Raw genomic sequence first — 55,742 nt, 5'->3', positions numbered from 1 at the left:
TGCGTGGAGACCGGCTCGGGGATGAGGCCGAGTTTGGCACAGACATGTTCTTCGACGCGCGGGTCGATATTGGCGAAGGTGCCGACGGCGCCGGAGATTGCGCCCGTGGCGATTTCCGCACGGGCATTGACGAGACGCTCGCGGTTGCGGTGCATCTCGGCATAAAAGCGGGCGAAGGTCAGGCCCATGGTGGTCGGCTCGGCGTGGATGCCGTGGCTGCGGCCGATGCGCACCGTATTCTTGTGTTCGAAGGCGCGGGTCTTCAGCGCGGTGAGCACCCGGTCCATATCGGCGAGCAGCAGATCGGCGGCGCGCACGAGCTGGATGTTGAGCGTGGTATCGAGCACGTCCGACGACGTCATGCCCTGATGCACGAAACGGCTGTCGGGACCGACAAATTCGGCAAGATGGGTGAGGAAGGCGATGACGTCGTGCTTGGTGACGGCTTCGATTTCATCGATGCGGGCGACGTCGAAGGTGGCGCTGCCGCCCTTTTCCCAGATGGTCTGGGCAGCGGACTTCGGGATAACGCCGAGTTCGGCAAGTGCGTCACAGGCATATGCCTCGATCTCGAACCAGATGCGGAACTTTGTTTCCGGCGACCAGATGGCGACCATTTCCGGCCGGGAGTAACGAGGGATCATGGCAATGACTTTCTTTGTGGAGGAATTTTGCTGCCCGTTTAGCAAAGTGTTCCGGTAATCTCAATCTATCAAGCTACATGCCTCTGTTGCTCATTGCGCACGTCGGCAGAGGATTGCGCCCGCAGGCAGGAGCGGAACGATGGCAAAGGGAAAATATAAGCCAGGGCCGAGAATGCAGAACTGGTAAATCGCGCTGAGCGATGTGAAGAGCTGCTGGAAAAACCAGATGCGGGAGAATACCGGCGCGTGCCATTGCGCATAGAAAATACGGTACTCGAAAGCGAACAATGTCGCTGCAACTGCCAGCGTGAAAAAAGCGATGGCAAGACAGGCCGCCGCAAAACGCAGCGGCAGGGCGGTGGAAGCAGGGAGGAAGTGCAGCGCCGCCATGGCCAGCAGCCAGCCGAAGAGGCCGCCCGCGAAGAAAAGCATGACGATGTCGGCGGCATGGTCGGTTTCCAGCCGGTTCCTGACATAGAGGCCGATAGCGGCGGCGGCGCTGGAACAGACGGCCCAGACAAGCGCGCCGAGCAGCGGAAACAGCGCTGCCGAAGCCGTGTCACGGAAACCCCGCCTGTCGCTTTCCATGCCGATCCCCCAACGCCTTGCCGTGCCCCTTCGGCGGCGGTTATGTCCGCGCGGCTTCCGCTGCGTGGCGCAGTTGCGCGACCGTCTTGCGGTAGTCGGCAACGCCGTCGCCCTTGAAGATGGCCGAGCCGGCCACCAGCGCATTCGCACCGGCGGCAACGATCGCGCCTGCGGTTTCCGCCGTCACGCCGCCATCCACTTCGAGTTCTATCGGCCGGTCGCCAATCATGGCCTTTGCCGCGCGGATCTTGTCCAGCATGGCCGGAATGAACTTCTGCCCGCCGAAACCGGGGTTGACGCTCATGATCAGGACGAGATCGACATCGTCAAGCACGTTTTCGATGACCGAAAGCGGTGTTGCGGGGTTGAGCGTCACGCCGGCCTTTCTGCCGAGCCCGCGGATCGTCTGCAGCGAGCGGTGCAGGTGAGGCCCGGCTTCGGCATGCACGGTGATGCTGTCACAGCCCGCCTTGGCGAAGGCTTCGAGGTACGGGTCGACGGGTGCGATCATCAGATGGCAGTCGAAGAAGGCCATGCTGTGCGGCCGCAGCGCCTTGATGACATCCGGCCCGAAGGAGATGTTGGGGACGAAATGACCATCCATCACATCGAGATGAATCCAGTCCGCGCCCGCTTCCGTGACATCGGCGACTTCCTGTCCGAGCTTGGCGAAATCGGCAGCCAGAATGGACGGGGCTATGCGGATGGGCAGGGACATGGGGCAAACTCCTCTCGACGCGTTGCGTAAGCTGCCTTTAACACCAAGTATCGGGGTTTGAAACGGCTGCCCGCGCGGTTGCCGGCGGTTTTCAGCTGCGTTTCCTCGAATTTTCGGCGGCGCGGGTTTCGCCTATTGTCTTTCGGCCTTGTCCGCCGGTTCGAAGCGCTGGCCGTTCCATCGCTGCAGGCGATAGGGATTGTCCAAAAGGTCATGCGACGGGCTGAAGCCGAGGTCGCCGAGCACGGTTTTGAAAAGGGTGCCGCCCGCCAGTATCTCCGGCGCGGGTTTCGACTGCGCCTGCGTGGCTTCCGCAAGGGCGGCGGTGAGTTCCGCTGCCGCGTAGGCCGGCAGGACGTAACCTTCCGGCTCGATGCCGGCGCCGCGCAGTTCGCCGGCAACCGCCTGGGCCGATGGCAGGGTATCATAGGCCGGGCGGGTGACCGCCAGCACATTCGCGGCCAAGGGGACCGGATTGTTGGCCGCATTCATGGCATCGCCGCCCATGACGGTGAGGGGAATGTTCTCCGACCCGGCGTCTCTGGCAATGATGGCGACGTCATTGCGCTCCGCGCCGACGAAGACATGAGAAATGCCGGTGCGCGCCAGCCGGCGCACCAGCGCCACCTGCTGTTCCTGGTTGGGACGCATCGTATCGGCAAGGGTGGGCTTCAGACCATTTTCCTCGAGCGACGAGCGGATGCGGTCGACCAGTTCGCGGCTGTAGATCGTGCCGTCATCCACAAGTCCGATGGAGTGTCCCTTCCAGTCGCGCAGGATGATCTCCGCGATCCTGTCCGATTCGGCCCTGTCGGACGGGGCGAGGCGAAAGAGCGGCCAGCCGTATTTCAGGGCGTCTTCCATCAGGATCGGCGCGCGGCTGGAAAGCGTGATGGCGGGAATGGTGGCCGCTTTCAGCGGCGGCAGAACATCCTGAAGCGTTTCGGTGCACAAGAAACCGATTGCGGCGCTGACCTTGGCGGCCACGAGGCCATCGGCAATGGCACCGCCGCTGCCATCTTCGCAGCTTTCATGGATTTCGACGACATCCAGCCCGAGCTTCGCCGCCGCCGCCTTCGCACCCTGCCGTACCTGCTGCCCCAGGAGTTCGTAAGGACCGCTCTGGGGCGCAACGATGCCAATCGATGCCGCGCTTGCTGAGCCCGCAAGGGCAAAACCGGCGATGATCGTTAGCAGGCGAAGTGAAAGCATGACGCGATAGAAATCCTGTTGTCCCGGCTTGATGTTTATCGGCAACAACCGGTTTTCCAAAGGAAAAATACGTGCGCTTCACGGACATTCCCGCAAAACCATCATTATTACCCATGTGTCTGCATCGCTTGTGAGGATCAGCTTATCGATCTTTTGCTGATTTCCGGGCTTGTGCGCCTGGAGAGCAACTCCTCTCCAAGGCTTTGCTCCACCCACGGCAACTGGGACATAAGATCGTCCCAATTGAAGGAGGGGCCAGCGCGGTGGGTCAAATTATTGTGCCATCTGGTCAACTCCGCGAAGCGCTGATCGTCGTTTATCCTCACCTCATGGTCACGGTAAACTTTGTTTATCAATCTTCCGAGCGGATTGATCAGATCCACTAAAAGCTGATGTGAGCTATAGTCTGTGCTCGACGATTGCCCACCTTCGAACATATCTCCATGTCCCGTGACCAGCCATGATATGTTCACGCCAAATTCCCTGTGGTACGCGGAAAGCAGTTCGGCATCGGGCACACGTTCGCCCCGCTCATAATGCGCCAGCCCGCTTTTACTGATTGCCAGTCGGTTGGCGAAGACATCCCGGTCATCGATATCGAACGCCGCCCTCACGGCTCGGAGGCGTTTTCCTAGGGCTGTCTTGGGCTCGACTTCTTTCCTGGCCAAATTCCTTCAAATTAAATCACAAATGGAGTTTACAAAAATCCAAATGTAATTTAATCCTCTCTGTGTTCGCATGTCACTCATTGGGAGCGCGTCTGCCAGGACGCACTTGTTTTAATAGGTTATTTAGCACTGTGTTAAAGGCATCAGCAAGATAGAGCGCACGCTTCGTGCCATTGCATAGAATCAAATATCGCGCCGTTGAATGCTTGATGACTCGCTAGCGGTCTTCAAGACGATTCGATTGTGAAGCGGTGATCACAATTTCTGGAGATACAGATTTCTAAAAAGGCGGCCACGATGCGCGTTGAAAGGTCAGGGTTGCTACGCAAAGTATTCAATTCGGCTGCTAAGGGCCTTGCTATGCTCGTTTTGTGCCCATTTATTTTGTTGTTCGCGATTGTCGTGATGGCGATGGTCGTGATTTCCCCCGCGATAAAGCCAAGAGAAGAAAGACACCACTGATCGGAATTTCTTCCACGCCAAATGTACTTGGCAGTCAATGGCGTACCCTCATGGAAAGAAGATGGAGAATATTGCCAAAAATATCATACTTTATTTTAGGCGCAGGTTTTTATTGCTGGTTTTAATCGTCTCCATTTTTATGTGGGGGCTTATTATTCTTGGAATCCGACTTATTATATCGAAGTTGTAAGTGCATTAATTCATGGATTTAGCACTGCAATGGGATGTTGCGTCCGTGCAGCCTCGAGTCTGCATCGGAGCAACCGCTAGATGGGTCAATTTTAAGTTGTTTTTCGCCGACCAAGGCTGAAGAGGATCGTTGTCGTTGATTTTCCACAGAATCGTAACCGTCTACCGTTTCTAAAACGTGGAAGACGCAAGCGCGGATGAACGACTGTATTGCTTTATAAAACTATTATATTTGTGGAGTAGAAATACAATTTGGAAAACCGGCGTTATTAAATCTGCCTTTTAGAGTGCAGCCCACAAAAATGCACATTTTATTTCCAGTTTCCTAACTTGCTGATATATATTCGAAATATATAAAGCTTCATGGCGCACACAAGTTTCCGCTCGCGGTTTTTTCGCATTTGCGAGAAGATTTGCTTGACGGAAAGTAAATGATTAGCTTAGATATAACTGTTTCAGGGGACGACTGAAATTGGCTGTAACAGGCCTCGGAAAGTGTTCCGATTATAAGCACTGCCAGACTATATTGCTTTTCATATTCTATTTTTTTCATTACGTATAAACCGCTTCGGGAAACTGGGGCGGTTTTTTACATGGAGCTAATTTAAGCAATTTAAAATTGAATTAGAAAAGTCCTGCGCAAAGACGTTCTTTCATTTTCGAATTTATGGAAAAGATATCGCGCGGAGGGGGCGAAGCCGGCTCCGACGTACAGATCAATATGACTGCTTGAAAATGCCCGTTGACGGCAATTGTCGCCCGCAAGCGTTCGACCGGCTGCCTGTGCGGCTTTATTTCAGGGCGGCCAGGGCGTCCCTGGCAAAGGCGGAGATGGGTTCGGGAAGCTTATCCGGATCGAACCAGCCGATGGCGGAAAGCTTGTCGGGTTCGGTCAGTGCCGGCTCACCCTGCGCATCGCGGGTGACGAAGATCAGCGAAACCCAGTGGTGGCGATCTTCCGTATCGATGAATTCGCTATGGCAGAGAAATTCCACGGTGCCGATCTTGAGCCCGGTTTCTTCTTCGGCCTCGCGGCGTGCCGCGGCGAGGGAAGTTTCAAGGTGATCGACCTTGCCGCCCGGAATGCTCCAGTATCCGGCTTCCGGCGCCTTCAGGCGCCGGCATAAAAGCACGCGGCCGTCACGCATGATGGCGAGGCCGACGCCGACACCCGGAAAATCGAGACCTGGCCTGGCGGTCGGCGTCATGCTGTCCATTCCCGCGGTCAGGCCTTGGCGTTGGCCACGATCAGCATGAAGGCGGGGATGTCGTCGCCGAAACCAACCGGTGTCGGGCCATCGTCATGGTCGCGATAATGGCGGCGGCGGTCGCGGTTGTCGTCATTGGCGTGCAGCGGATTGCGGCTGTTGCGGTCGGAATTGCGCGGGGTCTTTTCCTGCTTGCGTTCTGCTTTCACCTTGTCGTCTCCATGAGCCGCGATGTCCGTGTCCGCAGCGGATTGTGCACCCTGATTGATGTTTTCGACCGGCGCTGCGTCGCGACGGTTGCGGTCGCGGCCCCTGCCGCCCCGTTCCTTGCCCCGGCGGCCGGAATTGCTTTCAAAGCTTTCCATCGGCGCGGGAAGGGTGGAGAGGTCACCGTTCTGCCACTCGATCTTTTCGCCGATCAGCTTTTCGATCGCGTCGAGATACTTCGTGTCGCTCCTGGTGACGATGGTGAAAGCCTTGCCCGAGCGGCCGGCACGACCGGTACGGCCGATGCGGTGGACATAGTCTTCCGAATGAATGGGAATATCGAAGTTGAAGACGTGGCTGACATCGGGGATGTCCAGGCCGCGTGCGGCAACATCGGAGGCGACGAGCAGCTTCAGATTGCCGTCCTTGAAGTTCTGCAGCATCGTGGTGCGTGAACGCTGGTCCATGTCGCCATGCAGCGCGCCGACGGAAAAACCGTGACGATCGAGCGAGCGGAACAGGTCGGCCACATCCTTCTTGCGGTTGCAGAAGATGATGGCGTTCTTTAGTTCGGCTTCTTCGGCGCGGACGAGATCGCGCAGCACGGCGCGCTTTTCATAGTCCTTGTTGTGCGCGGCGACGATGCGCTGGGCAACGGTCTTTGCCGTGGAGGAGGGCTTGGCGACTTCGACGCGCACGGGGTTCTGCAGGAAGCGATCAGCAAGCTTCTGGATTTCCGGCGGCATGGTGGCCGAGAAGAACAGCGTCTGGCGGGTGAACGGGATCATCTTGGCGATGCGCTCGATATCGGGAATGAAGCCCATATCCAGCATACGGTCGGCTTCGTCGATGACGAGGATTTCCACGCCGGTCATCAAAAGCTTGCCGCGCTCGCAATGGTCGAGAAGGCGGCCGGGGGTGCAGATCAGCACATCGGCGCCGCGCTCAAGCTTGCGGTCCTGGTCTTCGAAGGAAACGCCGCCAATGAGGAGCGCGACGTTCAGCTTGTGATTCTTGCCGTATTTCTCGAAGTTCTCCGCCACCTGCGCTGCCAGTTCACGGGTCGGCTCAAGGATCAGCGTGCGCGGCATTCTGGCGCGGGCGCGGCCCTTTTCGAGCAGGGTGAGCATCGGCAGAACGAAGGACGCGGTTTTGCCCGTGCCGGTCTGTGCGATACCGCAGATATCACGCTTTTCCAGCGCCGGCGGAATGGCGCCAGCCTGAATGGGTGTCGGCGTCGTGTAGCCGGCATCTGCAATAGCGGAAAGAACTTTTTGGCTCAGGCCAAGATCAGAGAATGTTGTCAAAGGAAGAACTTTTTCCGTTCTGGTTCGGTAAGAACACCTGCGTGCCGCGACGGCACTTGCAAAGACTTGGCGCGGGGATATGCCCAAATTGCCGGAAAGTCAAGGAAACAACGGGAAAAGCGCGCGAAACAGCGGGGTTCGGGCGGGGCCTCTTGGCCTTTGGTGCAGATTTCAGCGATTTATCGTAAAAAGCGCAAAAAAAGCATTAAAATCGGGCTGCTATTTTAAATAGGTTTTGAGTTCCGTTCCGGCGATCAGGAACCGCATCGGATCGACCGGCGTATCGTTGCGGCGCACCTCATAGTGCACATGCGGACCGGTGGAGCGACCGGTGCTGCCGGCGCGGCCGATGACGTCGCCGGCCTCGACCCTGTCGCCGGCTTTCACCAGAATGGCGGAGAGATGGCCGAATCGCGTCGAGACGCCCTGGCCGTGATCGATCTCGACCATATTGCCGTAGCCGCCGGAATTTTCCGCGACCGTCACCTTGCCCGCGCCTGTGGATTTGACGTCAGCCCCGGTTTCGGCGCGAAAATCGATGCCGGTATGCAGGGCCGGGCGGCCGAGAAATGGATCCATCCGGTTGCCGAATCGGCTGGTGATCGCCCGGCCGGGGGCCGGGTTGCCGAAGGGCAGGGTGGTTGCGGTTTCCTTGACGATGTCGAGCCGGTTCAGCGCATTGTCGAGATTGGTGAGCGACAGGTTGAAAGGATCGGTGTCACCGCGCTCGGGATCGGCATAGGGGCCGCCTATGTCGTCGTTGCCGTTCTCTTCGATTTTCAGGCCCGCCTGCCGGATGATGTCCTGCATCGCATTCGCCTTGTCCTCCGCGTCGCTGGTCAGTCTGGCGATGCGCGATATCTGCTGGCGTTCGATATCCTTCAGCGACAGTGTCACCTTGGAAAATACCCGGTCGGCCCGGTCGGATGGCGTTTCGCCGGCTTCGGGTACATAGGCGGCGCGTCTGTCCGATGTGGCGGGCTTTTCCGCCTGCGGCCTGCGGGGCGTCATCAGCTTTTCAATGGCCGAAAGGCCGCCGGTGAGGTCAGCGCGTTTTTCCGGCGCCATGGCGTTCGAAAGAGACGAGGGCGCGGCCGGGGAGGCGGCGATGCCGGAATTTTCGGCGCGTTCCAGCAATTCGCTCATGCGGCCGTGCCGCGAGGTCAGCGCCGCCTGCTGTTCCAGCAGCTTTTCCACTTTCTTTTCAACGACCTGCTGATCGAGCAATTGCCGGGAGGTGACACGGTCCACCTGGGCTCTCAGCGCTGCAATGCGGTCTTCATAGTCATTCTGCATGCGGGTCTGGCGGGCCATGGTCGCGCCGATCAGGTCGTCACGCAAAATAAGGTAGCCTGTGGCTCCGAGATAGCCGAGCGAAAACAGGCCGATCGTGCAGCCGGCAAGCGCCGCCATCCACGGACGGATGGTCATATGCCGCACTCTGTCGCCGCGCGCGAGAATGAGCACGTGCGGCTCACGCTTTTTGCCGAATACCCGGTTTTCCGCCGTATCAGTCACAATCTCTCTCCGGACTGGCCGATTTCTGAAGGGAAATCATAATTCGTTAAGGTTAACGAAGTTTTGCCGGAGAGGCCTTTCGGCGGTGTCGGCTATTGGCTGACGGATGTGAGCGCGCGGTAAAAGGAAGGCGTCAGGCCGGCCTCGGCGCGGGCAATGTCGTTGAAGGGTGGTTTCAGCGGGCCGCGGAAATTGGCGCGCACCAGCTGCCTGAAGGTTGCGGCCGGGTCCTTCTTTTCACGCGCGCACAGGAACCGGAACCATTTCGCGCCGATGGCGACATGGCCCTTTTCGTCATTATAGATGACGTCGAGAACAGCAGCGCTTTCGAGATCGCCGGTCTCGCGCATCTTCGCCTGCAGGGAAGGGGTGACGTCCAGCCCGCGCGCTTCCAGGATGAGCGGCACGACGGCGAGCCGTGCGGTGAGATCGTTGCGGGTGGAATGGGCGGCCTGCCAGAGCCCGTCATGGGCCGGCAGATCGCCATAGTCGGCCCCGAGGCTTCTCAGCCTGTCCCGCACCAGCCGGAAATGTTTCGCCTCCTCGAAGGCGACCTGCATCCAGCCATCGAAAAAGGAATGCGGCACCGGCTCGCTGGCATAACGCGCGACGATATCGAGCGCGAGATCGACGGCATTGAGCTCGATATGGGCGATGGCGTGCAGCAGCGCGATGCGGCCCTTGATGCTGTGTAGGGAGCGGCGTTCCACGGCGGTCGGCGGCACGAGTTCCGGCTTCTGCGGCCTGCCCGGCCGCTCAGGCAGCGGCGGGTCGAGCGGCGAGCGCAGCGACAGGCGGCGCGCAAACCAGCGCGTCGCCGTTTCCTGCGCGAGTGCGGTCTTCCTGTCGAGATCGGCGCTCACGATGGCGTCCGTCGCGCCGCCTCGCAGCGAGATGATTTTGAACGGGGGCGTCACGACGGTTGGTCCCTCAGAGCGTCTTCACAGCCTCGAGAACGGCCTGGGCGTGGCCCGCGACCTTCACCTTGTTCCAGATTTCCGCGATTTTTCCATCCGGGGCCACGAGGACGGTCGTGCGTTCGACGCCCATGTATTTTTTCCCATACATGCTTTTTTCCTTCCAGACGCCATAGGCTTCCAGAACCTTCCTCTCCTCGTCGGAAGCGAGCATGACGGAAAGGGAATGTTTTGCCGCAAACTTGTCGTGGCTTTTGACGCTGTCGGGCGAAATGCCGATGACGACGGCGTTGGCTGCCTCGAATTCGCCGCCCAGCGCGCTGAAGTCGATGGCTTCTGCGGTGCAGCCGGAAGTATCGTCCTTCGGGTAGAAATAGAGGATGACGGCCTTGCCTTGCAGTTTGGACAATGTCACCGTCCCTTCACCGTTGCGGGGCAAAGTAAAATCGGGAGCCGGGCCGCCAATCGTCAAGTCTGTCATAATCTACCTTTCTTTCGCCGGGATGTTGAGGGAAAGTCGCCACATTCGATATATAGCGAAACCGCGCGTCGTCCAGATCACGATTGAGATTTGAGGTCGAAACGATCTTAAATCTCAATCGTGATCTGGGCTAAAGAATTAGAGCGGGATTCCCGACGGAAACCGCTTATACTTTTCGCCATCCGCTCCGGTGTTGCGGCGAAACAAAGCTATTCAAGGGCAAACAAGGGCGTATGGCTGAAGTAAGGGGTGAAAAGGTCAAGTTCGGCAGACGCGATATCATTGCGCTGCACGATCTTCCTTCAGCGCAGGCTGAAGATCCCATCATCGTGCATTGCCCGGCGCCGCGCTCCATGGTGCGCGCCTTCATCAAGATTTTCGCAGCGCTTTTCGTGCTGGCCTTCCTGTCCATAGGCGGCATCATTCTTTCCGTCGAGACCGGATCGATCGATGCAACGCTTTCCAGCCAGGCGCAGCAGGCGCTGGAAAGGGCGCTCGGCCCCCATTACAGCGCGCGGATCGGCTCCTCGGCGATCAGGTTTTCCACCGGGCTGCGTCTTGCGCTGGTGGCGGAGGACGTGGATATCATCGAGAAGGAATCCGGCCAGCATATGAGCCGGGCGCGGGCGATCGGCATGGCGCTCGATCCGCTTGCGCTTCTTACCGGCCGTGTCTCGGTGGAGAGCCTCGAGGCCGACGGGATGGAGCTCGATACGGCGCTTTTGCCCAAGGGTAACGGGTTCGATCTCGCCAGCGTCAAGCTCGACGCCGTACCGCAGCAATTGCAGGAGGCCTTCGGGCAGCTGGACAAGCTCGCTCAGGCTTTTCTGAGCAGCGGAACCGAGGAAATCGATATTTCCAGCGTTTCGGTTCACCTGCCGCCCGGAGAGTTGGGCAAGCCGCGCACCGTCGAAGTGCGCGAACTATCGCTGACGCCCGATCAGCAGGGCGGATATTCGCTCGATGGAGAAACGCTGTTTAACGGTGAAATTGCCAGCGTGTCGCTGCAGACTTCGGGATCTGGTGGCCGGATAGACGGTTTTGAAGCCCGCATCGACGGTTTCGATATCGGCCCGTTTCTTGAGAAATACGATCCCGACGGAAATCTCCATGAAGGACTGAACGTCAAGACAGGTATCAATATTGTCGCTCGGCGCGCCATGGAAGGGCAGGAGCCACGGCTGGAGATTTCGCTCGGCCTCGGCAATGGAACGCTGATGATCGGCGGCGAGTCCCAGACCTTTACGGCTGGCACTGTCCATGCGCGTTATGACTTTGCCAAAAGCACCCTTGCCATCGACAATTCGCGGCTGGAGCTCGGGCGGACAATTCTTCCGGTCGCCGGTGAAATCAGCGATACGGAAGACGGTTTCGGCCTTTCGCTGCGGATCGACAACGCCGTTGCTTCGTCCGAAGCTTCGGGCGAGGCCCCGGTTCCTTTCAGCCTGAAGGCGGACGGGCATTTTACGGCGGCGACGAAGCAGCTCGACGTCCCCTCGCTTTATGTGACAGGCCCGCTCGGAGACATGGCGGGATCGCTGAAAATCCGGTTCGGCCAGGGGTCGCCGGAAATCAGTTTCGGCGGGCAGATTCCGAAGATGGAGGCCACGGCGGTCAAGCAGCTCTGGCCATTCTGGATGGCGCACAAGCCGCGCGACTGGGTGGTGTCCAATCTCTACGGCGGCACCGTCACCAATGGCTCAATCGCGATCTTCATCCCGCAGGGACGGATGTGCGGCCCCGGCTGCCCGCTGGTGCTCGGCGAAAGCGAAATGCAGATCCGTTTCGACATCGACGATACGCGTCTCAATACCACCGGCGACATTCCTCCGTTGCGCGATGTCGACGCGCATTTCGACCTCGTCGGCGGCAAGATGGCCGTCGATATCAAGCGGGGGACATCCTATTTCCCGTCGAACCGGTCGCTCGCGCTGGAAAACAGCCGTTTTCTCATTTCCGCTGTTTACGACAAGCCGCTGCTTGGAAATCTCGAGCTGAACGTTTCGGGCTCGGCCGATGCCGTGGCCGAGCTTGCGGCGCTCAAACCCATCAATGCGCTCAAGGATACGCAGTTCAAGCCGGAGGATTTCACCGGCGATGTCAAAGCCCATGCTAACCTGACCGTTGGCCTGCTTTCCAGCCACAACCCGCCTCCGCCGGTGTGGACGGCCGATCTCGATCTGAAGAACCTGTCGCTGACCAAGCCCTTTGCGGGCCACAAGGTGACTGCACTCGACGGTTTCATGACGCTGGACGACCGCCAGCTCAAACTGGAGGGCAGGGGCCGCGTGGACGATGTGCCGATGGACATCGTGATGACGGAGCCGGTGCGCAAGAACAGCGATATCGCACCGACGCTGTCTCTGAAGGCAAGCCTGAACGAAACCCAGGTTGCCAAGCTCGCTCCGGAACTCTCCACGGTCCTCGGCGGCACGACGGCGATTGAAATCGACGGCGCCGACCCGAAACGCCAGGATATCCGGCTCGATCTGACCAAGGCGTCGATCATTCTGCCGGGGCTCGGCTGGAGCAAGGGTATCGGCATTCCCGCCAGCGCCACCTTCACCATGGAAATGGGAGACGGGCGCACGACGATCAGCGACTTTTCGCTCGACGGCGACGGCTTCGGCGCAGCCGGCGATATCGCCTTCAGCAAGAACGGGCTGATCTCAGCCGATCTCAGCCGCGTGCAGCTTTCGCCCTCCGATAATTACGCCGTTTCGGTCGCCGCTTCGAAAAACGGCTATATCATCAACGCATCGGGGAAATCCGCCGATGTCAGGCCTTTCCTCTCGAAGCTTCGCAGCTCTTCCGGCAGCGGCGACGGGACGTCGCGTTCACAGCCATCCCTTGCCATCAAGACGCAATTCGACAAGGTCTACGGGTTCAACGATGAAATCCTTGCCAATGTCAGTTCCGATGTCAGCGTGCGGGACGGCAAGGTCCGCTCCATCGATTTCCGTGGCGTCACCGGCAACGGCCAGGCGGTGGTGGCGCAGACCGTCAATCGCGGGGCGTCGGGAACCGTAACGCTGACCAGCAGCGACGCGGGTTCGCTCGCCCGTTTCGCCAATATCTACAGCCGCATTCGCGGCGGCCTTCTCAACCTTGCGCTGACGACCTCCAATGGCAGCGACTGGAGCGGTTCGCTCGACCTGCGCAATTTTGCCGTCGTCAACGAAGCCAAGCTGCAGGACATCGTCGCCACGCCGACGGGCGAGGACGGCAGGAGCCTTAACAATGCGGTGCGTCGCAATATCGATGTCAGCTCGGAAAAATTCCAGCGCGGTTTTGCCCGGGTCGTTTACGTCAACGGTTCGGTGGCGGTGGAAAACGGGGTCGTGCGCGGCGAGCAGATCGGCGCGACCTTCCAGGGGCTGCTGAAGGACCAGAGCGGCCGTATGGACATGACCGGCACCTTCATGCCCGCCTATGGCCTGAACCGGCTGTTCGGCGAGCTGCCCTTCATCGGCATCTTCCTCGGCAATGGCCGCGACCGGGGCTTGCTCGGCATCACCTTCAAGCTCTCCGGCCAGACGGACCAGCCGAAGCTGACAATCAATCCGCTGTCGCTGATCGCGCCGGGCGTTTTCCGGCAGATTTTCGAATTTCAGTGAATGGAGCGTCGCAAAGCTTGGCGCAAGCGGCTGTTTGGCGAGAACGGGTGCACCCGCACTCCGTCACCCCGGACCTGATCCGGGGTCCAGTGCGATCAAGTCCTTGATCGCGCGAGAGCCCTTTCACGGCGCAGACGCGCCGTGGCTGGATGCCGGATCTAGTCCGGCATGACGGAAGTGGGGGTATCGGCGCATCGAGGACCGCTTTCGCAGTCCTCGACACGATGTTTTTGTAAGTCTTACGCCGGGCGAACCAGAACGTGCTTCTTCTTGCCGACCGACAGCTTGATGACGCCATCGCCGGTCACTTCACCGGAACCGACCGTCTGGCGCTCATCCGAAACGCCGATGTCGTTGATCTTCACCGCACCGCCCTGAACGTGGCGGCGGGCCTCGCCGTTCGAGCCGGCGAGGCCGGCACGGACGATGAGCGAGAGAACGCCGAGGCCGGCATCGAGTTCGGATGTCGGAACCTCGATGGAGGGCAGGTTTTCAGCGAGCGCACCTTCCTCGAAGGTCTTGCGCGCCGTCTCTGCCGCTTCTTCCGCCGCCGCACGGCCATGCAGGATGGCCGTCACTTCGGTCGCGAGGATTTTCTTCGCCTCGTTGATCTCCGATCCGCCAAGGGCGGCGATACGGGCGATCTCATCCATCGGCAGCGTGGTGAAGAGTTTCGCAAAGCGAACAACGTCCGCATCTTCCGTGTTGCGCCAGTATTGCCAGAAATCATAGACCGGCAGCAGGTCCTTGTTCAGCCACACGGCGCCGGAAGCCGACTTGCCCATTTTCGCACCGGAAGAGGTGGTGAGCAGCGGCGAGGTCAGCGCGTAAAGCTGCGGTGTCCCCATGCGGTGACCGAGATCGATGCCGTTGATGATGTTGCCCCACTGGTCCGAGCCGCCCATCTGCAGGCGGCAGCCGGTGCGCTGGTTCAGTTCCACGAAGTCGTAGGCCTGCAGGATCATGTAGTTGAATTCGAGGAAGGACAGCGACTGCTCGCGGTCGAGGCGCGTTTTCACGCTGTCGAAGGACAGCATGCGGTTGACCGAGAAATGGCGGCCGACATCGCGCAGGAATTCGAGGTAGTTGAGGCCGCGCAGCCAATCGGCATTGTTGATCATCAGCGCCGGATTATTGGCGCGGTCGTAATCGAGGTAGTTGGCGAAGACGTGCTTGAGCGAGGTGATGTTGTCCTCGATCATGTCGATCGTCATCAGCTTGCGGGCTTCTTCCTTGAAGGAGGGATCGCCGACCATGCCGGTGCCGCCGCCCATCAGCGAGATGGGCTGGTGGCCGGTCTTCTGCATCCAGTGCAGCATCATGATCTGGGTAAGGTGGCCGACATGCAAACTCGAAGCCGTCGGGTCATAGCCGATATAGGCGGTCACGGTTTCCTTGGCGAACAGTTCGTCGAGACCTGCCTCATCGGAGATCTGGTGAATGAAGCCGCGCTCGTCGAGCGTGCGGAGGAAATCGGACTTGAACCTGGACATAACCTTTTACTTTCTGGTTTGATCTTTGCGGCCATCGAAAACCAATGACCGTCGCGGCTTTATCATTGTTTTTTGAAATGTGCACCCGTTTCGGCCATGAATGTCGGGATTCACTCCATGATGATTCGTGATTGCAGGGGGAGCGGCAGGTGGGCGAGGTCAAAACGGCAATCGGGCTGATGAGCGGCACATCGATGGACGGCATCGATATCGCCCTTTTGCGCACGGATGGCGAAAGCGTGGTGCGGCATGGGCCGAGCGGATATTTCCCCTATGATCCGGGCCTGCGCGCCATCTGGCAGAAGGCATTGGTTACGGCCAAAGCCATTCGTGAACGACGAGAACGTCCCGGCGACCTAGTGGAGGCCGAGCGCAAGCTGACGCTTGCCCATGCGGCGGCGGTCAAATCCTTCCTCCATCGTTACCGGCTCCAGCCAGGCGATATCGATGTGATCGGTTTTCACGGTCAGACGGTGCTGCACCGGCCGGATGAGGCGCTGACCGTGCAGATCGGCGATGGCGCGCTTCTGGCTGCTGAGACCGGCATCGATGTGGTTTACGACATGCGGGCCAACGATATGGTCCATGGCGGGCAGGGTGCGCCGCTGATCCCCGCCTATCACATGGCGCTTTCCGCAAATCTGCCCGATGGGTTCGAAACGCCGGCCGTCTTCGTCAATATCGGCGGTATCTCCAATCTGACCTATATCGGTGAGGCGGGGCGGCTTGCCGCTTTCGACAGCGGCCCCGGCAATATGCTGATCGACCAGTGGATCGAGGCGCATACGGGCAAGGCCTTCGACAAGGGCGGCAAGACGGCGGCGGGCGGCAGCGTCGTCGCGTCGCTGGTGGCGCGTTATATGGAAAGCCCGTTCTTCTCGGCCAACATTCGCCGTTCGCTGGACCGTGGCGATTTCCTGCCGCCGAAAAAAGGGGAAGTCTCGCTGGCGGATGGGGCACGGACGCTGGCGCATCTGACGGGGGCCGCGATCCTCAAATCGGCAAGTTACCTGCCGGAGGCGGCGAAGACCTATGTGGTCTGTGGCGGCGGGCGGCTCAATCCGGTGATCATGGCGGAATTTGCCGAGCTTGCCGCAAAGGTGGGCGCGCGGGTGATCGCGGCGGAGGAGGCGGGTTTCGATGGTGGGGCGATGGAGGCGGAGGCCTGGGCCTATCTGGCGGTGCGCTCGCTGAAGGGTTTGCCGCTGACCTATCCCGGTACGACGGGGGTGAGGGAGCCGGTGACGGGTGGGGTTTTGGTGCGATCACGTTAGACGGCGGTGGGTGCGGTTCACCCCCCTCTGCCCTGCCCGCTGGGTATCACTATAGGAATTCAAGCCTGCCCGGATACCGGACGGCCAATCACCGAATGCGCTTCGCCGCCGGTTCCGGCACAAGCTCACCATTCAGGCGGCGGTCGAGATAGTCCTCGCATTCGCCCATCAGGTCGTCCACCTTGCCGTTGAAGAAGTGGTTGGCGCCGGGAACGGTGCGGTGGGTTATGAGGATGCCCTTCTGGGTCTTCAGCTTCTCCACCAGGCCGTTCACATCCTTCTCAGGCGCGACCTTGTCGCTATCGCCGTTGATGATGAGGCCCGACGACGGGCAGGGGGCGAGGAAGGAGAAGTCGTAGGTGTTGGGCTGCGGCGCAATCGACATGAAACCTTCGATTTCCGGGCGGCGCATCAGAAGCTGCATGCCGATCCAGGCGCCAAAGGAATAACCGGCGACCCAGCAGCTTTTCGAATCGGGATGCAGGCTCTGCACCCAGTCGAGTGCGGAAGCGGCGTCGGAAAGCTCGCCCGCGCCATGGTCGAATTCACCCTGGCTGCGGCCGATGGAGCGGAAATTGAACCGGAGCGTCGTGAAACCGCGCTTCTGGAAAAGATAGAACAGCTGATAGACGATCTGGTTGTTCATCGTGCCGCCAAACTGCGGATGCGGATGAAGGATGATCGCTATCGGCGCGCTCTTTTCCTTGGAGGGTTGATAACGGCCTTCGAGGCGACCCGCAGGGCCGTTAAAGATGACTTCGGGCATTGGTACTCCGGTCGTGTTTTTTCATTCTCCAACCGCATTCTTCCGATGAGAAGACTTGACGAACTCTGTCATCTTTTCTAGAACGCAGTTTAGAATAATTCGAAACTTTGCGTGTGCTAAAGCACTCGGGTGGTGTCATAAGGCAAGCGCAACTGTAATTTCAAGAAAAATGCGTTTTGGCGCATTGAAGATTGGATGAAGCCTCATCGTCATGACGGTTTTGACGCGGACATATATGGACTGGAACGCGACGGCGCCGCTTTTGCCCGCCGTGCGCGATGTTCTCGTCTCCGCGCTCGATCTTGCCGGCAATCCGTCTTCCGTCCACCGGGAAGGGCGTGCCGCCCGTGCCGCCGTTGAGGGCGCCCGCCGCGAGGTTGCGGCACTTGCCGGTGCGCAGGCCGCCCATGTCACCTTCACCAGCGGCGCGACGGAAGCCGCCAATCTGGTGCTGACACCGGATTTCAAGATGGGGCGCGCTCCGGTGCGTTATGGCCATCTTTATGTTTCAGCCATCGAGCACCCCGCTTTCCGCGAAGGCGGACGGTTCGGCAAGGCTGACGTTACGGAAATTCCCGTTACGTCAGCGGGCGTCATCGATCTTGCCTCACTTGAGGCGCTTCTGTCTTCGCATGATGCTTCCACCGGCCTGCCGATGGTTGCCTGCATGCTGGTGAACAATGAGACCGGCATCCTCCAGCCGGTGGCGGAAGCGGCGCGGCTGGTGCATGCGGCGGGTGGATTGATGGTGGTTGATGCCGTGCAGGCGGCAGGCCGGGTTCCGCTCGATATCAATGCGCTCGAGGCGGATTTCCTGGTCATCTCCTCCCACAAGCTCGGTGGCTCCAAGGGTGCTGGCGCTCTCATCTCGCGCGGCGAGGTTATGATGCCGAAGCCGCTGATCCATGGCGGCGGGCAGGAAAAGGGGCATCGTTCCGGCACGGAAAATACCCTGTCGGTTATCGGCTTTGGCGCCGCTGCCGCTGTGGCGGCCCAAAATCTCGAGATTGAAGCGGCGCGTCTTGCGGCTCTGCGGGCGCGGCTGGAAGACGGCATGCGGGTGAGCGCGCCGGATGTGATCATCCACGGCGAGGACGTTGCCCGCGTTGGCAATACCACGTTTTTCACCCTGCCGGGCCTGAAGGCGGAAACGGGGCAGATCGCTTTCGATATCGAAGGTATCGCGCTTTCTGCCGGTTCGGCCTGCTCATCCGGCAAGGTGGGGGAAAGCCATGTGCTGACGGCTATGGGGTGCGATCCCAAGCTCGGCGCGCTCCGGATTTCCCTTGGCCATGCGACGGACGAGGCGGACATCGAACGGACGCTTGCGGCGTTTGCGAAAATTGCCGGGCGGCGCAGGCTGGCCGGTCAGGCCGCTTAAAATGCGGCAAAGAATTGCGGAATAGCAATTTTCCGCTTGCCGGGATGTGTGAAAAGCGCCATCCCGCACTTACATGGGTATAAGCTCCGCCCCGCTTACGGCGCGGTGACATTGCCCGAAGATGGATAAGGCGGCTTTCCGCCTTGATACGTTGACAAGCCACCGGACCTTGGCTCCGGCGAGATTGGAGAACGACATGGCAGCGGTTCAGGAAACGATCGATCAGGTCCGCCAGATCGATGTGGACCAGTATAAATATGGCTTCGAAACCAATATCGAAGTCGACAAGGCCCCGAAGGGCCTTTCGGAAGAGGTGATCCGTTTCATTTCGGCCAAGAAGCAGGAGCCCGAATGGATGCTGGAATGGCGTCTTGAGGCTTACAAGCGCTGGCTGACGATGGAAGAGCCGACCTGGGCGCGCGTCAGCTACCCCAAGATCGACTTCAACGACCTTTATTATTACGCCGCGCCGAAGACCGCGCCCGGCCCGAAGTCGCTCGATGAAGTCGACCCGGAGCTTTTGAAGGTCTATGAGAAGCTCGGCATTCCGCTGAAGGAACAGGAAATCCTCGCCGGTGTCGAAAAGCGCCCGGTTGCCGTGGATGCCGTGTTCGACAGCGTCTCGGTCGTCACCACCTTCAAGGCGGAACTGGCGAAAGCCGGCGTCATCTTCATGTCGATTTCGGAAGCCGTGCGCGAGCATCCGGAACTGGTGAAGAAATATCTCGGCTCGGTCGTCCCGACGACGGACAATTTCTACGCGACGCTGAACTCGGCCGTCTTCACCGACGGTTCCTTCGTGTTCGTGCCGAAGGGCGTTCGCTGCCCGATGGAGCTTTCCACCTATTTCCGCATCAACGAGAAGAACACCGGCCAGTTCGAGCGCACGCTGATCATCGCCGAAGAGGGCGCCTACGTCTCCTATCTGGAAGGCTGCACGGCGCCGCAGCGCGACGAGAACCAGCTTCACGCCGCCGTGGTTGAACTCGTGGCGCTCGATGATGCCGAAATCAAATATTCCACCGTCCAGAACTGGTATCCGGGCGACAAGGAAGGCAAGGGCGGCATCTACAACTTCGTGACCAAGCGCGGCGATTGCCGTGGCAACCGTTCGAAGATTTCGTGGACGCAGGTGGAAACCGGCTCGGCGATTACCTGGAAATACCCGTCCTGCATCCTGCGCGGCGATGACAGCCGTGGCGAGTTCTATTCGATCGCGGTCTCCAACGGCCATCAACAGATCGATAGCGGCACCAAGATGATCCATCTCGGCAAGAACACCTCGAGCCGCATCATCGCCAAGGGCATCGCCGCCGGCTTTTCGGAAAACGTCTATCGCGGCCAGGTGTCTGCCCACCGCAAGGCAACCAACACCCGCAACTTCACGCAGTGCGACTCGCTTTTGATCGGCGACAAGTGCGGCGCGCATACCGTGCCCTATATCGAGGCGAAGAACTCCTCCGCTCATTTCGAGCATGAGGCGACGACGTCGAAGATTTCCGAAGATCAGCTCTTCTACTGCCTGCAGCGCGGCATCCCGGAAGAAGCGGCCATCGCACTGATCGTCAACGGCTTCGTCAAGGAAGTCATTCAGGAACTGCCGATGGAATTTGCCGTGGAAGCGCAGAAGCTGATTGGCATTTCGCTGGAAGGCTCGGTCGGCTGATCGTCACCCAAACACGCATTTGAGTGCGCGATGTTCGCGCACCTTCGCTCACACAATTCTTAGGATACATCCATGCTTGAAATCATCGACCTGCACGCAAAGATCGCCGATACCGAAACCGAGATCATCAAGGGTCTCAACCTGAAGGTTGCCGCCGGTGAGGTTGCCGCCATCATGGGGCCGAACGGTTCCGGCAAGTCGACGCTGTCCTACATCCTGTCGGGCCGCGAAGATTATGAAGTCACCTCCGGTGACATTCTTTATAACGGCGAAAGCATTCTGGAACTGGATGCCGCCGAGCGTGCGGCCAAGGGCATCTTCCTTGCCTTCCAGTATCCGGTTGAAATTCCCGGTGTCGCCACCATGCAGTTCCTCAAGGTTGCGATGAACGAGCAGCGCAAGGCGCGCGGCGAGTCCGAGCTGACGACGCCGGACTTCATTCGCCGCGTCAAGGAAGCGGCCGGCGACCTGAAGATCGACATGGAAATGCTGAAGCGTCCGCTCAACGTCGGCTTCTCCGGCGGTGAGAAGAAGCGCGCTGAAATCCTGCAGATGGCGCTCTTGGAGCCGAAGCTCTGCGTTCTCGACGAAACCGATAGCGGTCTCGACATCGACGCCCTGAAGATCGTGGCTGACGGCGTCAACGCGCTGAAGTCGCCGGATCGCGCCACCGTCGTCATCACCCACTATCAGCGCCTGCTCGATTACATCGTGCCCGACAGCGTTCACGTTCTCTACAAGGGCAAGATCATCCGCTCGGGTGACAAGGCGCTGGCGCTGGAACTGGAAAACAATGGTTACGCCGACATCATCGGTGAAGCGGCCTAAGTCGGGCCAGGAGGTGATGTCCATGAACATTCAAGCTACCAACCGGCTGACGCCAGCGGAAACCGCGCTGGTCGACGCCTACACCGCCAAGTTCAGCGAATTGCCGGGCGATGGCGCCGTTGTCGCTGCCCGCGACGTGCTGTTCGACGATCTGAAGACAGGCGGTCTTCCGACGCGCCGCATCGAGGCGTGGCACTATACCGATCTGAAGAGCCTGCTGCGTGCCGTTCCGGAAGACCGGCCCGCGCCGGTTATCGAGAAGCAGGCGCCGACGGTTGCCGGCTCTCTGGTTGCCTACATGCAGCACGGCACGGCCGATATCGGCAAGATCGAAGACATCCGCGTGTCGCGCTTTGCCGAAAGCCTGGCTGACGGTTCCGCGGCCGCAGGTCTTGCGGAAGCCAGCAAGGATGACGCGATCGGCCGCATCAACGGCAGCTTCGTGCGTGATGGTCTGGTGCTCGACATTCCGGCCGATGCCGATATCGAAAAGCCGATCGAATTGCAGGCGGTCCATGGCGCAGGCCAGGTTCACAGCCGCTTCCCGGTTCGTTTCGGCAAGGGTTCCAAGGCAACCGTCATCGAACGTCACCTTTCGGTGACTTCGGATGCAGCCTTTGTTTCCTCCGTTACCGACATCGTCGTTGAAGACGGTGCGGAAGTGACCTGGATCATCCTGCAGCAACAGGGTGCAGCCGATATCCATCTTGCCCAGCTGCGCATGAAAATCGGCGCGGATGCCAAAATCCGCCTGTTCATTGTCAATGCCGGCGGCAAGCTGGTGCGGCAGGAACTGCGCATCGACGTGGAAGGCGAGGGCACGGACCTCATCGTTCGCGGCGTCAACCTTTTGGGTGGCGAAACGCATACCGACGTGACGATGGTTCTTGGCCACAACGTGCCGAACACGACCTCGACGGAAGTGTTCCGCAACGTGGTGTTCGACCGTGCCAAGGGCATTTTCCAGGGCATGATCCGGGTGGCGCCCGATGCCCAGAAGACCGACGCGAAGATGGCCTGCAATACGCTGCTGATGTCTGACGATGGCGAGTTCTCGGCAAAGCCGGAACTGGAAATCTTCGCCGATGACGTTCAGTGCGGCCATGGTGCGACGGTTGCCGATATCAGCGACAACCATCTCTACTACCTGATGGCGCGCGGCGTGCCGCGGGCAAAGGCACGGGCGATGCTCGTCAACGCCTTCGTCGCCGAGATCGTCGAGGAACTGGAAGAAGAAAATCTGGTAGAGGCGCTGGAGACGATCATCTCCGGCTGGCTGGAACATCATGCCTGAGAGCGAACGCGCCGCAGTGGCGGCCCCTTATGACATCGAAGCCGTGCGCCGGGATTTCCCGATCCTGTCGCGCGAAGTCTATGGCAAGCCGCTGGTCTATCTTGACAACGGCGCATCCGCTCAAAAACCGCAGGCGGTGATCGACGCCGTTTCGCATGCTTATGCGAACGAATACGCCAATGTGCATCGCGGCCTGCATTTCCTCTCCAATGCCGCAACCGATGCCTATGAGGCGGCGCGCGAAAAGGTGCGCCGGTTCCTGAACGCCGGTTCGGTGGACGAGATCGTTTTCACCAAATCCTCGACCGAGGCGATCAATACGGTTGCCTATGGTTACGGCATGCCCAAGATCGGCGAGGGCGACGAGATCGTCATCTCGATCATGGAGCATCATTCCAACATCGTGCCGTGGCATTTCATCCGCGAGCGGCAGGGTGCGAAGCTCGTCTGGGTGCCTGTTGATGATGACGGCGCGTTCCACATCGAGGCTTTCGAAAAGAGCCTGACGGAGCGCACCAAGCTCGTTGCCATCACCCATATGTCGAATGCGCTCGGTACCATCGTGCCGGTCAAGGAAATCTGCCGCATCGCCCATGAGCGCGGCATTCCGGTGTTGATCGATGGTTCGCAGGGCGCGGTTCACATGCCGGTTGATGTGCGCGATATCGATTGCGACTGGTATGTGATGACCGGCCACAAGCTTTACGGCCCCTCGGGCATCGGCGTGCTCTATGGCAAGGCGGATCGCCTGCGCGAGATGCGGCCGTTCCAGGGCGGCGGCGAGATGATCCTCGACGTTTCCGAAGACAATGTGACCTATAACGAGCCGCCGCACCGTTTCGAAGCCGGTACGCCGCCCATCGTGCAGGCCATCGGTCTCGGTTACGCGCTGGATTACATGGACAATCTTGGCCGCGCCGCGATTGCCGCGCATGAGGCCGATCTTGCCGCTTACGCCGCGGAGCGTCTGCGCGAGATCAATTCGCTGCGCATCATTGGCAATGCGCCTGACAAGGGTGGCATCTTCTCCTTCGAGCTCGAGGGCATTCACGCCCATGATGTCTCGATGGTGATCGACCGGCGCGGCGTTGCGGTACGTGCGGGCACCCATTGCGCCATGCCGCTCTTGAAACGCTTCGGCGTCACCTCCACATGCCGGGCATCGTTCGGCCTTTACAATACCCGCGCCGAAGTAGACTCTCTTGTTGAGGCGCTGGAATATGCGCGCAAATTTTTCGCCTGATATCGGGATTTGAGAGATCAGGATTGAGGTTTAAGACCATGACTGCCGAAGCCACTGCAAAGACCCAGGATGCGACCGAAGCTCAGGAAAAGGTTTCGACCATTCCGCCGGATGAGCTGGCGCGCCTCAGCGACGACGTGATTGCGGCGCTGAAGACCGTCTACGACCCGGAAATTCCGGCCGATATCTTCGAACTCGGTCTCGTCTACAAGATCGACATCGAGGACGACCGGATGGTCAAGATCGTCATGACGCTGACGGCCCCCGGTTGCCCGGTGGCCGGTGAAATGCCGGGCTGGGTGGAAAATGCCGTCGGTGCCGTCGAGGGTGTTTCCGGTGTCGTGGTCGAAATGACCTTCGACCCGCCATGGACGCCGGACCGCATGTCGGAAGAAGCACAGGTCGCCGTCGGCTGGTACTGACGTGATTTTGACGGGTGTCATCCCTTGATGACACTCTCAGGCGCTATTAGATTGAAATCCATAAGCATCGAGCCTTGAACTCGATTGTCGAAGGAGAATTAAGCCCATGGGCTTTGCGATCATGACCATGACCGGGGCTGCCGCCTCGCGCGTTAAAGCAATCGTCGAAAATTCCGGCCCGGACGCCAGGGGCGTGCGCGTCGGCATCAAGAAGGGCGGCTGCGCGGGCATGGAATATACCATCGACCTCGTGACCGAACCGGATGCGAAGGACGATCTGGTTGAATTCGAAGGGGCGAAGGTCTGGGTTCAGCCTTCCGCCGTGCTTTATCTGCTCGGCACCCAGATGGATTTCGAAGTGACCAAGATGCGCTCCGGTTTCACCTTCAACAATCCGAACCAGACATCCGCCTGCGGCTGCGGTGAATCGGTTGAGCTGAAGCCCGCCGATCTGGCGGCGCTGGCAAAGCAGCGTGAGGCTGAAGCCAGCGTTTGATTGGCTGCGCCATTTTTCCGGTCAGCGGGATGATTGCTGTTTCAGCGTATCGATAAAATCCGCCAGCGGATGAATCGATGGTGTCGTTGTCAAAAGCGGCTCGAGAGCCGCCGCGATCTTCCCGCAATCCTCCCCGGCAAGTGATCGAAGACTTGAGCTGACTCTGTTGTAGTCGGGTGTCCCGCGTGACGCGAGGGAGCGATTGATCACAAACAGCTCCGTCTGTCCGTCAATCCGTTCGACGAAGAGGGCGAGCGAACCGCCGTCTGCGGCAGCGGCGCTGTCCGATACCGATTTGAACATCCAAACTCCATCCGGTAAACTTGAGGGCGAGCCTATCCGATTGACGCCCTGACGCAAGATCAGCAAGTATATCGGATATTCTGCGAGGTTTGGCAGGAGGGGCGGAACCGCCTGCCGCCCGTGCTGGAACGGCGTGTGGCCGGCAGGATTGATCGGGAGTGAACCGGGATGGACATCAGTAGCGCCTCGATTGATATCTGGACGATAGGTCTGATCGTCGCCAGCGTCGTGGCTGGCCTGACGCTGATTGCCGGTATTGTTTGCCTTGCGTTTTACTGGGAGGAGACAAAGGGATCTGCGGCGGCATCCAAGGGGGACACGTTGAATAGTCCCCCGCTCGAGCGGACCGAAGGTGGAGACTGGCCGACAGTGCATGGCGACGGGAGTGGGGGAGCGCATCATTGAACAGGCAGACGATTTGATGAGGCCGGAACCCGATAATATTGCGAAGGCCAAAGCCGTGGTGCGAGAGGCATTCGCGGATGTCGCCCTGGGCGTGGGCGTCGGCCTCTCCGAGGCGCAGGCGCTTGACGACTACGCGAGCAATGAGGTCCGCGCCGCATGCCGGGCTGGCGATGAGAAGAATGACTGGGCCGCGATCCCGCTGAAGGACCTTAACAGACATTCCGGCAGCCCCGCCTTCCTTGATGCTGAAGGAATGCGCTTTCATCTGCCCGCCTATATGATTGCCGACCTCAATGGCGACTACAGGCACGAATTCGCACCCTATTTGTGCGGACGCCAGGAGACGTTTTCCTTACTGACCCCTTTGCAGCGGAATGCCGTGGAAGCGTATCTCCGCGCCATCAGTGAGAAGGAGAACCTGCCATCCTATCAGGACGATATAGAGCGCGCACTTGAAGAGTGGGCAGATAGTGCACGCTCCCCGGTGAGCGACTAAACGCGGATCGGGTCAATCCCCGGGAAGAGGTTGTTACACAAAGCCGGTAGCGGTTTGAACGCTGGCTTTCATTCATGCCGCAACGCTTCTATCGGGCTCAGGCTCGCCGCCCGTCGTGCCGGGAAATAGCCGAAAATCACCCCGATGGCCGCCGAAAAGGCGAAGGCGAGGAAGATGATCGACGGGCTGGTGACGAAGGGCACGTTGAGATACCCGACGACCGCATAAGCAAGGCCGAGGCCCGTCAAGATGCCGACAAGGCCGCCGAAGGCCGACAGCATGACGGCTTCCACCAGAAACTGCGTCAGCACCTGTTTTTCCAGCGCGCCGATGGCAAGGCGGATGCCGATCTCGCGGGTGCGTTCCGTTACCGAAACCAGCATGATATTCATGATGCCGATGCCGCCGACAAGAAGGCTGACAGCCGCGACCGCGCCGAGAAGCCCTGTCAGCAACGTCGTCGTGCCGGTCATGGCCGAAGCGATCTGCGTCATGTCGTTGACGGTGAAATCATCCTCGCGGCCGATGCCGATGCGGCGACGCTCGCGCAGCAGGTTCTGCAGGTCGCTCTGCACCTTGGCTGTCGAAACGCCGTCCTGCGCCGAGACCATGATCGAGGAAATGGTGGTGGTGCCGCCGATGCGCCGCTGGTGGATTTTCAGCGGCATGATGATCGTGTCGTCCTGATCGTCACCGAGGCCGGACTGGCCTTTCCTGCCCAGCACACCGATGACGGGGCAGGAGATGTTGCTGACGCGGATCGTCTGCCCCACCGGGTTTTCCGCGCCGAACAGTTCCTGCCGCACCGTTTCGCCGATGATGCAGCCGATCTGGCCGCCGCGATCTTCGGCGGGCTGGAAATCGCGGCCGAGCGCGATGGTCCAGTCCTGCGCGATCAGATAGTCGTTGGTGGTGCCGATCACACTTGTCTGGTGGTTCTTGCCGCCGAAAATGACCGTGGCCGCGGAACTGCGGTTCTGCGGTGCGACGGCGCGGATGCCCGATATCTGGTTGCGGATGGCCTCGACATCGCGGTCATCGAAACGTTTGGCTTCGGTGCTCGCCCTTCCGGGGCCGAACTGGCCGGGGCGAACGAACAGCATGTTGGTGCCGAGCCGCGACAGTTCCGATTTCACCTGTTCGGTCGTGCCGTTGCCGATGGTGACCATGGCGATGACGGCGGCGACGCCGATGACGACGCCGAGCACGGTGAGGAAGGAGCGCAGGAGGTTGCGGCTGATGGCGCGCAGCGCAAGACGCGACGTTTCAAAGAACATCGGCGGTCTCCTTTTCGTCCGTCGCACTGTCGGAGGCGAGGTGGCCATCGACGAAACGCAGGAGACGCCCGGCATGGGCGGCGATATCTTCTTCATGGGTGACCATGACCACCGTTATGCCCCTGTCGCGGTTGAGCGCGGTAATCAGTTCCATGATTTCGATGCTGGTCTTCGTATCGAGATTGCCGGTCGGCTCGTCGGCCAGAAGCAAAGCGGGGCGGGTGACGATGGCGCGTGCGATGGCCACACGCTGCTGCTGGCCGCCGGAAAGCTCCTGCGTGGTGTGGTCCTCGCGGCCTTTCAGGCCCACCTGCGCCAGTGCCTCCATGGCGCGCGCGCGCCGCTCCGAGGCCTTCATACCGCGATAGATCAGCGGCAGCTCGACATTCTCCACCGCCGAGGTGCGCGAGAGAAGGTTGAAACCCTGAAACACGAAACCCAGCATATGCCGGCGCAGCAGCGTCAGATGTTCGTTGTCGAAGCCGCTGGTCGGCACGCCCTGAAACAGATATTCGCCTGATGTCGGCACATCCAGACAGCCGATGATATTCATCGAGGTGGATTTGCCGGAGCCGGACGGCCCCATGATGGCGACGAATTCCTTCTCATGAATGGAGAGGCTGACGCCATCGAGCGCGCGGATGGTCGCTTCGCCGCGGCCATATTGCTTGACGACATCGCGGAATTCGATGAGCGGCGGCTGTTGCATGGGCTTGTCCTCCGTCAGCCGGCGTTGCGGGCCGTGGCGTCGGTAATCACCTGATCGTCGGCTTTCAACTCGCCCGATTTTACCACGGTATGCTGGCCGTCGGTGGAACCGGTTTCGATGGCGACGGAAACTGGCGTGTTGTTGCGCAGCACCCAGACCGTTCTTTTGCCGGCCGCGGCCGCCTGACCGGCATCGCGGTTCTGCGAGCGGCCCATGCGCGGTGGGCGGAACAGGCTCATCAACCCGCCGCCACGGGAGGCGGATTCGCGCGGCGGCGTATAACGAAGCGCGGAATTCGGCACCAGCAGCGTATCCTTGATTTCTTCGACGATGATATTGGCGGTCGCCGTCATGCCGGGGCGCAGCAGCAATTCCTCATTATCGACAGTCAGTATGCCCTTGTAGGTCACGACGTTGGATACGGTTTCCGAGGCGAAGCGCACGGTCTCGATCTCGGCTGGAAAGCTGCGGTCGGGATAGGCATCGACGTTAAAATTGGCCTTCTGACCGGTCTCGACCTTGCCGACATCGGCCTCATCCACCGAGACCTGCAATTCCATGTGGCGCAGATCGCCGGCGATGGTGAACAGCACCGGGGCATTGAGCGAGGAGGCGACGGTGGCGCCGGGATCGACGCTGCGGGTGAGGATAACGCCATCGATGGGCGAGACGATCTTGGCCTTGCCGAGATTGACCTCGGCGAGCCTCAGATCCGCTTCCGCCGAAAGCACGGTCGCCTCGTTGACTTCAAGTGTCGCGGCAGCCGCATCATGGGTGAACTGCGCGGCGTCCAGATCCTGCTGGCTGGAGACCCGGTTCTGCACCAGCGATTTCAGGCGCTCCATGGAGGTTTTGGCCGATCCGAGATCGGCGCGCGCCTTCAGCACATTGGCCTTGGCGGAAGCAAGCTTGGCGCGGGCGCTCTGGACGTCGGCTTCGAGCTTGTTGGTATCCAGTTCCGCCAATACGTCTCCCGCCTTGACCGGGCTGTTATAGGTGACGTTGACCTTGCGCACGGTGCCGGACAGTTCGCTCGATATATCGACCTGATCCGTCGGCTGAACCGAGCCGGTGGAGGTGACGATGACCGAGAGATCGCCCTGACGCGCGGCTTCAGTGGTGTAGCTATAGGCGACACCTGCCGCACGTGACTGGTAATAATAGCCGAGGCCTCCGCCAATCAGAACAATGGCTGCTGCGGCGTAGAGATACCGACGCGACTTTTTCTTGCGGCCGTTTCTGTTCGTTCCCAGAATCTCGCGCAGATCGGGCTGGCTGTTTTGTGTATCGCTGCCACTCGTATTGGCGTCATTCATTCTCGTCACCCGCAAAGTTCAAAATACCACAGAGGGTTGTCGCCGCTCTCCGGTTTGTCCGTCCATCTGTCGCCGTTGTATTCCTCTGATTGTGGGAAGTGACATAGCTTGCCCTAAGGGTGAAGTGAAAACTTGGTAATATTTATGATAGTTCTGGTCTGATAGAGATAAATCCGGGAAGATCGATGCCATAAACGCGGCTGAGCTTTCAGCAGCGATAGTCAGGACGAAGATAGAATGAACGACAATGTGGTGAAGTTCCGCAAACCGGTGCCGCCGAAGAAGCCACGCGAACCGCTGGGGCCGAAAGCCAGGAAGGCTTTGATGATTGCGGCTGTCATCGCATTTTTCGTGGCGGTGTGGGGGTATTTCACGTTGATGGGGCAGGGGTAGGCTCGTCTTTCGAGAGCGCATGAGCCGCGAATCTGCACGACCGGAAGCGCAGTCACCTCCCGCATCTGGGCGCTTTGCGACAATTGTCGCCACCAGTTATCTTCCGTCATTGAATAAAGCCGCCTCAGCACGGTCATTTAATATTGATCGATTCCACGGTATTGTTCGGCATAGCAGTAGCGCCACGGTCGGGGGAACAAAATGGGGCGGGCGGTTTGGGCTATCGCAGTGGGAGTTTTGGTAAGTCTTGGCGCGTTTATGGTGCTTAGTCTGTTAGGCGTTGGCGTCGGCTGGTGGTTCTTAGACGCAATTGCCCCAACCGTATCGGGGGTGACCAAAAACACGAACACGGGAGAATGGGGGCGAATGCTTCTCTTGCCGTTGGCCATGACTGTAGGCATCGTCTGCGGAGCTCTCGTGTTTGACCCAGGCATGTCCAGCAAGACAGAGGCGATCGTGGTTTCGATCGTGTTTTTTCTTCTCGTATCTGTCTCCGGAATAAACTTCTGGACGAATGACAGCCTGATAAACGTGAACGCTCAGTTGGTGATCGACGTTTTCTTGAGCATTTCTGCTCTGGCCGTCATCATCCTGCTGCTTCGGTGGGAACCAACGCGTCCTACGACATTGGCTGCCCAGAGAGTCGCGCTATTCCTGATAACTATCTTTGGGTTCGTCTTACCACTATTTTACGGAACAAGCCTATTGCTGCAAGGGATGGGTTTCGAAGGCGAGCTGAAAACGATCTCCGACTTTATCGGCTTCATCTCCGCCGCATTGGGACTGGCTGTGGCAGCCGCGCCAAATCTGTTAGCGAAGCGTAGCTGATCCGCACTCATGCGACATGGTGCCGGACCCCTCATGAGGGGCTGATTGCAAACCGAATGAGTCCAGAGGTGCCAGACGCTAAGTTTTGGAGTCCTTGAGATAATCCGGACGTATCTGGCATTGCAGAAAAGATGGCGACCCCTGCAGGACTCGAACCTGCGACCTACTGCTTAGAAGGCAGTTGCTCTATCCAGTTGAGCTAAGGGGCCGTCATGCCGGGCAAAGATGCTCCGGCAAAAACTTTGATCGTCGTGTTTCAGTGCGTCCAGGGCTGGGTGCGGTTGAAACGGAAATTGTCGGTGTAGGAAACCACCTTGCGGGTCGCTTCCTTCGGCTGGATGACGCGGTATTCGATGCCCTTGCGCTGGGCATAGGCTTCTGCCTGTTCCTGCGTCTCGAATGTCAGCTTGAGCTGCTGCTTCATGTCGGAACTGGAGGTGTAGCCCATGATCGGATCGATCTTGCGCGGAACCTCGGCGTCGAATTCCAGAACCCAGACATTGGTCTTCGCCTTGCCGGATTGCATGGCGGTTTTTGCAGGGCGGTAAATCTTCGCAGACATGTCGAAACTGCTCCGGTTGGACAGCGGGGCGAAACACCCCGAATTATTCATCACGTACCTGAATAGAATAACCAAATCGTGTCAGGAACGTTGAATTTGAAATGGACTGACTTCAGGTGAGAGTCAAGACGATTATCCCCTTGCCGTCCGATCGTGCGCTGCCGTTTCGAGGTTACGTTTTGCTCATCGGGGCCGTGGCTGAACAAAGATGAATTTCCCTGTTGCGGACTGCGGGTGAACCGTGTATTCCCCAGCCATCGCCTCGGCGGAGTGTAGCGCAGTCTGGTAGCGCATCTGGTTTGGGACCAGAGGGTCGGGAGTTCGAATCTCTCCACTCCGACCATTTTAAAGCAAAACATCAGCTTTCCGGCGTAACTTCTTCCAAATAGCTGTGATTTATTCCGCGGATGGACCAGCCAGGGTGCTCTCTGCCGTGCCGATCGTCATGACATTACCGCGCCATGCCACCGCGCTGCCGATCCAGCTTCGCGCCCAGACGACGGGCATGATCATGTCCCGGGCGATCATTGCCGGCAGCGTATGGAGCGATACCGGCCAACGGTTGAGGGCCGCGAGCGCAAGTTCCGGCACGTACATGAGGGCGAGGACGGCAAAGGCGGTTGCGGCGAGGTTTATATCCATCATGGCGGCGGCGGCGAGCGCGAAGAGAAGCGGGGGAAGCGCGCCAGTGAGGATTTCCGGCGCGAAATATTGCGGGAAGGTCACGCGCCGCAGCCGCGCCCAGCGGGTTTGGCGCGACCAGATCTCGCCGGCATTGCGCTGGCCGAGCGGCTGTTCGAAGGGGGCGCATACCAGATGCACCTTGCGACCGGCGCTTCGCACCAGCTTCGTCGAGGCGGCGTCTTCGGCGATTTCAGCGGCCAGCGCGCGAATGCCGCCATTGTCCTCCAGGAACGGCTTGTTCCACAACATCGACTTGCCCTGTGCGAAACCCATGCCGATGGCTTCCGCCGCATATTGCCAGCGGCCCTGCGAGCCGTTGAGGAAGGCGCATTCCACATGCGCCCAGAAACCCGCAGGCCTTGAGCCGAGCGGCGGCGAGCAGACGAGCCCGCTATCCTGCCGCCAGGCCGACATCATGGTCGCAATATAGGATTTCGGCATCAGCACATTCGAATCGGCCAGGATCACCCATTCATGCCGGGCGGCCCGCCAGCCCTTGACGCAATTGTTCAGTTTCGGATTGGCGCTGATGCGGTCATCGCCGATGAGCAACTGCATGGAAACCGAGGGGAAGGCGGCTTGCGCCTTGCGAACTTCCTCGATCACCGGATCGAATTCATCGGCGACGCAGAACAGCAGCTCATAATCTGGCCAGTTGAGTTCGAAGGCGCGCGACAGCGTCAGGGGCGTGAAGTTCTCCACGCCGCGCAGCGGCACCACGAGCGAGACAGGCGGCTTTTGCCGGACGAGATCGTTTTCCGCGTCCCGTCTCGTCAGTCGCCAGCCGGCCAGAACGATGCCGAGAAGATTGAAGCCGAGGAGCAGAATTGCGCAAAGGGCAAAGACAGTTTCCATGCTGGCCAGTTCCACTCCCAAGCTTTTGGCGGTCTGTGCGCCAATCGATTCCATGGAATTCGTCTCTGCCGATTATAACGTTTGCGTGACAGTTACATGTCATCATCGGCCGGTGTGCAGGCTGCGCCGTGCATGGAGGCGTCGCAGAAACTGCCGCGCAAAAGAAAAAGCCCTCCGCATAGAAGGGCCCAATCGTCATGACGGTCGATGAATTTTAGTGGACGTTCAGGATATGGGCATGACTGCTTGCGATGAGAAACGATTCCCGTGCTTTCTCGATGTCGCATCTGCCGGCGATGGCATCGAGGCAGTTCCTGCGCGCCTCTTCATATTCCGGCCCGTGTTCCTCGGGCCAACGGTACATCAGCATGTCCAGCGCCACCAGCGGGCTGTAGATTTCAACGGCGACGCACAGCGGCAGGTGGATCGCCACCGGCTTCATCCACGAGGCGTGGTGACACGGCTCCGTTCTGTTAATCAGCATGTCATTCTCCTCCCTGTTTTACCTGCCTTGAAGGCCTTTCACACTCCCATGCGCGAAATGCCCGCCTCACGAAATGGTTCCCGATCACCTAAAATGTGATCGATCAGGGGGTTCCAATTTTCCAAGATGAATGGAAGATGAACAAATAGATGAACCGGAGATGAACAAAACCGCCCTCAGGGCGTTGTTATGTCCATAAGAAGGAGAACGAATATGTTCAATTTGTCAGGCATTCAGGAAAGCTTCTTTGGAGACCGCATGGCCGGCGTATGCCAGGCAATCACGTCGGCTCTGGCCTTCGAATCGGGTCTCGAAAAGTCGCGCATTTCCGCAACTGTCGAAAATGATGTGATCTATCTGGAAGGCACGGCCGATTCGGTCGAAGCGATCGACATCGCCATCAGCCTTGCCGCTTCCATTTCCAATTGCCGGATTCTGAGCCATATCGAGCCGGTCTACTGAATATTGCGCCAGCCGGGCGAAACCTCGTCCGGCTCATTCTGACGCAATAACGCGGCAACGTCATTTCCGGTTGCCGATTTGCGCGCTGCGAACTAAATCGCCCGGCTTGATGCCATAGCGTTTCGCAGTGCCGCCATTCAGTTCAAGCACAAATTTTACTGGCCCGCGGGAGCTGATGATCGCTTCCGAATGCGGAACCGCGTTTTCGTGAATATGGGTAATACGGCCGTCGCGGCCAATGAAAAGCATGTCGAGCGGAATAAGCGTGTTCCGCATCCACATGGCGACGTCACGCGGCTCACCGAAATCGAACAGCATGCCGTTTTCAAGCGGCATGCTCTTGCGGAACATCAGGCCCTGTTCACGCTGGGCGTTGTTCAGCGCCAGTTCCGCGGTGAAATCGTGGCTCTTTCCCCCGGCGGTTTCAATCTGCAGCGGTTCGGAGGTGAATGTCTGCTGTTGCTGGGCCTGCGCGGCGGCGGCGAGCGTGAAAAAAAGAAGCGCCATAACGGCGCTTTTCACCATATGGGGCAGGGCGGACATCAATGCGACATTCCGATGGAAACCGGGTTGTCGGGGTGGATTTCCGCCGCCATCAGGCCCTTGTCGCCATCGCCGTAACGCACCAGCACCACCTGGCCGGGGCGAAGCTCCGTCAGGCCGAAACGGCGCAGGGTTTCCATGTGCACGAAAATATCTTCCGTTCCTTCGCCGCGCGTCAGGAAGCCGAAACCCTTGGTGCGGTTGAACCACTTGACGATGGCGCGCTCAAGCCCGCTCGAAGGCGTTACCTGCACATGCGTGCGCACCGGCGGCAGCTGCGAGGGGTGAACGGCGGTCGACTGATCCATGGACAGGATGCGGAACGCCTGGAAACCGCGGTCGCGCCGCTGGATGAGGGCGACGATGCGCGTGCCTTCAAGAATTGTCTGGTAACCGTCGCGGCGCAGGCAGGAGACGTGCAGCAGCACATCCTGCGTGCCGTTGTCGGGCACGATGAAGCCGAAACCCTTGGCGACATCGAACCACTTCACGACGCCGGTAATTTCGGTCAGGTCCACGGCATCGCCCGAAAGGTCCTCGACATCGACTATCGTTTTCGATGACATCCTATCAGCCATATCCTGCCAACCCCTCGATTACGCGCCATACACCGGTCAACTGATTCCTGTGCGCCAGATTAACATCTTGGTAACGGTTTCACGCAAGCCCTAGTTTTTGATTTACGCAGCTGCTTTTATGTCGCCGTCCTTGTCCGGGGCTTGCCATCATGCGTTTAACGGCTCCGGACCCGTGTAATGGAGAGGAAGAAAATGCGGTATCTGCACACAATGGTTCGCGTCAAAGACCTTGGCGAATCACTGAAATTCTATGGCGACCTGCTGGGTCTTGAGGAAATACGCCGAATCGAGAACGAAAAAGGCCGATTCACTCTGGTGTTTCTTGCGGCGCGCGACGACATTGCTGCGGCGAAGGAAAACAAGGCACCGTGCCTCGAACTCACCTATAACTGGGACACAGAGGATTATACCGGCGGCCGCAACTTCGGTCATCTGGCTTACGAAGTCGACAATATCTACGATTTCTGCGCCCGGCTTCAGCAGAACGGCATCGTCATCAACCGGCCGCCGCGTGACGGGCACATGGCCTTCGTGCGCTCGCCGGATGGTATTTCCTTCGAAATTCTGCAGAAGGGCGAAAGCCTCGCACCAGCCGAACCGTGGATATCTATGCAGAATACCGGTTCCTGGTAGGGATTTTCCGGCGAGCAGCGGCGTTTTCGGGTGCTCTTGCCTTGTCCCGAGGGGATGAGGCATAGTCCGCGAATCGAAACGGCCAGTCCCGTTTTGGGGAAGCACACGCGCCCGTTCCCGTGCTGCTGTTGGAAATGCAAGATACGGAGGCCACCCATGACAACTGTCGAGAGCGCGAAAGGACGTCTGGTCCGTCAGCGTCTCGTCATCGCGGTTTCGCTGCTCGGGCTTTCCGGATGCGTTTCGGCGGTGACCGACGATGAGATGGCCGCCGCGACCAAAAAGCCGGAAATTTCCGCACAACAGAAGCCTCAGAACGCCGCTCCAACTGCCGCCGCCGGCGCGCAACAGGGACATTATGTGGATCCGGCCGTGGCATCGGCGGCCGGAGCGGTCGCGCCAGCCCAGCCGCAGGCATCGGGCGGCCCGGCGCAGGCCTATGGCGCCGCCCCCGATATCGGCGGATTGACGACGCAGCCAACGGCGATCTCCGCAGGGACGACAAGCATTTATTCCACCGCATCCGCAGCAGCAGCGTCCGCCGGTGCCGCAGGGGCGCCGGGCACGGCCACTGCTGCGGGTGCTCCTTCCCAAAGAATCGTTCCCGCCGTCAGCAGCGTCTATTCGGCGCCGGTGCAGGCGCAACCGGTGGCAGCGCCGGCTCAGGTCCCGCCAGCCGCACAGGCGCCGGCGGAACAGCACAGCGAAAATCGTCAGCCGGTTCCCGTACCCGTGCCGCAGTCGGCATCGGAACAGCTCGCGGCTGTTGCCGCGCAACCAGCCAAGGACGCAAAGGCGGCGGGCGAGGGGCAGGAAAGCGAGGGTAAGGGCGTAACGCTTGCGGCATTTTTCGCCGGTGCGGCCAAAAAGCGCCTGCCGAAAATGATTGAAAGCGGCACGGCCGGCAATACGCAGGTCGCCGCATTGCCCGGAGTTTCGGACGGGACGATGGGCATTGCCCTTTCCGGCCGCTCGATGATGTCCGACGAATTCGACGATGCGCATCTCGATGAAGAGGATGACCAGCCGACCGGCCTCATGAAGCTCGCTTCGCTCTCCGGCCTCACCCGCGTCGCCCCGAACGGGCTTTTCCTGCAGACGGACCGTGTCGAAGTCGGCTGTTTCAAGCCGGAACTGGTGCGGATGATCAAGGATGTGGAGCGCCACTACAACAGCCCGGCGATCGTTACCTCGGGGTATCGTCCGCCGAAGGGCATAAGGCAGGGCTCCAAGCACTACACCTGCGATGCCGCCGACATCCAGATCAAGGGCGTCTCCAAATGGGAGCTTGCCACCTATCTGCGTTCCCTGCCGGAACGCGGTGGCGTCGGCACCTATTGCCACACCGAATCGGTCCATATGGACACAGGTGAGCCAAGAGACTGGAACTGGCGCTGCCGCCGTACTGCCGCGCGCAAATGATCTCCTGATTGGATTTGTCGGAATATTAAATCTGGTGATTTCCGGGGCCGAGACTTCGGCTTAAGGAACTATCCCGAGCGATTGAAAAGACTGCCGGGTCATGCCGGGACGCTGGCACTTGAGCCGGTGACCCTTATCGCAGCGGCTGTTCTGAACCCGGGCTTGTGGCAGATATCGCTATTTTACGCGCGAAGACTGCGGGAGAATCTTTTCTATTCCGATCAGAGTTCGGTCACGCTCGGTGCTAACTCTTTGCGAAATATCAGAAAACTGGATTTGAGGTGGTGAGAGCGCAGGGATTCGAACCCTGGACCTACTGATTAAAAGTCAGTTGCTCTACCGGCTGAGCTACGCTCTCCCGTGTCGGGGCTTGGCTGCCCTTCGGAAGTGCGCGGAACATAGGTAGAGCGATCCGTTCGGTCAACCCAAAAAAAGCGGTTTCGACAATCAATCCGGTTTTTTTTGTCGCACCCCCGAAAAGGTGATTGGAGAGAGGGGGCGGCTGGGGATAAAACCGGCTTCAGACATGTCGGCCGAACGGGTGAAATCCTTTTGCAGCAATGACATGCACGAAAATGAAGCGTGAAGTGCCGGCGAAACTCGAGAATCGCGGCGGCTTTGCGGAATGCGGAGTTCTTTCTTGTCGATTGCCGATATTTCCCTGTTCAGCGCGCTTCTGGCCGGCGCTCTTTCGTTTCTGTCGCCCTGCGTTCTGCCGCTGGTGCCGCCTTATCTCTGTTATATGGCGGGTGTTTCGGTCGAGCAGTTCAGGACGGAAGATACCGCGCCGCGGCCGGAGATTCGCAGGGCCGTGCTGTTTTCGGCCTTCTTCTTCACGCTCGGTTTCGCCACGGTCTTTGTGGCGCTGGGGGCAGGCGCCTCGACGATCGGCACGCTTCTGCGTCAGAATCTCGATATTCTCGCCAAGATCGGCGGTTTCATCATCATTCTGATGGGTCTGAATTTTCTCGGCGTGTTCCGTATCGGCCTGTTTTCGCGCGAGGCGCGGTTTCAGGGGGCGGGCAAGCCTGCCACGCTGTCGGGGGCCTATGTCATGGGTCTTGCCTTCGCCTTCGGCTGGACGCCCTGCATTGGCCCGGTTCTGGGGGCTATTCTCGGGGTCGCCGCCGCGCGCGATACGGTTGGCGACGGTGCGGCGCTGCTTGCGGTCTATTCTCTTGGCCTTGCGGTGCCGTTCTGGATCGCGGCGGCGTTTTCCGGCTCCTTCATGCGTTTCCTCGTTCGCTTCCGCCGCCATCTCGGCCTCGTGGAAAAGCTGCTCGGCGTGTTGCTGGTGCTGACCGGTCTCGCTTTCATGTCCGGTTTTATCACCAATGTGGCGATCTGGTTCCAGGAGACCTTTCCGATCCTGATGCAAATCGGCTAAGCCTCCCGCTGGAGTTGCTTGCGGGGGAAACATAGTGACGGATATCGTCGGATTGCTGTTACCGTTTTTCGGCCTGATCTTCATCGGCTACGGGGCGGCGCGCATTACGAAGCAGCCGGTCGAGGCGATGGGCTGGCTGAACACCTTCATCATCTATGCGGCGCTTCCGGCGCTGTTTTTCAAGCTGGTATCGAAAACGCCGGTGGAAGAACTGGCGCGGATGGATTTCGTCGCGGCCAGTCTCGCCTGCACCTATGGCATTTTCTTGGCTGTGTTCCTGATCGGCCGGTTCGTGCGGAAAAACAGCCTTGCCGAAACCACGATCCAGAGTTTCGCGGCAAGCTACGGCAATATCGGTTATATGGGGCCGGGGCTTGCGCTTCTGGCGCTTGGCGAAAAGGCGGCGGTGCCGGTGGCGCTGATCGTCTGCCTGGAAAACGCCGCCCATTTCATCGTCGCGCCGGCGATGATGGCGGTTGCGGGCGGTGACAAACGCTCCCCGGCGAAGCTTGCGCTGGATGTGGCGCGCAAGGTCATCACCCATCCCTTCATCGTCTCCGTCATTGCCGGTTTTCTCGCCGCCTCGCTGTCATGGCAGCCGCCGGAGGCGGTGCAGCGGCTGGTGGATTATCTGGCGCAATCGGCGGCGCCCTGCGCATTGTTTGCCATGGGTGTGACGCTGGCACTTCGGCCAATGAAACGGGTGCCGGTGGAAATCAGCTATATCGTGCCGGCAAAGCTGATCCTGCATCCGCTCGCCGCTTATCTCGTGCTCTCGTCGCTCGGCCGATTCGAGCCGGTGTGGATCTATTCGGCCGTGCTTTTGGCCGCACTGCCGACCGCGACGAATGTTTTCGTCATCGGTCAGCAATATCACGTCTGGCAGGAGCGGGCGTCGGCAACGATCCTGATCTCGACGGTGCTGTCGGTCCTTACGCTGACCGGCGTGGTTTATTTCATCCAGCCTTTTTGAAGCTGCCGAACAGCAGTGAGGGCAGGGCCTTCAGCCCACGGCCCGGTTCGATGCCCTCGCGCATGACCATGCTTCTAAGGGTGCCGATGCCGGAAAGCACGTGCAGGCCCGCCGCGCGCGCCATCTGCACCGGCAGGAGATCGGAAAGCAGAGAGCGGTTCAGAAGATCGACGCTCAGCGTGCGGCTATAGACATCCGCCCGCCGCCTGCGGTCGAAGCTGCTGCCGGCATCGGCCGCAATCGGCCGGTCGGAGACGGCGCTCAGCAATTCCGTCAGCGCGATGATGTCGCGCAGGCTGAGGTTCAGCCCCTGCGCGCCGATGGGCGGAAAACCATGTGCGGCCTCGCCGATAAGGGCGACGCGGCCCTTGCCGAAGCGATGTGCCGTCATGGAAGAGAGCGGCCATGCCTGCACGCTGTCCTCGACGGTGACGGCTCCCAGCATGGATTGCATGCGCTCCTCGATCCGCAGGCTGAGCGCTTCCAGCGGCAGCGCGGTCAATTCCTCCGCCTGTTGCGGGGTGACGACCCAGACGAGGCTGGAGCGGTTGCCGGGCAGGGGAACCTGGGTGAAAGGGCCGGTGGGGGTATGAAATTCCGTCGAGACATTGCCATGAGACCGGCTATGGCCGAAGTTCAAAACAATGGCCGTCTGCGGATAGGACCAGGATTTGACGCCGATGCCGGCGGCATCCCGCACCATCGATTTGCGGCCATCCGCACCGATGAGGAAATCGGCGGAGAGCGTTTCGCCGTCGCCAAGCGTCACCGATACACGGTCGTTGCCGATGTCGATCGTCTCGGCTGTGGCATCGAGGCGGGTAATATTGTGTTCCTGCTCGACCGCTTCGCTCAGAACGCCGAGCAGCGCCTCATTGGGGATGTTCCAGCCAAAGGCGTCCAGCCCGATTTCGGAGGAGCGGAACTGCACGGTGGGTGCACGCAGCAGGCGGTCGGTGCCATCGATGATCTGCATGGTGGAAAGGCGTGCGGCCGAAGGCGCGATGCGCGACCACAGGCCGAGACGATCCATGAAGCGGATGGACTGGTCCATCAGCGCCGTGGTGCGCTGGTCCTTCCTGTCGCTGGAAGGTGCGATGAGCGCCACGTGGCGGCCCGCCCGCGCCAGCGCGATGGCCGCGATCTGGCCCGCAAGTCCCGCACCGGTGATGGCGATATCGAAGTGTCTCATGGTCCTGATCCGTTGTTATTTCCAAAGCATCATAAAGGCTTTGGTCGGGTAAATCCACTTCGCTCCCGGAACATCCGGTTGCGAAGATTCGTTGGTTGTGCCGCGATATTAGTCTTAGGATAAGCGGATTGAGCCGGTTGCAAAGCGTGGTGAATGGCCGCATACCGGAATGAACAGGCGGATGAAAAAACGGGGCACAGACGCTGACTATGAAAATTTTCAACTATAAGCGTGTTCCCTACGCGGAAATCCGCGCCTTTTCGGTCCATATGCTCACGGCCTCCGGCTCGTTCCTGGCTTTTCTCGGTGTGGTCGCCGCAGCCGAACACCGCTTCGTCGACATGTTCTGGTGGCTGGGGCTTGCGCTTCTGGTGGATGGCATCGACGGACCCATCGCCCGCAAGGTCAGGGTGAAGGAAGTGCTGCCCAACTGGTCCGGCGATACGCTCGATAATATCATCGACTATGTTACCTATGTGCTGCTGCCCGCCTTTGCGCTTTATCAGAAAGGCATGATCGGCGAGCCGCTATCCTTCGTGGCCGCGGGCATGATCGTGGTGTCGAGCGCCATTTATTACGCCGACATGGGCATGAAGACGGACGAATATTTCTTCTCCGGCTTTCCGGTGGTGTGGAACATGGTGGTGTTCACCCTGTTCGTCATGGACGCCAGCGCCACCACGGCGATGATCGTCGTTACCGTTTCGGTGTTCTTGACATTCCTGCCGATCAACTTCCTGCATCCGGTGCGGGTGAAGCGATTGCGGCCGCTCAATCTCGCCGTGGTCTTCATCTGGTGCGCGCTTGGCGGTTATGCGCTGCTGATGCATTTCGAAACCCCGACCTGGGCCGTGATCGGCTTTGTGGCGAGCGGCATCTATCTTTATTGCATCGGTGGAATATTGCAGTTTTTCCCCTCGCTCGGCGCGAAATGAGGAAAGGGTAAAGCCGTTTATTGCTTGTGCAAATTGCATTTAAGCGGCGTCTTTTTCAGTTGTGCGCAGCAGCAAAACCGTTATCAATAAGTTCTGATCGCGTATCATTGCATACTTTTTGGTGCGGGATTGGGAACAATGACCGCAATCGTTTGAAACGCCTCGAAGAAGGCATGACGGTTGGTGAGAGAGGGAACTCGTGACTGGAACTTTGGCGCCGGAGGCCGTGCCTCTCCTGTCCGTTCGCAAGCTGACCAAGCTGTTCGGCAATTTCGCCGCCTGCAACGGCATCGATCTCGATATTGCGCCGGGCGAAATCCACGCGCTTCTGGGTGAAAACGGCGCGGGCAAATCCACGCTCGTCAAGATGCTGTTCGGCGTTCTCGCACCGACCGAGGGCGATATTATCTGGCAGGGCCAGCCGGTTTCCGTAGGCTCGCCAAGCGAGGCCCGCAGGCTCGGCATCGGCATGGTCTTCCAGCATTTTTCGCTGTTTGAGGCGCTGACGGTTGCTGAGAACATCGCCCTGTCGCTCGATCCGAAAATTTCCTTGAAGGAAATCGCCGGGCAAGCGGAAACGCTGTCGCGCGCCTATGGTCTGCCGCTCGATCCCAATGCGCATGTGGCCGATCTTTCGGTCGGCGAGCGCCAGCGCATCGAAATCGTCCGAGCGCTTCTACAGAATCCGCGCCTCATCATTCTCGACGAGCCGACCTCGGTGCTGACGCCGCAGGAGGCTGACAAGCTGTTCGAGACGCTGGAGAAGCTGAAGGCCGAAGGCCGTTCCGTGCTTTATATCAGCCATCGCCTCGAAGAGGTGCAGCGCATCTGCGACCGCGCCACCGTTCTGCGTCACGGCAAGGTGACGGGCGCCTGCGATCCGCGCAGGGAAACGCCGGCATCGCTGGCGCGCATGATGGTCGGCAGCGATGTCGCAAGCGTTTCGCGCGCAACGGGCGAGGCGCTGGGTGCGCCGCAGATCGAGGTCATGGGGCTTTCGGTCGCGCCGCGCACGCCTTTTGCCGTGGCGCTGAAATCGATCTCCATGACCGTGCGCGCCGGCGAGGTGCTGGCGATTGCCGGCGTTGCCGGAAACGGGCAGGGCGAGCTGTTCGATGCGCTTTCGGGCGAATATCCGGTCTATAATAACGATGCGATCCATCTGCGCGGCAAGCCGGTCGGCCGTATCGGCATCAATGGCCGTCGGCTGATGGGTGCGGGTTTCGTGCCCGAAGAGCGGCATGGCCACGCCGCCGTTCCCGGCATGAGCCTTTCCGACAATCTGCTGCTGGCGCGGGCGCGCTCCGACCGCAAGGCGTTTCTGACCGGCGGTTTCCTGCGCATCGTGCGTGGCTCAGTCATCAAGGCGGCGGCGCGGCGTATTTCGGAAACGATGGATGTGCGCAAAAGCGGGGCCGATCCGCTGGCCGGGTCGCTGTCCGGCGGCAACCTGCAGAAATTCATCGTCGGGCGCGAGCTTGACCGCCAGCCTGCCGTGCTGGTGGTCAACCAGCCGACCTGGGGCGTGGATGCGGGTGCGGCGAGCCGCATTCGCCAGGCGCTGGTCGATCTTGCCAAGGCGGGCTCGGCGGTCATCGTCATCAGCCAGGATCTCGATGAAATCTTCGAAGTCGCCACCAATATCGCTGTTATTTCCGACGGCAAGCTGTCAGAGACCCATCCCGTGGAAGACATGACGCTTGAAAAGATCGGCCTGTTGATGGGCGGCATCCACACACATTCGGGAGCCGCCCAGCATGCGCATTGAGCTTGAAAAACGGGCAGGGGTCTCGAGGCTTTTCACTCTTCTTTCGCCGCTTCTGGCGCTCACGCTGACGCTGCTCGTCGGCGCCATCATGTTTGCCATGCTCGGCAAGAACCCGCTGGACGCGCTTTACGCCTTTTTCGTAGAGCCGCTGCTGGAAGTCTGGTCGCTGCACGAGCTGGCGATCAAGGCCGCACCGCTGATCCTGATCGGTGTCGGCCTGTCGATCTGTTATCGCTCCAATAACTGGAACATCGGCGCGGAGGGGCAATTCACCATCGGCGCGATCACCGGCTCCATTCTGCCGGTGCTTTATCCCGACTGGCATTCGCCGCTGCTTTTGCCTTTGATGCTGGTGATGGGCGCCGTGGGCGGCGCGCTTTATGCGGGTATTCCCGCACTTTTGAAGACGAAGTTCAACACCAACGAAATCCTCGTCAGCCTGATGCTGGTCTATGTTGCGCAGCTTTTCCTCGACTGGCTGACGCGCGGCATCTGGCGCGATCCGGGCGGCTACAACTTCCCGCAGACCAAGCCCTTCAACGACAGCGCCGTTCTGCCGGAAATGCTGGCCTCGGGCCGGGCGCATTGGGGTTTCGTTTTCGCCATCGTCGCGGCCATCGCGCTGTGGTTCATGATGCGCTACATGCTGAAGGGCTTCGAGGTCACCGTGCTCGGGCAATCGGCGCGGGCGGGGCGCTTCGCCGGTTTTTCCTCCAGTCGCATGGTGTGGTTTTCGCTGCTGCTTTCCGGCGCGCTGACGGGGCTTGCGGGCATATCGGAGGCTTCCGGTTCCATCGGCCATCTCCAGCCCAGCATTTCGCCGGGTTACGGCTTTACCGCCATCATCGTCGCCTTTCTCGGCCGTCTCAATCCGCTCGGCATCATCCTTTCCGGGCTGGTGCTGGCGCTGACCTATCTCGGCGGCGAGGCGGCGCAGCTTTCGATTGGCGTCTCGGACAAGGTGACGCGCGTGTTTCAGGGGCTGATGCTGTTCTTCGTTCTCTCCTGCGACACGCTGATCTTCTATCGCATCAGGGTCGTCTTTTCCGGCAAGGCGCATCGTAAAGAAGGAGCGGCATGATGGATATGCTTCAGGCCATTCTTCTCACCGTCATCACCGCCGCCACGCCGCTCGTCATCGCCGCTTCCGGCGAGCTGGTGACGGAGCGCTCAGGCGTCCTCAATCTCGGTGTCGAGGGCATGATGATCATGGGTGCGGTCTGCGCTTTCGCGGCCGCGCATATGACCGGGTCTCCCTATCTCGGCATTCTGGCCGGCATTGCCTCGGGTGCGGTTTTCTCGCTGCTCTTCGGTTTCCTGACGCTGACGCTCGTTACCAATCAGGTGGCGACGGGCCTTGCGCTCACCATTCTCGGCCTCGGCGTCTCGGGCATGCTGGGTGAAAGTTTCGTCGGCCTGCCGGGTGTGAAACTGCAGCCCATCGTCTTTCCGCTGCTGTCGGACATTCCCTTCTTCGGTCCGCTGCTGTTCCGGCAGGATTTGATCTTCTACCTCTCCATCGCGCTTGTCGCCGGCATTGGCTGGTTTCTGTTCAAGAGCCGCACGGGCCTCAAAATCCGCGCCATCGGCGACAGTCACGCTTCGGCCCATGCGCTCGGCATCAATGTCATCCGCACCCGTTATCTCGCCGTCATGTTTGGCGGCGCCTGTGCGGGTCTTGCCGGTGCGCAGCTGTCGCTGGTCTATACGCCGCAATGGGTGGAAAACATGTCGGCCGGGCGCGGCTGGATTGCGCTGGCGCTCGTCGTCTTCGCGTCCTGGCGCCCATGGCGGGTGCTGGCGGGCGGTTACCTGTTCGGCGCCGTCACCATCGGCCAATTGCACGCGCAGGCCTTCGGCATCGGGGTACCGTCGCAACTGCTTTCGGCGCTGCCCTATCTCGCAACTATTGTCGTGCTGGTCATCATCTCGCATAATCGCCGCACGACCTTGATCAACACACCGGCATCGCTGGGTAAATCCTTCGTGCCGGACAGGTGAAGAAGTCACAAGTCTCCAAACCAACAGGGGTAAAAATGAAAAAACTGGTCATCGCACTCGCCGCTTCCGTTGCGGCTCTCGGCGGCGTCGTTTCCTCGGCGGAAGCCGCCGACGCCAAGAAGGTCTGCTTCATCTATGTCGGTTCAAAGACCGACGGCGGCTGGACGCAGGCGCACGATATCGGCCGTCAGGAACTGCAGGCGCATTTCGGCGACAAGATTGAAACGCCTTTCCTCGAAAGCGTTCCGGAAGGTCCGGATGCTGAGCGCGCCATCGAGCGCATGGCCCGCTCGGGTTGCGAACTGGTGTTCACCACTTCCTTCGGCTTCATGGATGCGACCGTGAAGGTGGCCCAGAAGTTCCCCAAGGTGAAGTTCGAACACGCCACCGGCTTCAAGACCGCCGAAAACGTCGCCACCTACAATTCGCGTTTCTATGAAGGCCGCTACATTCAGGGCCAGATCGCCGCGAAGATGTCGCAGAAGGGTCTCGCCGGTTACATCGCCTCCTTCCCCATCCCGGAAGTGGTGATGGGCATCGACGCCTTCGTGCTCGGCGCGCAGTCCGTCAATCCCGACTTCAAGGTCAAGGTCGTCTGGGCCAACACCTGGTTCGACCCCGGCAAGGAAGCCGATGCCGCCAAGGCGCTGATCGACCAGGGCGTCGACATTCTGACCCAGCACACCGACACCACCGCGCCGATGCAGGTTGCCGCAGAACGCGGCATCAAGGCCTTCGGTCAGGCTTCCGACATGATTGCGGCCGGTCCGAAGACGCAGCTTACCGCCATCAAGGATACCTGGGGCGCCTATTACATCAAGCGCACGCAGGCCCTTCTCGATGGTACCTGGAAGTCCGAATCGATCTGGGACGGCCTGAAGGACGGCATCCTGACCATGGCGCCCTATACCAACATGCCTGACGATGTGAAGAAGATGGCCGAGGACACCGAAGCCAAGATCAAGTCGGGCGAGTTGCACCCCTTCACCGGCCCGGTGAACAAGCAGGACGGTTCGGAATGGCTGAAGGCGGGTGAAAAGGCCGAGGACGGCGTTCTGCTCGGTCTCAACTTCTATGTCGCCGGTGTGGACGACAAGCTGCCGCAATAACGGGACTTTCCATTCCCGCTGATAACGGGCCGCACATGAAATTCATGTGCGGCCTTTGTTATTTTCATATGTTTTACGCCGTGGACGAAGTTTGCCTTTGCTTTTCAGGCGACTTGATGTTTTTCACTATATTCTGACTTGAGATATACACGTCTGGCGCGATTTTTAAGATCGCCAACCGAACGGAAGGACATGGCACTTGCAGCGCGGAATGCTCGATGCGGCGATAGGTTTTCGAAAGCTGCGGACAAATCATGCACAGGTCGTTCACAAGCTCGGTCTCGATATCGTGTCCGGCACCTTCAAGACGGGTGATATCCTGCCGGGCGATGCCGAGCTGATGGACCGGCTGAAAGTGTCGCGCACAGTGCTGCGCGAAGCGATGAAGACGCTGACCGCCAAGGGCATGATTTCCCCCAAGGCGCGTATCGGCACCCGGGTGACGGAGCGCGAAAGCTGGAACATGTTCGACAGCGAAGTGCTGCTCTGGCATTTCGAGGCGGGGGTCAGCGACGAGTTTTTGCTGCATCTTTACGATATCCGTCAGGCTTTCGAGCCCTATGGCGCGGGGCTTGCCGCCATCAGGGCAAAGGACGCCGACATAGCCAAGCTTGCCGCTTACGCCAACGAGATGGGCAATACGGCCTATTCCAAGGAAAAGCGCGCGCTTGCGGATATGAATTTCCATGTCCTCATCACCGAAATGTCCGGCAATCCGTTCATGCGCACCGTCGGTTCGCTGATAAAGGCGGCTCTGGTGGGCATTTTCCGGATGAGCAACCCGGAAACCGACCCCAATGAGATTTCCGACGTGTCGGCCTCCCACCTGCGGCTCGTGGAGGCGTTTCGCCTGCGCGACGAGGCCGCAGCGCGCCGCGAAATGGAAAGGCTGATCGAAAACGGCCGCCAGCAGGTGCTGGAATTCACTGCCCGCAACCCCCGGCGATAAATCACAACGCGGGAGCGGGATGCGATCCCGTTCCAATCACGTTTGATGAAAATCGGTGCGGAAATTTGGTGCAGATTTGCATGGTTTCTTAAGTGGGCCGCCGTTATAGCAATTCCGGAATGAAATTACCGATGCGCCCGTTCGTTTTGCCGGACGGCGTGAAGTCAAACATATGCCGTCGTCCTGGCCGCGCCGCGGCCGGTGACTGGGTGTTGGAGGTCTTATGGAGCGCAGCTCTCTAGCCGTTATTCTCGCAGCGGGCGACAGCACGCGCATGAAATCGTCGAAATCCAAGGTGCTGCATCCGGTCGCCGGGCGTCCGATGATCAGCCATGTGGTTGAGGCGGTGGCTGGATCCGGCGTCGGCACGGTGGCGCTGGTGGTCGGGCGCGATGCCGACAATGTCGCTGCGGCCGCAGGCATGAAGGGCCTTCAGGTCGAAGCTTTCCTGCAGACGGAGCGCAAGGGCACTGGCCATGCGGTTCTTGCCGCACGCGCGGCCATCGAACGCGGTTTTGACGATCTCATCGTTGCCTATGGCGATGTACCGCTCATCACTTCCGCAACGCTCGACCGGGCGCGTGAGGCGATTGCCGCCGGCGCCGATGTCGCCGTCATCGGTTTCCATACCGACCGCCCGACCGGTTACGGCCGGCTTCTGGTCAAGGATGGCGAACTTGTCGCTATCCGCGAGGAGAAGGACGCGACCGATGCGGAGCGTAAGGTTACCTGGTGCAATAGCGGATTGATGGCCATCAACGGTCGCAACGCGCTGGACCTGCTCGACCGGATCGGCAACAGCAATGTGAAGGGCGAATATTATCTGACCGATGTGGTCGAGATCGCCCGTTCCCTCGGCCGCCGCGCCGTCGCCATCGATGCGCCCGAAACGGAACTGGTCGGCTGCAACAATCGCGCCGAACTGGCCTTTATCGAGAAGCTCTGGCAGGAACGTCGCCGCCACGAATTGATGGTGGACGGCGTTTCGATGATTGCGCCCGAAACCGTCTTCCTCTCCTATGACACTAAGATCGGTCAGGACGTTTTGATCGAACCGAATGTCGTCATCGGTCCCGGTGTCACCATCGAGCCGGGCGCCGTCATCCATGCGTTTTCGCATCTGGAAGGGGCGCATGTCGCCGAAGGTGCGACTGTCGGCCCCTATGCGCGGCTGCGTCCGGGCGCGAACCTGCACGCCAATGCCAAGGTGGGCAATTTCTGCGAGGTCAAGAAGGCGGAGATCGGCGAGGGCGCCAAGGTCAACCATCTGACCTATATCGGCGATGCATTCATCGGCGCGGGCAGCAATATCGGCGCTGGCACCATCACCTGCAATTACGACGGCTACAACAAGGCCGAAACGCGGATCGGTGCGAACAGTTTTATTGGCTCGAACTCGTCCCTGGTCGCTCCTGTCACCATTGGAGAGGGGGCCTATATCGCCTCCGGCAGCGTGATTACCGACGATGTGCCTGATGATGCGCTGGCTTTTGGACGTGCTCGTCAGGAAGTAAAGCCGGGCCGGGCAACTGTGGTGCGCGAGCGGGCAAAGGCGCTGAAGGAAGCAAAGAAAAAGTCCTCTTGAGGGACGTTACCGAGCGATACCGAAAGTGACCGGCGGCGTAATTGCCGATTTCAGGGAAACGATTAAAGCATTTCCAGTAAAAGTGTGCAGCGGTTTTACGTCCGGAAATGCGTCAGAATAAAAACGTGGAGTATTTTTGCATTTCAGGGAAATGCGAAAATGCTCTGAAAGTTGCGGCGAAAAGATCGCCGTCTGGAGAAATATATGTGCGGAATTGTCGGAATTGTCGGAACCCAGCCCGTTGCTGAACGGCTTGTCGATGCGCTGAAGCGTCTCGAATATCGCGGTTACGATTCGGCGGGTGTCGCCACCATCGACAATGGCGCGATGGACCGTCGCCGGGCGGAAGGAAAGCTCTTCAACCTGGAGAAGAGACTTTCGGAAGAGCCGCTGCCGGGCGTGGTCGGCATCGCTCACACACGCTGGGCGACCCATGGCGTTCCGAACGAAACCAATGCCCATCCGCATTTCGTCGACGGCGTCGCCGTCGTGCATAATGGCATCATCGAAAACTTTGCCGAACTGCGTGAAGAGCTGACCGCCGGGGGCGCGAGCTTCACCACCCAGACCGATACCGAAGTGGTGGCGCAGCTTCTGGCGAAATATACCCGCGAGGGTCTCGGCCATCGCGAGGCGATGCTGAAGATGCTGAACCGCGTGACGGGCGCCTATGCGCTGGTCGTCATGTTCAAGGACGATCCCGGCACGCTGCTTTCGGCCCGTTCCGGCCCGCCGCTTGCCGTCGGTTACGGTCGGGGCGAAATGTTCCTCGGGTCCGACGCCATCGCGCTGTCGCCCTTCACCAACGAGATCACCTACCTGGTGGATGGCGATTGCGCCATCGTGACCCGGCAGGGTGCGGAAATCATCGATTTCTCCGGCAAACCGGTGAAGCGCGAGCGGCAGATTTCGCAGGCGACGGCCTATGTGGTCGACAAGGGCAACCATCGCCACTTCATGGAAAAGGAAATCTACGAGCAGCCGGAAGTCATTTCCCATGCGCTGAGCCACTATGTGGATTTCGCTTCCAAGACCGTGAAGCAGGCCGACACGGCCATCGACTTCGCCAAGCTTTCCGGCCTTGCCATTTCCGCCTGCGGTACGGCCTATCTGTCCGGCCTGATCGGCAAATACTGGTTCGAGCGTTATGCGCGTCTGCCGGTGGAAATCGATGTCGCCTCGGAATTCCGTTACCGTGAAATCCCGCTCGTTCCCACGCAGGCCGCACTGTTCATCTCGCAATCGGGCGAAACCGCCGATACGCTGGCGGCCCTGCGTTATTGCCAGCAGGAGGGGCTGAAGATCGGCGCGGTGGTCAACACGCGCGAATCCACCATGGCGCGCGAATCCGATGCGATCTTCCCGATCCTTGCCGGTCCGGAAATCGGCGTCGCCTCCACCAAGGCCTTCACCTGCCAGCTTGCAGTGCTCGCTTCGCTTGCCGTTGCCGCCGGAAAAGCGCGCGGTACGATCACGCCCCAGCAGGAAACCGAACTGGTTCGCCATCTCACCGAGATGCCGCGCATCATGAGCAAGGTTCTCAACAGCATCCAGCCGCAGATCGAAGCGCTGTCGCGCGATCTGTCGCGTTTCAAGGACGTGCTTTATCTCGGCCGCGGCACCAGCTTCCCGCTGGCGCTGGAAGGCGCGCTGAAGCTCAAGGAAATCTCCTATATCCACGCCGAAGGTTATGCCGCCGGCGAGCTGAAGCATGGGCCTATCGCACTGATCGACGAGAACATGCCGGTCATCGTCATCGCGCCGCATGACCGTTTCTTCGAAAAGACGGTGTCGAACATGCAGGAGGTCGCTGCGCGCGGCGGCCGCATCATCTTCATCACCGATGAGAAGGGGGCTGCCGCTTCCACGCTCGACACCATGGCGACGATCACGCTGCCCAATGTCGATGAGCTGATTGCGCCGATGGTCTTCTCGCTGCCGATCCAGCTGCTCGCTTATCACACCGCCGTCTTCATGGGCACGGATGTGGACCAGCCGCGCAATCTGGCGAAATCGGTAACGGTGGAATGATCGTCCGGCCTGAGCGGCAGGGCGATGAAGAGGCGATCGGAGCGCTGACGGAAGCGGCGTTCCGGGACATGCCCTTCAGCGACCAGACGGAACATCTGATCGTCGACAGGCTGCGCAAGGCAGGTGCGCTCACCATTTCTCTGGTGGCGGAGGAGGCCGGGGACATCGTTGGCCATGTCGCCTTTTCGCCGGCCACGATTTCCGGCGCGGAAGGCCGCTGGTTCGCGCTCGGGCCGATTTCGGTTTCTCCCGAAAGGCAAAGTCAGGGCATCGGGTCGCAGCTGGTGCATGAGGGACTTGCAATGCTGGAACGGCTTGGGGCTGCCGGCTGCGTTCTGGCCGGCAGTCCTGCCTATTACGGCCGGCTCGGATTCGAGCGTTTCGATGGCCTGCACAGTAATGGCATTCCTGACAAATATTTGTTGGCCTTGCGCTTGCATGGTGGAACTCCATCCGGCATTGTCGGTTTTCATCCGGGTTTCGATGGCGACAACGCTTAATTCCGAACGGTAAATGACCGATATTCCTGTCAAAATTTCATTCGCAGCCCGCCTGCGCAATAGTTTCCTCACGGGCGTTCTGATCCTCGCGCCCGTCACCATCACCATGTGGCTGGTGTGGAGTTTCCTGCAATGGGCCGATAGCTGGGTGAAGCCCTATATTCCGGCCCGTTACGATCCCGAGCAATATTTCGATGTGGCTATTCCCGGTTTCGGCCTGCTGATCGCCGTCATCGGCATCACCCTCATCGGTTTTCTCGGCAATAACCTCATCGGCAAATGGATTTTCGGCGTCGGCGAATCCATCCTCAACCGCATGCCGCTGGTGCGGCCGATCTACAAGAGCATCAAGCAGCTGTTCGAATCCGTCCTGAAGGAGCATTCGAACTCCTTCAAGAAGGTCGGCCTGATCGAGTTTCCGTCATCCGGCACCTGGGCGATGGTCTTCGTCGCCTCCGAGGCCAAGGGCGAGCTTGCCCATCGCTTTAACGAAATGGGCCAGCAGATGGTCGCCGTCTTCCTGCCGCCGACACCGGTGCCGACGGCCGGTTTCCTGCTGTTCGTGCCGAAAGACAAGATCGTGATGCTGGACATGACGCCGGAAGATGCGGCGAAACTGCTGATATCCGGCGGTCTGGTGGCCCCGGATTTCAAGCCGCCGAAGATGATTGCGCCGGTTTGAACGCATTCGCAAGGCGCTAGATTCCTTCTCCATTCTCACGGAGGGATGTAAAGCAATACGGTTGACGAACCAATGTGGTTCACCAATAATCATAGTGAACCAAGGAGGTTGCGATCATGACCGCATTCACGGTGCGTTTGCCGGACGAGGTTACCGACAAGCTCGATCAGCTTGCTGAGAAGCTTGAACGCTCGCGGTCCTACATGGCGGCGCGGGCGATTGAGGACTATGTTGCCCGTGAGGAGTGGCAGCTAGCCGAGATCGAGGCCGGTTTGGCGGAAGCGGATCGCGGCGAGTTTGGCACACCCGAAGATCTCGCAAACATTGTCGGAAAATACGTCAAGTCCGCCCGGCCGTCATGAGTGACCGGCGAATTCGTTGGACCTTACGGGCGCTGCGACGGCTCGATGAAATTGGTGTGCATATCGAAAAGGATAATCCAGCGGCTGCGGCACGGGTGATTTCCCGCATTGTCTCGGCCGTTGATATGTTGGTGGAGCAGCCAGCCATGGGGCGGGTCGGACGCATCAGAGGAACACGGGAAGCTGTGCTTCCCGACATTTCCTACATCATTGCCTATCGCGTGGGTGGGGATATCGAAATTTTGACGATCATCCACACATCGCAGCGGTGGCCTTCGGCGCTTTAGCCCAACAGTCTCCGGACTTCATGGTCAGTCCTCATCATCCAGATCATCCACTTCCGTGCCGGTGGTTGTCGCGTGGAAAACGGGAACGAAAAGCCGCATATAGACCAGCCGCACGCTCCAGCCTTCTTCCAGCGCCTGGCTCCACGCCTTCTTGCGTCCGGGCTTCTTGAACGCCTTGCCGATCGCCTTTTTTTCGCTCTTCGCGAATGTCTCGGGTTGCAGGATATTCTGCGGCGAGCACAGTGCATAACCTTTACGGAAGGCGGGTGGCGGGCGGCGCGGCTCGATCATGTTCATGGGCGTTCACTTTCAGCCGGCGTGCAGGAAGCGGATCGCTTCGTCGCGGCGGTGCAGGTAGAGCAGGGTGCGCAGCGCATTGCCGCGCGGGCCTGTCAGTTCGGGGTCGCGTTCGATGACGTAAGCCGCGTCCTTGCGGGCGATTTCCAGAAGATCGGCATGGGCCTCGAGGCTGGCGATGCGGAAGCCCGGCGTGCCGGACTGGCGGGTGCCGAGCAGCTCGCCTTCGCCGCGCAGCTTCAAATCCTCCTCGGCGATGAGGAAGCCATCCTCGCTGTCACGCAGAATGGAGAGCCGGGCACGGCCGTTTTCGCTGAGCGGGCCTTTATAGAGCAGGATGCAGGTGGAAGCCTCGTCGCCGCGGCCCACACGGCCGCGCAGCTGGTGAAGCTGGGCAAGGCCAAAACGTTCGGCATGTTCGATGACCATGATCGTCGCATCCGGTACGTCGACGCCGACTTCCACCACGGTCGTCGCCACCAGCAGCCGGGTTTCGCCATTCTTGAAGGCCAGCATGGAGGCGTCCTTCTCCGGGCCGCTCATACGCCCGTGGATCAGGCCGATATTGACGCCGAGCATTTGCGAGAGAACCGCATGCCGCTCCTCCGCCGACATTAGGTCGGATTCTTCCGTTTCCTCCACCAGCGGGCAGATCCAGTAGGCCTTCTTGCCCTCCTTCAGCGCCGCGCGCAGTCGCTCGACGATGTCGCCGATCCGCTCAGTGGGGATCGTCACGGTCTGGATGGGTTTGCGGCCGGCCGGCTTTTCGGTGAGCTTGGAGACATCCATGTCTCCGAAGGCGGCAAGAACCAGCGTGCGCGGAATGGGCGTGGCGGTCATGACCAGCATATGCGGCGTGATGCCCTTGGCGGTGAGGCGCAGGCGCTGGTGAACGCCGAAACGGTGTTGTTCATCCACCACGGCCAGCACAAGGTTCTTATAGGCGACGCTGTCCTGGAACAGCGCATGCGTGCCGATGACGATCTGCGCTTCGCCGGAAGCGATGCGCTCCTCGATCTCGCGGCGCTCCTTGCCCTTGGTGCGGCCGGTCAGCACTTCGACGGTGATGCCGGCTGCCTGAGCGAGTTTGGATATGGTGGCGTAATGCTGGCGGGCGAGGATTTCGGTCGGGGCCATCAGCACCGCCTGTCCGCCGGCCTCCACCGCCGTTGCCATGGCCATCAGCGCCACCAGAGTCTTGCCCGCCCCCACATCGCCCTGCAGCAGGCGTAACATGCGGTCTTCGCCGGCCATGTCGGTCAGGATATCTTTCACCGCAGCGCTCTGGCTTGCCGTCAGCGAGAAGGGCAATTGCGACAGGATTTTTGCGGCGATATCACCCTTGGCGCGGATCGGCTGGCCCGCCACCTTGCGCAGCCGCTGGCGCACCAACGCCAGTGATAATTGCCCGGCGAGGAATTCGTCATAGGCAAGCCGTCTGCGCGCCGGGGCCTGCGGCTCGATATCGGCGCTGTCGCGCGGGTCGTGCAATTCACGGAAGCTCGATGCCACGTCGCCGAAACCCTGCCGGGTCTTCAGCGTTTCATCGATCCATTCCGGAAAGACCGGCAGCTTCGACAGCCCGCCTTCAATGGCGCGGCGCAGCACCTTGGGCGATAGTCCGGCGGTCATGGGATAGACCGCTTCCACCAAAGGCAGGTTTTCCGCCTCGGAAAGCTTCACCATGAAATCCGGATGCACCATGGAGGCACGGCCGTTGAACCAGTCCACCTTGCCGCTGACGAGAACCTCTTCATCGACGGGCAGGGCCTTGGACAGCCAGTCGCCCTTGGCGCGGAAGAAGGTCAGCGCCAGTTCGCCGGTCTCGTCATGCAGGAAGACACGATAGGGCGCGTTGCGGTTTCCCGGCGGCGGCGGCGGCTGGTGGCGGTCGACGCGTCCCTGAATGGTGACAATGGCGCCGGGGCTGGCCAGCGCAATGCCGGGACGGTTGCGGCGGTCGATGACGTTGGATGGCGCGTGGAACAGGAGATCAATGACGCGGGTGTCGTCGGCGCTTTCCCGGCTCAAAAGCTTGGCCAGAAGATCGGCGAGCTTCGGCCCCACACCGGCAAGGGTGGAGACGGAGGCAAACAGCGGATCGAGAATGGCCGGGCGCATGGGTCAGCAAAATCAGGGAAGGGGGCGGCTTATGCAAGACTTCGCTGGTCACAAAGGCGGGTTATCACCGGCAGATTTTCACTGCCGTGGCATTATTTCGATAAAAACCGGTTCCCAAGCGTTCGCCTCCTGTTCTATAGGAGGTCGCAGTCAACATGCTGTTGAATAGCCAACCGAAAGGTGAATGCGATGACTGGACTGGTGCGCACGAGTGCCGACCTCGATCCGAGACGCCGGCGGATTCTTTACCGCTGCTGGCATCGGGGCATTCGCGAGATGGATCTGGTGCTCGGGCAATTCGCGGAAGACAATATTGCCGGGCTTTCCGATGACCAGCTCGACGAGCTTGAGATCATCATGGCGGAAGAGGATAACGACCTCGTCAAGATGGTGACCGGTGCCCTTGCCATACCGGAAAAATTCCAGACCCCGCTGTTCGAGAAGATCGCCTCCTACCGTCCCGATTTCGATCTCGTCACCACTGACACCCTGAAAGCGTGAGAATATGATAGCCGGATTCGATGCAAAGCTGGTGTCGTCGGCCGATACGCCGCTGACCATCGGAAACGTGCCTTCCGGCATGGAAGCCCTTTTGCTTGCCGATATGGCGCGGGCCGGCACGTCGGTCGCCTATGTGATGTCGGATGGCCAGCGGGTCGCCGATCTCGAGCAGATCCTCGGTTTCGTCGCGCCGGATATTCCGGTGATGACGCTGCCGGCCTGGGACTGCCTGCCCTATGACCGCGTGTCACCGAGCGCTGACACTTCGGCGCGCCGGCTGGCGGCGCTCTCCGGTCTCATCGCCCATGCGAAGAAACCGCATCCGGCCATCGTGCTGGTCACCGTCAACGCCATGCTGCAGAAGATGGCGCCGCGCGACATTATCGAAAGCCTCGGCTTTTCGGCCCGCCCCGGCAACCAGATCCGCATGGAAGAGATTGCCGCGCGGCTGGAGCGCAACGGTTTCGACCGGGTGGCGACGGTGCGCGAAGTGGGTGAATTCGCCGTGCGTGG

At 59.9% G+C, this 55,742-nt stretch carries 55 protein-coding genes and 3 tRNA genes (2 of these 58 only partly in view); 32 read left to right on the top strand and 26 right to left on the bottom strand.

All coding sequences use genetic code 11. From position 1 onward, the window contains the following. From purB to ACIK7D_RS08365, 10 genes are all read right to left on the bottom strand, one after another. Positions 1–644 carry the 5' end (the start) of an adenylosuccinate lyase gene (gene purB, locus ACIK7D_RS08410; RefSeq protein WP_003520443.1) on the bottom strand. 664 nt of this gene lie to the left of the window's left edge, so 644 of the gene's 1,308 nt are visible here — the first part of the coding sequence; its start codon is at positions 642–644; its stop codon lies beyond the left edge, outside the window. A gap of 90 nt (positions 645–734) precedes the next feature. Further along, a complete protein-coding gene (locus tag ACIK7D_RS08405; RefSeq protein ID WP_400156072.1) occupies positions 735–1,232 on the bottom strand; it encodes a hypothetical protein in 498 nt (165 codons plus the stop codon). Between the two features lie 40 nt (positions 1,233–1,272). Beyond that, positions 1,273–1,950, bottom strand: coding sequence for a ribulose-phosphate 3-epimerase (gene rpe, locus ACIK7D_RS08400; protein WP_003520447.1), 678 nt, complete (start codon positions 1,948–1,950; stop codon positions 1,273–1,275). Positions 1,951–2,082: 132 nt separating this feature from the next. Then, complete coding sequence (locus ACIK7D_RS08395) at positions 2,083–3,210, bottom strand: ABC transporter substrate-binding protein (RefSeq protein ID WP_400156071.1); 1,128 nt, start codon at positions 3,208–3,210, stop codon at positions 2,083–2,085. An 89-nt stretch (positions 3,211–3,299) separates the two neighbouring features. Next, positions 3,300–3,830, bottom strand: a complete 531-nt coding sequence (locus tag ACIK7D_RS08390; protein ID WP_400156070.1) for a helix-turn-helix domain-containing protein — start codon at positions 3,828–3,830, stop codon at positions 3,300–3,302. A 1,442-nt stretch (positions 3,831–5,272) separates the two neighbouring features. Continuing rightward, positions 5,273–5,698: an NUDIX domain-containing protein gene (locus ACIK7D_RS08385; RefSeq protein WP_020810923.1), complete on the bottom strand. Its 426-nt coding sequence runs from the start codon at positions 5,696–5,698 to the stop codon at positions 5,273–5,275. Between the two features lie 8 nt (positions 5,699–5,706). Further along, entirely contained in the window at positions 5,707–7,203 is a 1,497-nt protein-coding gene (locus tag ACIK7D_RS08380; protein ID WP_003520451.1) for a DEAD/DEAH box helicase, read from the bottom strand. 219 nt (positions 7,204–7,422) lie between these two features. Beyond that, positions 7,423–8,721, bottom strand: coding sequence for a M23 family metallopeptidase (locus tag ACIK7D_RS08375; RefSeq protein WP_400156069.1), 1,299 nt, complete (start codon positions 8,719–8,721; stop codon positions 7,423–7,425). Positions 8,722–8,813: 92 nt separating this feature from the next. Then, positions 8,814–9,638 (bottom strand): ferritin-like domain-containing protein, encoded by an 825-nt coding sequence (locus tag ACIK7D_RS08370; protein WP_400156068.1) that lies wholly within the window; start codon positions 9,636–9,638, stop codon positions 8,814–8,816. 13 nt (positions 9,639–9,651) lie between these two features. Continuing rightward, a complete protein-coding gene (locus tag ACIK7D_RS08365) occupies positions 9,652–10,119 on the bottom strand; it encodes a peroxiredoxin (RefSeq protein WP_400156067.1) in 468 nt (155 codons plus the stop codon). Between the two features lie 233 nt (positions 10,120–10,352). Between ACIK7D_RS08365 and ACIK7D_RS08360 the strand changes: the two genes are divergently transcribed. Then, the gene (locus ACIK7D_RS08360; RefSeq protein ID WP_400156066.1) at positions 10,353–13,736 is read left to right on the top strand and encodes a DUF3971 domain-containing protein; all 3,384 of its coding nucleotides are present in this window, start codon (positions 10,353–10,355) and stop codon (positions 13,734–13,736) included. A gap of 239 nt (positions 13,737–13,975) precedes the next feature. Here ACIK7D_RS08360 and tyrS read toward each other — a convergent pair whose 3' ends face one another. Beyond that, positions 13,976–15,229 carry a tyrosine--tRNA ligase gene (gene tyrS, locus ACIK7D_RS08355; protein ID WP_137003684.1) on the bottom strand — a complete coding sequence of 418 codons (1,254 nt, stop codon included), beginning with the start codon at positions 15,227–15,229 and terminating at the stop codon, positions 13,976–13,978. Positions 15,230–15,378: 149 nt separating this feature from the next. Here tyrS and ACIK7D_RS08350 point away from each other — a divergent pair, with 149 nt between their 5' ends. Then, positions 15,379–16,503 carry an anhydro-N-acetylmuramic acid kinase gene (locus tag ACIK7D_RS08350; protein WP_262533006.1) on the top strand — a complete coding sequence of 375 codons (1,125 nt, stop codon included), beginning with the start codon at positions 15,379–15,381 and terminating at the stop codon, positions 16,501–16,503. An 88-nt stretch (positions 16,504–16,591) separates the two neighbouring features. On the opposite strand, the gene ACIK7D_RS08345 is transcribed toward ACIK7D_RS08350, so the two are convergent. After that, positions 16,592–17,269 (bottom strand): alpha/beta hydrolase, encoded by a 678-nt coding sequence (locus ACIK7D_RS08345; RefSeq protein WP_035263309.1) that lies wholly within the window; start codon positions 17,267–17,269, stop codon positions 16,592–16,594. Positions 17,270–17,480: 211 nt separating this feature from the next. On the opposite strand from ACIK7D_RS08345, the gene ACIK7D_RS08340 reads away from it, so the two are divergent. From ACIK7D_RS08340 to sufA, 7 genes are all read left to right on the top strand, one after another. Then, positions 17,481–18,650: a cysteine desulfurase family protein gene (locus ACIK7D_RS08340; protein ID WP_400156065.1), complete on the top strand. Its 1,170-nt coding sequence runs from the start codon at positions 17,481–17,483 to the stop codon at positions 18,648–18,650. Between the two features lie 196 nt (positions 18,651–18,846). Further along, the gene (gene sufB, locus ACIK7D_RS08335; protein ID WP_003522660.1) at positions 18,847–20,316 is read left to right on the top strand and encodes a Fe-S cluster assembly protein SufB; all 1,470 of its coding nucleotides are present in this window, start codon (positions 18,847–18,849) and stop codon (positions 20,314–20,316) included. A gap of 72 nt (positions 20,317–20,388) precedes the next feature. After that, positions 20,389–21,144, top strand: a complete 756-nt coding sequence (gene sufC / locus ACIK7D_RS08330) for a Fe-S cluster assembly ATPase SufC (RefSeq protein WP_003522658.1) — start codon at positions 20,389–20,391, stop codon at positions 21,142–21,144. Positions 21,145–21,166: 22 nt separating this feature from the next. Continuing rightward, positions 21,167–22,438, top strand: a complete 1,272-nt coding sequence (sufD, locus tag ACIK7D_RS08325; RefSeq protein WP_400156064.1) for a Fe-S cluster assembly protein SufD — start codon at positions 21,167–21,169, stop codon at positions 22,436–22,438. Further along, on the top strand, positions 22,431–23,681 hold the full coding sequence (locus ACIK7D_RS08320) for a cysteine desulfurase (protein ID WP_400156063.1): 1,251 nt from the start codon (positions 22,431–22,433) through the stop codon (positions 23,679–23,681). The genes sufD and ACIK7D_RS08320 overlap by 8 nt, the downstream gene beginning before the upstream one ends. A gap of 38 nt (positions 23,682–23,719) precedes the next feature. Then, the gene (locus ACIK7D_RS08315; protein ID WP_003522655.1) at positions 23,720–24,103 is read left to right on the top strand and encodes an SUF system Fe-S cluster assembly protein; all 384 of its coding nucleotides are present in this window, start codon (positions 23,720–23,722) and stop codon (positions 24,101–24,103) included. Between the two features lie 106 nt (positions 24,104–24,209). After that, positions 24,210–24,599 (top strand): Fe-S cluster assembly scaffold SufA, encoded by a 390-nt coding sequence (sufA, locus tag ACIK7D_RS08310; RefSeq protein ID WP_059760334.1) that lies wholly within the window; start codon positions 24,210–24,212, stop codon positions 24,597–24,599. A gap of 21 nt (positions 24,600–24,620) precedes the next feature. On the opposite strand, the gene ACIK7D_RS08305 is transcribed toward sufA, so the two are convergent. After that, a complete protein-coding gene (locus tag ACIK7D_RS08305; RefSeq protein ID WP_400156062.1) occupies positions 24,621–24,902 on the bottom strand; it encodes a hypothetical protein in 282 nt (93 codons plus the stop codon). A gap of 373 nt (positions 24,903–25,275) precedes the next feature. On the opposite strand from ACIK7D_RS08305, the gene ACIK7D_RS08300 reads away from it, so the two are divergent. Then, positions 25,276–25,803, top strand: a complete 528-nt coding sequence (locus tag ACIK7D_RS08300) for a DUF6714 family protein (RefSeq protein WP_400156061.1) — start codon at positions 25,276–25,278, stop codon at positions 25,801–25,803. 68 nt (positions 25,804–25,871) lie between these two features. On the opposite strand, the gene ACIK7D_RS08295 is transcribed toward ACIK7D_RS08300, so the two are convergent. The 3 genes from ACIK7D_RS08295 to ACIK7D_RS08285 are packed head-to-tail and all read right to left on the bottom strand — an operon-like array spanning position 25,872 to position 29,105. Continuing rightward, positions 25,872–27,080, bottom strand: a complete 1,209-nt coding sequence (locus tag ACIK7D_RS08295; protein ID WP_065655182.1) for an ABC transporter permease — start codon at positions 27,078–27,080, stop codon at positions 25,872–25,874. After that, positions 27,070–27,789 carry an ABC transporter ATP-binding protein gene (locus tag ACIK7D_RS08290; RefSeq protein ID WP_080816776.1) on the bottom strand — a complete coding sequence of 240 codons (720 nt, stop codon included), beginning with the start codon at positions 27,787–27,789 and terminating at the stop codon, positions 27,070–27,072. Before ACIK7D_RS08290 ends, ACIK7D_RS08295 begins: the two co-directional genes overlap by 11 nt. Before the next feature lie 14 nt (positions 27,790–27,803). After that, a complete protein-coding gene (locus ACIK7D_RS08285; protein ID WP_174022453.1) occupies positions 27,804–29,105 on the bottom strand; it encodes an efflux RND transporter periplasmic adaptor subunit in 1,302 nt (433 codons plus the stop codon). A gap of 237 nt (positions 29,106–29,342) precedes the next feature. On the opposite strand from ACIK7D_RS08285, the gene ACIK7D_RS08280 reads away from it, so the two are divergent. Continuing rightward, positions 29,343–29,498 carry a hypothetical protein gene (locus ACIK7D_RS08280; RefSeq protein WP_400156060.1) on the top strand — a complete coding sequence of 52 codons (156 nt, stop codon included), beginning with the start codon at positions 29,343–29,345 and terminating at the stop codon, positions 29,496–29,498. A 366-nt stretch (positions 29,499–29,864) separates the two neighbouring features. Beyond that, entirely contained in the window at positions 29,865–30,326 is a 462-nt protein-coding gene (locus tag ACIK7D_RS08275; RefSeq protein ID WP_400156059.1) for a hypothetical protein, read from the top strand. A gap of 132 nt (positions 30,327–30,458) precedes the next feature. Here ACIK7D_RS08275 and ACIK7D_RS08270 read toward each other — a convergent pair. Further along, a tRNA-Arg gene (locus tag ACIK7D_RS08270) sits at positions 30,459–30,535 on the bottom strand. 47 nt (positions 30,536–30,582) lie between these two features. Then, positions 30,583–30,888, bottom strand: a complete 306-nt coding sequence (locus ACIK7D_RS08265) for an ETC complex I subunit (protein ID WP_003507982.1) — start codon at positions 30,886–30,888, stop codon at positions 30,583–30,585. A 266-nt stretch (positions 30,889–31,154) separates the two neighbouring features. On the opposite strand from ACIK7D_RS08265, the gene ACIK7D_RS08260 reads away from it, so the two are divergent. Continuing rightward, a tRNA-Pro gene (locus ACIK7D_RS08260) sits at positions 31,155–31,231 on the top strand. A gap of 53 nt (positions 31,232–31,284) precedes the next feature. On the opposite strand, the gene ACIK7D_RS08255 is transcribed toward ACIK7D_RS08260, so the two are convergent. Together ACIK7D_RS08255 and ACIK7D_RS08250 are read right to left on the bottom strand one after the other, a co-directional pair. After that, entirely contained in the window at positions 31,285–32,427 is a 1,143-nt protein-coding gene (locus tag ACIK7D_RS08255) for a ceramide glucosyltransferase (protein ID WP_400156058.1), read from the bottom strand. 214 nt (positions 32,428–32,641) lie between these two features. Beyond that, complete coding sequence (locus tag ACIK7D_RS08250; RefSeq protein ID WP_003522644.1) at positions 32,642–32,911, bottom strand: DUF982 domain-containing protein; 270 nt, start codon at positions 32,909–32,911, stop codon at positions 32,642–32,644. A 213-nt stretch (positions 32,912–33,124) separates the two neighbouring features. Between ACIK7D_RS08250 and ACIK7D_RS08245 the strand changes: the two genes are divergently transcribed. Continuing rightward, positions 33,125–33,373 (top strand): BON domain-containing protein, encoded by a 249-nt coding sequence (locus tag ACIK7D_RS08245; RefSeq protein ID WP_400156057.1) that lies wholly within the window; start codon positions 33,125–33,127, stop codon positions 33,371–33,373. Between the two features lie 60 nt (positions 33,374–33,433). On the opposite strand, the gene ACIK7D_RS08240 is transcribed toward ACIK7D_RS08245, so the two are convergent. Next, positions 33,434–33,916: a DUF192 domain-containing protein gene (locus ACIK7D_RS08240; RefSeq protein WP_400156056.1), complete on the bottom strand. Its 483-nt coding sequence runs from the start codon at positions 33,914–33,916 to the stop codon at positions 33,434–33,436. Continuing rightward, a complete protein-coding gene (locus tag ACIK7D_RS08235; RefSeq protein WP_004442353.1) occupies positions 33,916–34,494 on the bottom strand; it encodes a cold-shock protein in 579 nt (192 codons plus the stop codon). The genes ACIK7D_RS08240 and ACIK7D_RS08235 overlap by 1 nt, the downstream gene beginning before the upstream one ends. A 192-nt stretch (positions 34,495–34,686) precedes the next feature. On the opposite strand from ACIK7D_RS08235, the gene ACIK7D_RS08230 reads away from it, so the two are divergent. Together ACIK7D_RS08230 and ACIK7D_RS08225 are read left to right on the top strand one after the other, a co-directional pair. After that, complete coding sequence (locus ACIK7D_RS08230; RefSeq protein WP_059760310.1) at positions 34,687–35,127, top strand: VOC family protein; 441 nt, start codon at positions 34,687–34,689, stop codon at positions 35,125–35,127. A gap of 156 nt (positions 35,128–35,283) precedes the next feature. Continuing rightward, positions 35,284–36,549: a YcbK family protein gene (locus ACIK7D_RS08225; RefSeq protein WP_400156055.1), complete on the top strand. Its 1,266-nt coding sequence runs from the start codon at positions 35,284–35,286 to the stop codon at positions 36,547–36,549. Positions 36,550–36,831: 282 nt separating this feature from the next. On the opposite strand, the gene ACIK7D_RS08220 is transcribed toward ACIK7D_RS08225, so the two are convergent. Continuing rightward, positions 36,832–36,907, bottom strand: a tRNA-Lys gene (locus ACIK7D_RS08220). A 282-nt stretch (positions 36,908–37,189) separates the two neighbouring features. Here ACIK7D_RS08220 and ACIK7D_RS08215 point away from each other — a divergent pair. Together ACIK7D_RS08215 and ACIK7D_RS08210 are read left to right on the top strand one after the other, a co-directional pair. Beyond that, positions 37,190–37,936: a cytochrome c biogenesis CcdA family protein gene (locus ACIK7D_RS08215; protein ID WP_003523449.1), complete on the top strand. Its 747-nt coding sequence runs from the start codon at positions 37,190–37,192 to the stop codon at positions 37,934–37,936. Positions 37,937–37,970: 34 nt separating this feature from the next. Then, complete coding sequence (locus ACIK7D_RS08210) at positions 37,971–38,909, top strand: AEC family transporter (RefSeq protein WP_035263560.1); 939 nt, start codon at positions 37,971–37,973, stop codon at positions 38,907–38,909. Here ACIK7D_RS08210 and ACIK7D_RS08205 read toward each other — a convergent pair. Then, the gene (locus ACIK7D_RS08205) at positions 38,893–40,101 is read right to left on the bottom strand and encodes a UbiH/UbiF family hydroxylase (RefSeq protein WP_400156054.1); all 1,209 of its coding nucleotides are present in this window, start codon (positions 40,099–40,101) and stop codon (positions 38,893–38,895) included. The genes ACIK7D_RS08210 and ACIK7D_RS08205 overlap by 17 nt on opposite strands. 209 nt (positions 40,102–40,310) lie before the next feature. Here ACIK7D_RS08205 and pcsA point away from each other — a divergent pair, with 209 nt between their 5' ends. The 12 genes from pcsA to ACIK7D_RS08145 all read left to right on the top strand — a co-directional run bounded on the left by pcsA (position 40,311) and on the right by ACIK7D_RS08145 (position 52,310). Next, the gene (gene pcsA / locus ACIK7D_RS08200; RefSeq protein WP_003523443.1) at positions 40,311–41,036 is read left to right on the top strand and encodes a phosphatidylcholine synthase; all 726 of its coding nucleotides are present in this window, start codon (positions 40,311–40,313) and stop codon (positions 41,034–41,036) included. A gap of 211 nt (positions 41,037–41,247) precedes the next feature. Further along, positions 41,248–42,804, top strand: coding sequence for an ABC transporter ATP-binding protein (locus ACIK7D_RS08195; protein WP_262535503.1), 1,557 nt, complete (start codon positions 41,248–41,250; stop codon positions 42,802–42,804). Continuing rightward, positions 42,794–43,885, top strand: a complete 1,092-nt coding sequence (locus ACIK7D_RS08190) for an ABC transporter permease (protein ID WP_400156053.1) — start codon at positions 42,794–42,796, stop codon at positions 43,883–43,885. The genes ACIK7D_RS08195 and ACIK7D_RS08190 overlap by 11 nt, the downstream gene beginning before the upstream one ends. Further along, the gene (locus ACIK7D_RS08185) at positions 43,885–44,805 is read left to right on the top strand and encodes an ABC transporter permease (RefSeq protein ID WP_170985897.1); all 921 of its coding nucleotides are present in this window, start codon (positions 43,885–43,887) and stop codon (positions 44,803–44,805) included. Before ACIK7D_RS08190 ends, ACIK7D_RS08185 begins: the two co-directional genes overlap by 1 nt. A 35-nt stretch (positions 44,806–44,840) precedes the next feature. Continuing rightward, positions 44,841–45,914, top strand: a complete 1,074-nt coding sequence (locus ACIK7D_RS08180) for a BMP family ABC transporter substrate-binding protein (protein ID WP_400156052.1) — start codon at positions 44,841–44,843, stop codon at positions 45,912–45,914. Between the two features lie 211 nt (positions 45,915–46,125). Next, positions 46,126–46,863 (top strand): FadR/GntR family transcriptional regulator, encoded by a 738-nt coding sequence (locus ACIK7D_RS08175; RefSeq protein ID WP_003523438.1) that lies wholly within the window; start codon positions 46,126–46,128, stop codon positions 46,861–46,863. A gap of 223 nt (positions 46,864–47,086) precedes the next feature. Next, positions 47,087–48,448 carry a bifunctional UDP-N-acetylglucosamine diphosphorylase/glucosamine-1-phosphate N-acetyltransferase GlmU gene (gene glmU, locus ACIK7D_RS08170; protein WP_137453093.1) on the top strand — a complete coding sequence of 454 codons (1,362 nt, stop codon included), beginning with the start codon at positions 47,087–47,089 and terminating at the stop codon, positions 48,446–48,448. Positions 48,449–48,652: 204 nt separating this feature from the next. Continuing rightward, on the top strand, positions 48,653–50,479 hold the full coding sequence (glmS, locus tag ACIK7D_RS08165) for a glutamine--fructose-6-phosphate transaminase (isomerizing) (protein WP_400156051.1): 1,827 nt from the start codon (positions 48,653–48,655) through the stop codon (positions 50,477–50,479). Next, entirely contained in the window at positions 50,476–50,979 is a 504-nt protein-coding gene (locus tag ACIK7D_RS08160; RefSeq protein WP_080816803.1) for a GNAT family N-acetyltransferase, read from the top strand. The genes glmS and ACIK7D_RS08160 overlap by 4 nt, the downstream gene beginning before the upstream one ends. Positions 50,980–50,992: 13 nt before the next feature. Continuing rightward, entirely contained in the window at positions 50,993–51,661 is a 669-nt protein-coding gene (locus ACIK7D_RS08155; protein ID WP_059760288.1) for a DUF502 domain-containing protein, read from the top strand. Positions 51,662–51,777: 116 nt separating this feature from the next. After that, entirely contained in the window at positions 51,778–52,023 is a 246-nt protein-coding gene (locus tag ACIK7D_RS08150) for a CopG family ribbon-helix-helix protein (protein ID WP_080818693.1), read from the top strand. Continuing rightward, positions 52,020–52,310: a type II toxin-antitoxin system RelE/ParE family toxin gene (locus ACIK7D_RS08145; RefSeq protein ID WP_127756970.1), complete on the top strand. Its 291-nt coding sequence runs from the start codon at positions 52,020–52,022 to the stop codon at positions 52,308–52,310. Before ACIK7D_RS08150 ends, ACIK7D_RS08145 begins: the two co-directional genes overlap by 4 nt. A gap of 24 nt (positions 52,311–52,334) precedes the next feature. Here the strand turns inward: ACIK7D_RS08145 and ACIK7D_RS08140 are convergent, their stop codons facing one another. Further along, the gene (locus ACIK7D_RS08140) at positions 52,335–52,607 is read right to left on the bottom strand and encodes a hypothetical protein (RefSeq protein WP_262532952.1); all 273 of its coding nucleotides are present in this window, start codon (positions 52,605–52,607) and stop codon (positions 52,335–52,337) included. A 12-nt stretch (positions 52,608–52,619) separates the two neighbouring features. Further along, positions 52,620–54,728, bottom strand: a complete 2,109-nt coding sequence (gene recG / locus ACIK7D_RS08135; protein ID WP_400156050.1) for an ATP-dependent DNA helicase RecG — start codon at positions 54,726–54,728, stop codon at positions 52,620–52,622. A gap of 189 nt (positions 54,729–54,917) precedes the next feature. On the opposite strand from recG, the gene ACIK7D_RS08130 reads away from it, so the two are divergent. Together ACIK7D_RS08130 and mfd are read left to right on the top strand one after the other, a co-directional pair. Continuing rightward, on the top strand, positions 54,918–55,229 hold the full coding sequence (locus ACIK7D_RS08130; protein ID WP_065115898.1) for a succinate dehydrogenase assembly factor 2: 312 nt from the start codon (positions 54,918–54,920) through the stop codon (positions 55,227–55,229). Positions 55,230–55,233: 4 nt separating this feature from the next. Beyond that, positions 55,234–55,742, top strand: partial view of a transcription-repair coupling factor gene (mfd, locus tag ACIK7D_RS08125; RefSeq protein ID WP_400156049.1) — the 5' portion only. Its footprint extends 2,989 nt past the window's final position; the window shows 509 of its 3,498 coding nt (coding positions 1–509); its start codon is at positions 55,234–55,236; the stop codon falls past the right edge of the window.

Source organism: Agrobacterium sp. P15N1-A (assembly GCF_044626815.1).
Lineage (GTDB): Bacteria > Pseudomonadota > Alphaproteobacteria > Rhizobiales > Rhizobiaceae > Agrobacterium > Agrobacterium leguminum.
Note: the sequence above shows the minus strand (reverse complement) of the source record. Positions and strands in the feature narration are given on the sequence as shown.

Excerpts from the sequence above, each read along its gene's own strand:
- recG (WP_400156050.1), bottom strand. The coding sequence starts at position 54,728 with ATGCGCCCGGCCATTCTCGATCCGCTGTTTGCCTCCGTCTCCACCCTT.
- ACIK7D_RS08230 (WP_059760310.1), top strand. The coding sequence starts at position 34,687 with ATGCGGTATCTGCACACAATGGTTCGCGTCAAAGACCTTGGCGAATCA.
- ACIK7D_RS08175 (WP_003523438.1), top strand. The coding sequence starts at position 46,126 with ATGCTCGATGCGGCGATAGGTTTTCGAAAGCTGCGGACAAATCATGCA.
- ACIK7D_RS08240 (WP_400156056.1), bottom strand. The coding sequence starts at position 33,916 with ATGTCCGCCCTGCCCCATATGGTGAAAAGCGCCGTTATGGCGCTTCTT.
- pcsA (WP_003523443.1), top strand. The coding sequence starts at position 40,311 with ATGAAAATTTTCAACTATAAGCGTGTTCCCTACGCGGAAATCCGCGCC.
- glmU (WP_137453093.1), top strand. The coding sequence starts at position 47,087 with ATGGAGCGCAGCTCTCTAGCCGTTATTCTCGCAGCGGGCGACAGCACG.
- ACIK7D_RS08130 (WP_065115898.1), top strand. The coding sequence starts at position 54,918 with ATGACTGGACTGGTGCGCACGAGTGCCGACCTCGATCCGAGACGCCGG.
- sufC (WP_003522658.1), top strand. The coding sequence starts at position 20,389 with ATGCTTGAAATCATCGACCTGCACGCAAAGATCGCCGATACCGAAACC.
- ACIK7D_RS08250 (WP_003522644.1), bottom strand. The coding sequence starts at position 32,911 with ATGCTGATTAACAGAACGGAGCCGTGTCACCACGCCTCGTGGATGAAG.
- ACIK7D_RS08405 (WP_400156072.1), bottom strand. The coding sequence starts at position 1,232 with ATGGAAAGCGACAGGCGGGGTTTCCGTGACACGGCTTCGGCAGCGCTG.
- ACIK7D_RS08205 (WP_400156054.1), bottom strand. The coding sequence starts at position 40,101 with ATGAGACACTTCGATATCGCCATCACCGGTGCGGGACTTGCGGGCCAG.
- ACIK7D_RS08275 (WP_400156059.1), top strand. The coding sequence starts at position 29,865 with ATGCTTCTCTTGCCGTTGGCCATGACTGTAGGCATCGTCTGCGGAGCT.
- ACIK7D_RS08145 (WP_127756970.1), top strand. The coding sequence starts at position 52,020 with ATGAGTGACCGGCGAATTCGTTGGACCTTACGGGCGCTGCGACGGCTC.
- ACIK7D_RS08265 (WP_003507982.1), bottom strand. The coding sequence starts at position 30,888 with ATGTCTGCGAAGATTTACCGCCCTGCAAAAACCGCCATGCAATCCGGC.
- ACIK7D_RS08360 (WP_400156066.1), top strand. The coding sequence starts at position 10,353 with ATGGCTGAAGTAAGGGGTGAAAAGGTCAAGTTCGGCAGACGCGATATC.
- ACIK7D_RS08160 (WP_080816803.1), top strand. The coding sequence starts at position 50,476 with ATGATCGTCCGGCCTGAGCGGCAGGGCGATGAAGAGGCGATCGGAGCG.
- ACIK7D_RS08340 (WP_400156065.1), top strand. The coding sequence starts at position 17,481 with ATGACGGTTTTGACGCGGACATATATGGACTGGAACGCGACGGCGCCG.
- ACIK7D_RS08235 (WP_004442353.1), bottom strand. The coding sequence starts at position 34,494 with ATGGCTGATAGGATGTCATCGAAAACGATAGTCGATGTCGAGGACCTT.
- ACIK7D_RS08300 (WP_400156061.1), top strand. The coding sequence starts at position 25,276 with ATGGCGACGGGAGTGGGGGAGCGCATCATTGAACAGGCAGACGATTTG.
- ACIK7D_RS08285 (WP_174022453.1), bottom strand. The coding sequence starts at position 29,105 with ATGAATGACGCCAATACGAGTGGCAGCGATACACAAAACAGCCAGCCC.
- ACIK7D_RS08255 (WP_400156058.1), bottom strand. The coding sequence starts at position 32,427 with ATGGAAACTGTCTTTGCCCTTTGCGCAATTCTGCTCCTCGGCTTCAAT.
- ACIK7D_RS08150 (WP_080818693.1), top strand. The coding sequence starts at position 51,778 with ATGACCGCATTCACGGTGCGTTTGCCGGACGAGGTTACCGACAAGCTC.
- ACIK7D_RS08385 (WP_020810923.1), bottom strand. The coding sequence starts at position 5,698 with ATGGACAGCATGACGCCGACCGCCAGGCCAGGTCTCGATTTTCCGGGT.
- sufA (WP_059760334.1), top strand. The coding sequence starts at position 24,210 with ATGGGCTTTGCGATCATGACCATGACCGGGGCTGCCGCCTCGCGCGTT.
- ACIK7D_RS08155 (WP_059760288.1), top strand. The coding sequence starts at position 50,993 with ATGACCGATATTCCTGTCAAAATTTCATTCGCAGCCCGCCTGCGCAAT.
- ACIK7D_RS08345 (WP_035263309.1), bottom strand. The coding sequence starts at position 17,269 with ATGCCCGAAGTCATCTTTAACGGCCCTGCGGGTCGCCTCGAAGGCCGT.
- ACIK7D_RS08180 (WP_400156052.1), top strand. The coding sequence starts at position 44,841 with ATGAAAAAACTGGTCATCGCACTCGCCGCTTCCGTTGCGGCTCTCGGC.
- rpe (WP_003520447.1), bottom strand. The coding sequence starts at position 1,950 with ATGTCCCTGCCCATCCGCATAGCCCCGTCCATTCTGGCTGCCGATTTC.
- sufB (WP_003522660.1), top strand. The coding sequence starts at position 18,847 with ATGGCAGCGGTTCAGGAAACGATCGATCAGGTCCGCCAGATCGATGTG.
- ACIK7D_RS08320 (WP_400156063.1), top strand. The coding sequence starts at position 22,431 with ATGCCTGAGAGCGAACGCGCCGCAGTGGCGGCCCCTTATGACATCGAA.
- ACIK7D_RS08140 (WP_262532952.1), bottom strand. The coding sequence starts at position 52,607 with ATGAACATGATCGAGCCGCGCCGCCCGCCACCCGCCTTCCGTAAAGGT.
- glmS (WP_400156051.1), top strand. The coding sequence starts at position 48,653 with ATGTGCGGAATTGTCGGAATTGTCGGAACCCAGCCCGTTGCTGAACGG.
- ACIK7D_RS08365 (WP_400156067.1), bottom strand. The coding sequence starts at position 10,119 with ATGACAGACTTGACGATTGGCGGCCCGGCTCCCGATTTTACTTTGCCC.
- ACIK7D_RS08295 (WP_065655182.1), bottom strand. The coding sequence starts at position 27,080 with ATGTTCTTTGAAACGTCGCGTCTTGCGCTGCGCGCCATCAGCCGCAAC.
- ACIK7D_RS08290 (WP_080816776.1), bottom strand. The coding sequence starts at position 27,789 with ATGCAACAGCCGCCGCTCATCGAATTCCGCGATGTCGTCAAGCAATAT.
- ACIK7D_RS08185 (WP_170985897.1), top strand. The coding sequence starts at position 43,885 with ATGGATATGCTTCAGGCCATTCTTCTCACCGTCATCACCGCCGCCACG.
- ACIK7D_RS08190 (WP_400156053.1), top strand. The coding sequence starts at position 42,794 with ATGCGCATTGAGCTTGAAAAACGGGCAGGGGTCTCGAGGCTTTTCACT.
- ACIK7D_RS08305 (WP_400156062.1), bottom strand. The coding sequence starts at position 24,902 with ATGTTCAAATCGGTATCGGACAGCGCCGCTGCCGCAGACGGCGGTTCG.
- tyrS (WP_137003684.1), bottom strand. The coding sequence starts at position 15,229 with ATGTCCAGGTTCAAGTCCGATTTCCTCCGCACGCTCGACGAGCGCGGC.
- sufD (WP_400156064.1), top strand. The coding sequence starts at position 21,167 with ATGAACATTCAAGCTACCAACCGGCTGACGCCAGCGGAAACCGCGCTG.
- ACIK7D_RS08280 (WP_400156060.1), top strand. The coding sequence starts at position 29,343 with ATGAACGACAATGTGGTGAAGTTCCGCAAACCGGTGCCGCCGAAGAAG.
- ACIK7D_RS08245 (WP_400156057.1), top strand. The coding sequence starts at position 33,125 with ATGTTCAATTTGTCAGGCATTCAGGAAAGCTTCTTTGGAGACCGCATG.
- ACIK7D_RS08225 (WP_400156055.1), top strand. The coding sequence starts at position 35,284 with ATGACAACTGTCGAGAGCGCGAAAGGACGTCTGGTCCGTCAGCGTCTC.
- ACIK7D_RS08315 (WP_003522655.1), top strand. The coding sequence starts at position 23,720 with ATGACTGCCGAAGCCACTGCAAAGACCCAGGATGCGACCGAAGCTCAG.